This window comes from Intrasporangium zincisolvens, from assembly GCF_034724055.1.
GTDB classification, from domain to species: domain Bacteria; phylum Actinomycetota; class Actinomycetes; order Actinomycetales; family Dermatophilaceae; genus Monashia; species Monashia zincisolvens.
Genome location: NZ_JAWIIL010000001.1, coordinates 97,111 through 152,616, shown reverse-complemented (window position 1 = coordinate 152,616; position 55,506 = coordinate 97,111). Strand labels below are relative to the sequence as shown.

The 55,506-nt window shown below is 72.6% G+C and carries 57 protein-coding genes (1 of these 57 only partly in view); 32 read left to right on the top strand and 25 right to left on the bottom strand.

The window, feature by feature from the left end:
• Positions 1 to 790: the 3' portion of a MerR family transcriptional regulator gene (locus RY076_RS00735; RefSeq protein ID WP_323095423.1), read on the top strand. It extends 53 nt beyond the left edge of the window; the window shows 790 of its 843 coding nt (coding positions 54-843); the start codon falls outside the window, past its left edge; it ends in the stop codon at positions 788 to 790.
• Between the two features lie 51 nt (positions 791 to 841).
• On the opposite strand, the gene RY076_RS00730 is transcribed toward RY076_RS00735, so the two are convergent.
• On the bottom strand, positions 842 to 1,453 hold the full coding sequence (locus RY076_RS00730; protein ID WP_323095421.1) for a TetR/AcrR family transcriptional regulator: 612 nt from the start codon (positions 1,451 to 1,453) through the stop codon (positions 842 to 844).
• A gap of 137 nt (positions 1,454 to 1,590) precedes the next feature.
• Between RY076_RS00730 and RY076_RS00725 the strand changes: the two genes are divergently transcribed.
• Positions 1,591 to 2,466 carry an alpha/beta hydrolase gene (locus RY076_RS00725; protein WP_323095419.1) on the top strand — a complete coding sequence of 292 codons (876 nt, stop codon included), beginning with the start codon at positions 1,591 to 1,593 and terminating at the stop codon, positions 2,464 to 2,466.
• A gap of 3 nt (positions 2,467 to 2,469) precedes the next feature.
• Here RY076_RS00725 and RY076_RS00720 read toward each other — a convergent pair whose 3' ends face one another.
• Positions 2,470 to 2,877: a VOC family protein gene (locus RY076_RS00720; protein WP_323095417.1), complete on the bottom strand. Its 408-nt coding sequence runs from the start codon at positions 2,875 to 2,877 to the stop codon at positions 2,470 to 2,472.
• A gap of 232 nt (positions 2,878 to 3,109) precedes the next feature.
• Between RY076_RS00720 and RY076_RS00715 the strand changes: the two genes are divergently transcribed.
• The 8 genes from RY076_RS00715 (at position 3,110) to RY076_RS00680 (ending at position 9,315) form a co-directional block, all read left to right on the top strand.
• Positions 3,110 to 3,451, top strand: a complete 342-nt coding sequence (locus RY076_RS00715; protein ID WP_323095415.1) for a hypothetical protein — start codon at positions 3,110 to 3,112, stop codon at positions 3,449 to 3,451.
• Complete coding sequence (locus RY076_RS00710; RefSeq protein ID WP_323095413.1) at positions 3,451 to 4,452, top strand: FAD:protein FMN transferase; 1,002 nt, start codon at positions 3,451 to 3,453, stop codon at positions 4,450 to 4,452. Before RY076_RS00715 ends, RY076_RS00710 begins: the two co-directional genes overlap by 1 nt.
• A complete protein-coding gene (locus RY076_RS00705) occupies positions 4,452 to 5,015 on the top strand; it encodes a ferric reductase-like transmembrane domain-containing protein (protein WP_323095412.1) in 564 nt (187 codons plus the stop codon). The genes RY076_RS00710 and RY076_RS00705 overlap by 1 nt, the downstream gene beginning before the upstream one ends.
• 70 nt (positions 5,016 to 5,085) lie before the next feature.
• Entirely contained in the window at positions 5,086 to 6,213 is a 1,128-nt protein-coding gene (locus tag RY076_RS00700) for an NADH-ubiquinone oxidoreductase-F iron-sulfur binding region domain-containing protein (RefSeq protein WP_323095411.1), read from the top strand.
• Positions 6,197 to 6,460: a ferredoxin gene (locus RY076_RS00695; RefSeq protein ID WP_323095410.1), complete on the top strand. Its 264-nt coding sequence runs from the start codon at positions 6,197 to 6,199 to the stop codon at positions 6,458 to 6,460. The genes RY076_RS00700 and RY076_RS00695 overlap by 17 nt, the downstream gene beginning before the upstream one ends.
• 172 nt (positions 6,461 to 6,632) lie before the next feature.
• On the top strand, positions 6,633 to 7,541 hold the full coding sequence (locus RY076_RS00690; protein ID WP_323095409.1) for an ROK family protein: 909 nt from the start codon (positions 6,633 to 6,635) through the stop codon (positions 7,539 to 7,541).
• Positions 7,538 to 8,485, top strand: a complete 948-nt coding sequence (locus RY076_RS00685) for a 1-phosphofructokinase family hexose kinase (protein ID WP_323095408.1) — start codon at positions 7,538 to 7,540, stop codon at positions 8,483 to 8,485. The genes RY076_RS00690 and RY076_RS00685 overlap by 4 nt, the downstream gene beginning before the upstream one ends.
• Positions 8,482 to 9,315, top strand: a complete 834-nt coding sequence (locus RY076_RS00680; protein ID WP_323095407.1) for a class II fructose-bisphosphate aldolase — start codon at positions 8,482 to 8,484, stop codon at positions 9,313 to 9,315. Before RY076_RS00685 ends, RY076_RS00680 begins: the two co-directional genes overlap by 4 nt.
• A 217-nt stretch (positions 9,316 to 9,532) precedes the next feature.
• On the opposite strand, the gene RY076_RS00675 is transcribed toward RY076_RS00680, so the two are convergent.
• Positions 9,533 to 10,432, bottom strand: coding sequence for an SIS domain-containing protein (locus RY076_RS00675; protein ID WP_323095406.1), 900 nt, complete (start codon positions 10,430 to 10,432; stop codon positions 9,533 to 9,535).
• A 136-nt stretch (positions 10,433 to 10,568) separates the two neighbouring features.
• Here RY076_RS00675 and RY076_RS00670 point away from each other — a divergent pair, with 136 nt between their 5' ends.
• From RY076_RS00670 to RY076_RS00655, 4 genes are all read left to right on the top strand, one after another.
• Entirely contained in the window at positions 10,569 to 11,372 is an 804-nt protein-coding gene (locus RY076_RS00670) for a DeoR/GlpR family DNA-binding transcription regulator (protein WP_323095405.1), read from the top strand.
• A gap of 169 nt (positions 11,373 to 11,541) precedes the next feature.
• Positions 11,542 to 12,801 (top strand): extracellular solute-binding protein, encoded by a 1,260-nt coding sequence (locus RY076_RS00665; RefSeq protein WP_323095403.1) that lies wholly within the window; start codon positions 11,542 to 11,544, stop codon positions 12,799 to 12,801.
• Between the two features lie 14 nt (positions 12,802 to 12,815).
• Entirely contained in the window at positions 12,816 to 13,859 is a 1,044-nt protein-coding gene (locus tag RY076_RS00660; protein WP_323095402.1) for a carbohydrate ABC transporter permease, read from the top strand.
• A complete protein-coding gene (locus RY076_RS00655; protein ID WP_323095401.1) occupies positions 13,856 to 14,758 on the top strand; it encodes a carbohydrate ABC transporter permease in 903 nt (300 codons plus the stop codon). Before RY076_RS00660 ends, RY076_RS00655 begins: the two co-directional genes overlap by 4 nt.
• Before the next feature lie 118 nt (positions 14,759 to 14,876).
• Here the strand turns inward: RY076_RS00655 and RY076_RS00650 are convergent, their stop codons facing one another.
• The 3 genes from RY076_RS00650 to RY076_RS00640 all read right to left on the bottom strand — a co-directional run bounded on the left by RY076_RS00650 (position 14,877) and on the right by RY076_RS00640 (position 18,772).
• Positions 14,877 to 16,367, bottom strand: coding sequence for a hypothetical protein (locus RY076_RS00650; protein ID WP_323095400.1), 1,491 nt, complete (start codon positions 16,365 to 16,367; stop codon positions 14,877 to 14,879).
• 238 nt (positions 16,368 to 16,605) lie between these two features.
• A complete protein-coding gene (locus tag RY076_RS00645) occupies positions 16,606 to 18,126 on the bottom strand; it encodes a hypothetical protein (protein WP_323095398.1) in 1,521 nt (506 codons plus the stop codon).
• A 106-nt stretch (positions 18,127 to 18,232) separates the two neighbouring features.
• A complete protein-coding gene (locus RY076_RS00640) occupies positions 18,233 to 18,772 on the bottom strand; it encodes a hypothetical protein (protein WP_323095397.1) in 540 nt (179 codons plus the stop codon).
• A gap of 227 nt (positions 18,773 to 18,999) precedes the next feature.
• Between RY076_RS00640 and RY076_RS00635 the strand changes: the two genes are divergently transcribed.
• Positions 19,000 to 20,097, top strand: a complete 1,098-nt coding sequence (locus RY076_RS00635) for an alpha/beta fold hydrolase (RefSeq protein WP_323095396.1) — start codon at positions 19,000 to 19,002, stop codon at positions 20,095 to 20,097.
• Between the two features lie 30 nt (positions 20,098 to 20,127).
• Here RY076_RS00635 and RY076_RS00630 read toward each other — a convergent pair whose 3' ends face one another.
• Positions 20,128 to 21,510: a hypothetical protein gene (locus RY076_RS00630; RefSeq protein ID WP_323095394.1), complete on the bottom strand. Its 1,383-nt coding sequence runs from the start codon at positions 21,508 to 21,510 to the stop codon at positions 20,128 to 20,130.
• A gap of 229 nt (positions 21,511 to 21,739) precedes the next feature.
• Between RY076_RS00630 and RY076_RS00625 the strand changes: the two genes are divergently transcribed.
• From RY076_RS00625 to RY076_RS00605, 5 genes are all read left to right on the top strand, one after another.
• Entirely contained in the window at positions 21,740 to 22,213 is a 474-nt protein-coding gene (locus RY076_RS00625) for an SRPBCC family protein (RefSeq protein ID WP_323095392.1), read from the top strand.
• A 126-nt stretch (positions 22,214 to 22,339) separates the two neighbouring features.
• Positions 22,340 to 24,460, top strand: a complete 2,121-nt coding sequence (locus tag RY076_RS00620) for an FG-GAP-like repeat-containing protein (protein ID WP_323095390.1) — start codon at positions 22,340 to 22,342, stop codon at positions 24,458 to 24,460.
• A gap of 52 nt (positions 24,461 to 24,512) precedes the next feature.
• Positions 24,513 to 24,800 (top strand): ASCH domain-containing protein, encoded by a 288-nt coding sequence (locus RY076_RS00615; RefSeq protein WP_323096375.1) that lies wholly within the window; start codon positions 24,513 to 24,515, stop codon positions 24,798 to 24,800.
• Positions 24,801 to 24,950: 150 nt separating this feature from the next.
• Entirely contained in the window at positions 24,951 to 25,832 is an 882-nt protein-coding gene (locus RY076_RS00610) for a hypothetical protein (RefSeq protein ID WP_323095388.1), read from the top strand.
• Positions 25,829 to 26,218, top strand: coding sequence for a GntR family transcriptional regulator (locus RY076_RS00605; protein WP_323095386.1), 390 nt, complete (start codon positions 25,829 to 25,831; stop codon positions 26,216 to 26,218). Before RY076_RS00610 ends, RY076_RS00605 begins: the two co-directional genes overlap by 4 nt.
• 82 nt (positions 26,219 to 26,300) lie before the next feature.
• Here RY076_RS00605 and RY076_RS00600 read toward each other — a convergent pair whose 3' ends face one another.
• The 3 genes from RY076_RS00600 to RY076_RS00590 form a co-directional block, all read right to left on the bottom strand.
• Positions 26,301 to 28,151 (bottom strand): sialidase family protein, encoded by a 1,851-nt coding sequence (locus RY076_RS00600; protein ID WP_323095384.1) that lies wholly within the window; start codon positions 28,149 to 28,151, stop codon positions 26,301 to 26,303.
• Between the two features lie 268 nt (positions 28,152 to 28,419).
• Positions 28,420 to 28,833 (bottom strand): (R)-mandelonitrile lyase, encoded by a 414-nt coding sequence (locus RY076_RS00595; protein ID WP_323095383.1) that lies wholly within the window; start codon positions 28,831 to 28,833, stop codon positions 28,420 to 28,422.
• A gap of 10 nt (positions 28,834 to 28,843) precedes the next feature.
• Entirely contained in the window at positions 28,844 to 29,740 is an 897-nt protein-coding gene (locus RY076_RS00590) for a helix-turn-helix transcriptional regulator (RefSeq protein ID WP_323095382.1), read from the bottom strand.
• Between the two features lie 174 nt (positions 29,741 to 29,914).
• Here RY076_RS00590 and RY076_RS00585 point away from each other — a divergent pair, with 174 nt between their 5' ends.
• The gene (locus RY076_RS00585) at positions 29,915 to 30,934 is read left to right on the top strand and encodes a zinc-dependent alcohol dehydrogenase family protein (protein WP_323095381.1); all 1,020 of its coding nucleotides are present in this window, start codon (positions 29,915 to 29,917) and stop codon (positions 30,932 to 30,934) included.
• A 50-nt stretch (positions 30,935 to 30,984) separates the two neighbouring features.
• Positions 30,985 to 31,560, top strand: a complete 576-nt coding sequence (locus RY076_RS00580) for a sugar O-acetyltransferase (protein ID WP_323095379.1) — start codon at positions 30,985 to 30,987, stop codon at positions 31,558 to 31,560.
• Between the two features lie 17 nt (positions 31,561 to 31,577).
• Here RY076_RS00580 and RY076_RS00575 read toward each other — a convergent pair whose 3' ends face one another.
• The gene (locus tag RY076_RS00575; RefSeq protein WP_323095378.1) at positions 31,578 to 32,438 is read right to left on the bottom strand and encodes a hypothetical protein; all 861 of its coding nucleotides are present in this window, start codon (positions 32,436 to 32,438) and stop codon (positions 31,578 to 31,580) included.
• A 624-nt stretch (positions 32,439 to 33,062) separates the two neighbouring features.
• Between RY076_RS00575 and RY076_RS00570 the strand changes: the two genes are divergently transcribed.
• Entirely contained in the window at positions 33,063 to 33,782 is a 720-nt protein-coding gene (locus tag RY076_RS00570; protein WP_323095376.1) for a hypothetical protein, read from the top strand.
• Between the two features lie 43 nt (positions 33,783 to 33,825).
• Complete coding sequence (locus RY076_RS00565; protein WP_323095374.1) at positions 33,826 to 34,224, top strand: hypothetical protein; 399 nt, start codon at positions 33,826 to 33,828, stop codon at positions 34,222 to 34,224.
• 40 nt (positions 34,225 to 34,264) lie between these two features.
• On the opposite strand, the gene RY076_RS00560 is transcribed toward RY076_RS00565, so the two are convergent.
• Positions 34,265 to 34,486, bottom strand: a complete 222-nt coding sequence (locus tag RY076_RS00560) for a hypothetical protein (RefSeq protein ID WP_323095373.1) — start codon at positions 34,484 to 34,486, stop codon at positions 34,265 to 34,267.
• A gap of 127 nt (positions 34,487 to 34,613) precedes the next feature.
• Here RY076_RS00560 and RY076_RS00555 point away from each other — a divergent pair, with 127 nt between their 5' ends.
• Entirely contained in the window at positions 34,614 to 35,744 is a 1,131-nt protein-coding gene (locus RY076_RS00555) for an SUKH-3 domain-containing protein (RefSeq protein ID WP_323095371.1), read from the top strand.
• Between the two features lie 40 nt (positions 35,745 to 35,784).
• On the opposite strand, the gene RY076_RS00550 is transcribed toward RY076_RS00555, so the two are convergent.
• The 3 genes from RY076_RS00550 to RY076_RS00540 all read right to left on the bottom strand — a co-directional run bounded on the left by RY076_RS00550 (position 35,785) and on the right by RY076_RS00540 (position 37,158).
• On the bottom strand, positions 35,785 to 35,958 hold the full coding sequence (locus RY076_RS00550; protein ID WP_323095369.1) for an SDR family oxidoreductase: 174 nt from the start codon (positions 35,956 to 35,958) through the stop codon (positions 35,785 to 35,787).
• Between the two features lie 144 nt (positions 35,959 to 36,102).
• Complete coding sequence (locus RY076_RS00545; RefSeq protein ID WP_323095368.1) at positions 36,103 to 36,420, bottom strand: GNAT family N-acetyltransferase; 318 nt, start codon at positions 36,418 to 36,420, stop codon at positions 36,103 to 36,105.
• An 84-nt stretch (positions 36,421 to 36,504) separates the two neighbouring features.
• The gene (locus tag RY076_RS00540) at positions 36,505 to 37,158 is read right to left on the bottom strand and encodes a winged helix-turn-helix transcriptional regulator (RefSeq protein ID WP_323095367.1); all 654 of its coding nucleotides are present in this window, start codon (positions 37,156 to 37,158) and stop codon (positions 36,505 to 36,507) included.
• A gap of 65 nt (positions 37,159 to 37,223) precedes the next feature.
• On the opposite strand from RY076_RS00540, the gene RY076_RS00535 reads away from it, so the two are divergent.
• Positions 37,224 to 38,009 (top strand): alpha/beta fold hydrolase, encoded by a 786-nt coding sequence (locus RY076_RS00535; RefSeq protein ID WP_323095366.1) that lies wholly within the window; start codon positions 37,224 to 37,226, stop codon positions 38,007 to 38,009.
• Positions 38,006 to 38,764, top strand: coding sequence for a DUF899 family protein (locus RY076_RS00530; RefSeq protein WP_323095365.1), 759 nt, complete (start codon positions 38,006 to 38,008; stop codon positions 38,762 to 38,764). Before RY076_RS00535 ends, RY076_RS00530 begins: the two co-directional genes overlap by 4 nt.
• A 75-nt stretch (positions 38,765 to 38,839) precedes the next feature.
• Here the strand turns inward: RY076_RS00530 and RY076_RS00525 are convergent, their stop codons facing one another.
• From RY076_RS00525 to RY076_RS00510, 4 genes are all read right to left on the bottom strand, one after another.
• The gene (locus tag RY076_RS00525; protein ID WP_323095364.1) at positions 38,840 to 39,886 is read right to left on the bottom strand and encodes a glucose 1-dehydrogenase; all 1,047 of its coding nucleotides are present in this window, start codon (positions 39,884 to 39,886) and stop codon (positions 38,840 to 38,842) included.
• 69 nt (positions 39,887 to 39,955) lie between these two features.
• Positions 39,956 to 40,423 (bottom strand): aromatic ring-opening dioxygenase LigA, encoded by a 468-nt coding sequence (locus RY076_RS00520; RefSeq protein ID WP_323095363.1) that lies wholly within the window; start codon positions 40,421 to 40,423, stop codon positions 39,956 to 39,958.
• 136 nt (positions 40,424 to 40,559) lie between these two features.
• Positions 40,560 to 42,410, bottom strand: a complete 1,851-nt coding sequence (locus RY076_RS00515) for a glycoside hydrolase family 15 protein (protein ID WP_323095362.1) — start codon at positions 42,408 to 42,410, stop codon at positions 40,560 to 40,562.
• A gap of 127 nt (positions 42,411 to 42,537) precedes the next feature.
• Complete coding sequence (locus RY076_RS00510; protein ID WP_323095361.1) at positions 42,538 to 44,895, bottom strand: arylsulfatase; 2,358 nt, start codon at positions 44,893 to 44,895, stop codon at positions 42,538 to 42,540.
• A 112-nt stretch (positions 44,896 to 45,007) separates the two neighbouring features.
• Between RY076_RS00510 and RY076_RS00505 the strand changes: the two genes are divergently transcribed.
• Positions 45,008 to 45,928: a formylglycine-generating enzyme family protein gene (locus RY076_RS00505; protein WP_323095360.1), complete on the top strand. Its 921-nt coding sequence runs from the start codon at positions 45,008 to 45,010 to the stop codon at positions 45,926 to 45,928.
• A 14-nt stretch (positions 45,929 to 45,942) separates the two neighbouring features.
• Here RY076_RS00505 and RY076_RS00500 read toward each other — a convergent pair whose 3' ends face one another.
• On the bottom strand, positions 45,943 to 47,226 hold the full coding sequence (locus RY076_RS00500) for a cation:proton antiporter (RefSeq protein WP_323095359.1): 1,284 nt from the start codon (positions 47,224 to 47,226) through the stop codon (positions 45,943 to 45,945).
• 215 nt (positions 47,227 to 47,441) lie between these two features.
• Here RY076_RS00500 and RY076_RS00495 point away from each other — a divergent pair, with 215 nt between their 5' ends.
• Positions 47,442 to 48,314 (top strand): alpha/beta fold hydrolase, encoded by an 873-nt coding sequence (locus RY076_RS00495; RefSeq protein ID WP_323095358.1) that lies wholly within the window; start codon positions 47,442 to 47,444, stop codon positions 48,312 to 48,314.
• A 27-nt stretch (positions 48,315 to 48,341) separates the two neighbouring features.
• Here the strand turns inward: RY076_RS00495 and RY076_RS00490 are convergent, their stop codons facing one another.
• The 3 genes from RY076_RS00490 to RY076_RS00480 all read right to left on the bottom strand — a co-directional run bounded on the left by RY076_RS00490 (position 48,342) and on the right by RY076_RS00480 (position 50,682).
• Positions 48,342 to 48,752, bottom strand: coding sequence for an MmcQ/YjbR family DNA-binding protein (locus RY076_RS00490; RefSeq protein WP_323095356.1), 411 nt, complete (start codon positions 48,750 to 48,752; stop codon positions 48,342 to 48,344).
• Between the two features lie 125 nt (positions 48,753 to 48,877).
• The gene (locus tag RY076_RS00485) at positions 48,878 to 49,444 is read right to left on the bottom strand and encodes a dihydrofolate reductase family protein (protein WP_323095354.1); all 567 of its coding nucleotides are present in this window, start codon (positions 49,442 to 49,444) and stop codon (positions 48,878 to 48,880) included.
• 11 nt (positions 49,445 to 49,455) lie between these two features.
• On the bottom strand, positions 49,456 to 50,682 hold the full coding sequence (locus tag RY076_RS00480; protein ID WP_323095352.1) for an MFS transporter: 1,227 nt from the start codon (positions 50,680 to 50,682) through the stop codon (positions 49,456 to 49,458).
• 46 nt (positions 50,683 to 50,728) lie between these two features.
• On the opposite strand from RY076_RS00480, the gene pdxR reads away from it, so the two are divergent.
• Positions 50,729 to 52,132: a MocR-like pyridoxine biosynthesis transcription factor PdxR gene (pdxR, locus tag RY076_RS00475; RefSeq protein ID WP_323095351.1), complete on the top strand. Its 1,404-nt coding sequence runs from the start codon at positions 50,729 to 50,731 to the stop codon at positions 52,130 to 52,132.
• A 31-nt stretch (positions 52,133 to 52,163) separates the two neighbouring features.
• Here the strand turns inward: pdxR and RY076_RS00470 are convergent, their stop codons facing one another.
• A complete protein-coding gene (locus tag RY076_RS00470; RefSeq protein ID WP_323095350.1) occupies positions 52,164 to 52,637 on the bottom strand; it encodes an ANTAR domain-containing protein in 474 nt (157 codons plus the stop codon).
• A 210-nt stretch (positions 52,638 to 52,847) separates the two neighbouring features.
• On the opposite strand from RY076_RS00470, the gene RY076_RS00465 reads away from it, so the two are divergent.
• Positions 52,848 to 53,909, top strand: coding sequence for a hypothetical protein (locus tag RY076_RS00465; protein WP_323095349.1), 1,062 nt, complete (start codon positions 52,848 to 52,850; stop codon positions 53,907 to 53,909).
• A 2-nt stretch (positions 53,910 to 53,911) separates the two neighbouring features.
• Here the strand turns inward: RY076_RS00465 and RY076_RS00460 are convergent, their stop codons facing one another.
• Positions 53,912 to 54,511 (bottom strand): hypothetical protein, encoded by a 600-nt coding sequence (locus RY076_RS00460; protein ID WP_323095348.1) that lies wholly within the window; start codon positions 54,509 to 54,511, stop codon positions 53,912 to 53,914.
• Between the two features lie 43 nt (positions 54,512 to 54,554).
• Here RY076_RS00460 and RY076_RS00455 point away from each other — a divergent pair, with 43 nt between their 5' ends.
• Entirely contained in the window at positions 54,555 to 55,460 is a 906-nt protein-coding gene (locus RY076_RS00455; protein WP_323095347.1) for a hypothetical protein, read from the top strand.
• Positions 55,461 to 55,506: the final 46 nt, after the last annotated feature.

The following is a 55,506-nucleotide window of genomic DNA, read 5'->3' as shown; positions in this document are numbered from 1 at the left end:
GTCGACGCGGGCCGTGGCGGACGCGTCGGGCTACTCGGTGCAGCAGGTGCGCGTCCTGGAGGGGTTGGGCGTCGTGCCGCCTGCCGATCGGGCAGCCAACGGCTACAGATGGTTTCGGCCCGAGCACGTCCTCGCGCTTCGGGCGTACCGGCGGCTCGCCGACGCGGTTGGACCCGTCGTGGCTCGACGCGTGCTGGCCGACGTGCGCACGTTGCCCCTCGATGAGGCCGCCGCCCGCGTCAGTGCGCTCCACGTGGGGCTGACGCGCCAGCGCGACGAGGCGCTCGCGGCCCGGCGGGCCCTGGCGCTCGTCCGCGACGAGGCCTCCCTCGACACCGCGGCCACGGGTGACAGCGGCGGCACGGAGGACCCCGACGCCATGACGATCACCGAGCTGGCTCGCGCGCTGGGCGTGCGCACGTCGACCCTGCGCTTCTGGGAGCGCGAGGGACTCGTGGCGCCCGAGCGGGTCGGGTCGGGGTCCGTGCGCGGCCGGCGCTACCCCGTGGCCGCCATCCGGGAAGCGCGCGTCGCGGCAGCCCTGCGCTCGGCGGGCCACCCGGTCCCGGCAGTGCGCGAGGTGGTCGCCTCGTTGCGCCGGCTCGCCGGACCGGACACCCCACCCTCCCCGGCGGGCACGACGGGCGCCGCGGGCCTCGACCCGGATGCCGCGCTCCAGCGTCACCTCGACGCCATCGCCCGCCGGACGCTCGCGCTCGTCGCCGCGGGCGCCGACGTCGTCCGGCTCCTCACCGACGAGGTCGGCGCGGTGGAGCCCACCGACGCGTAGCGCGTCGGGACGCGTCGGTCAGGCGGCGCGGCGGTCAGGCGGACGCGTCGGTCAGGCGGACACGTCGAGCCCGGCGACGCGTCGGGCCGTGGCGACGAAGGCCGGGGCCGTGACGTCGACGCCGTCGAGGTAGCCGCCGACGAGGGCGGCGTCGCGCAGCAGGACGAGGGCGGCGGCCGTGGCACCGGGGTCGGGTGAGCCGGCGGCGCGGGCGAGGTCGGTCAGCGTCTGCCGGAACCAGGCGCGGTGCGCCGTGACGATCTGACGCACCGGGCTTGCGGCGTCGGGGAACTCGGCCGCCGCGTTGATGAACGGGCAGCCACGCGTGTGGTACCGGCTGACGTCGTCGGCGACGGCGTCGACGACGCGTCCGAGCAGCTCGCGCGGTGGGCCGCCCGTGGCCTCGGCCGCCGTGAAGTAGCCGCGGATCGTCTCGTCCTCGGACTGCAGGTAGGCCGCGACGAGGGCCTCCTTGCCGGTGAAGTGCCGGTACATCGTGGCCCGCGTGACGCCGGCCTCGGCGAGGATGCGGTCGACGCCGACGCCGTTGATGCCCTCGCGGTAGAAGAGGCGTGAGGCGGCCTCGAGGAGCCGGTCGCGACCCGGGGCGCGCGACGGCGGGGCCGCCCGGTCCGGGGCGGGGGGCATCGGCGCGTCGGTCACGTCGTCACGCTAACGCAGGCCGATGCGCATCCAGCTCTGGTCATCGGCGTCGGGAGTCGCTACCGTAGAACGATCGTTCTACGAAGCGGCCGCTCCCCTTCGGCGGTCGTCCATCCAGGCCGATCCGGGAGCACCGCATGACCACGACCCCCACCAGCACCCTCACCCCTCGCGAGCGGGCCGAGGTGGAGGCCGCCAACGCCGGCGACCGCCGCCCCGTCGTCCTCATTCATGGCCTCTGGCTGCTCGCCGGCAGCTGGGACGCGTGGCGCGAGCACCTCGAGTCGCTCGGCTACGCGACCGTGGCCGCCGACTGGCCCGGCGACCCGGCGAACGTCGAGGAGGCGCGGGCCAACCCCGACGCGTTCGCCGGCGTGTCCGTCGGCCAGGTCACCGACCACGTCGCCGAGCTCATCGGCGCGCTCCACCGCGAGCCCGTCGTCATCGGGCACTCCTTCGGCGGGCTCATCACCCAGAAGCTCGCCGGGATGGGGCTCGCCCACGCCGCCGTCGCCATCGACCCGGCGCCGTTCCGTGGCGTCCTGCCGCTGCCGCTGTCGGCCCTGCGCGCGTCCTCGCCGGTGCTCGCGAACCCGGCCAACTACCGCCGCGCCGTCTCGCTCACCTTCGACCAGTACCGCTACGCCTTCGCCAATGCCGTGTCCGCGGAGGAGGCGGCCGACCTCTACCGCGCGTATCCCGTTCCGGCACCGGGCCGCCCGCTGTTCCAGGCCGCCACGGCGAACCTCGACCCGCGCACCGAGGCGAGCGTCGACACCGCACGTGAGGACCGCGGACCGCTGCTCGTCATCAGCGGCGAGAAGGACCACATCGTGCCGTGGGCCATCGCCCACGCGTCGTTCACCAAGCAGGTCCGCAACCCCAACCCCACCGAGATCGTCGAGATCCCCGGGCGCGGGCACTCCCTCGTCGTCGACAGCGGGTGGCGCGAGGTGGCTGATGCCGCGACGTCGTTCCTCGCCCGCCACGGCGCCGGCCCCGACGCGTCCTGACCCTCAGGTGGTGATGCGGAAGGCGCGCGGGGGTCGCGGGCCCATCTCGGCGGCGCCGCGCTCGATGCAGAACTCGTTGCCCTCGGGGTCGGCCATCGTGACCCAGCCCGGGCCCTCGGGCGTCCGGTGGTCGCCGACGACCGTGGCGCCGAGGGCGAGCGCGCGCTCGACCCACTCGTCACGGGTGCCCTCGTCGGGGGCGAGGTCGAGGTGCTGGCGGTTCTTGGCCGTCTTGCCCTCGGGCACGGGGATGAAGAGCAGCCCGAGGCCGGCGCTGGGGAACGAGGCCGCGACGACGACCTCGGGGTCGTCGTCGTAGTACACGTTCCAGCCGAGCAGCTCTGACCAGAAGGTGGCGAGGGCCCGGGCGTCGGCGCAGTCGAAGGTCACGTTGTGGATGTGCAGCGTCATGGTGTCAGCGTCGTGCGGTGTCGCCTTGCGGCGCAAGCGGATTCCCGGATGCGTGCCAGCCTGCTCCCAGCGTCGCCGGAGGTTGCGCGGGGGATCGTCCGGATCGACGCGTTTCTGCCGGAACGCGTGCAGGGCGCGCGGTCCTGATCCATGCCGGGGTCATCGCACGACCACAGGAGGCCCACAGCGGCGCTCGCGACGGTTGAGGGGTCAACCTCTCGAAGGAGTCCCCATGAGCCCCGTGCCTCGCGCCCTGAGCCGCGCCCGTCTGTGGACGTCGGGTCTGCTCACCGCCTCGACCCTGCTCGTCGGCGGCATCGGCGTCCACCTCGCCCAGGACCACGCGGCGTCGGTGGCCACCACCTCGTCCACGACGACCACCACCTCCTCCGGCGCGTCCGGCTCGACGCGCTCGTCGGGCACCGACGACTCGAGCAACGGCACCGACACGTCGAGCTCGGACACCTCCTCGTCCAGCAGCTCGGGCACCTCGAACCAGTCGTCCGGCTTCCAGGCCGTCGTGCCGCTCAGCGGCTCGGGTGGTCAGGCCCAGAGCGGGTCGGGCGGCTCGTGATGTCCGCCCCGACCACCAGCCCGACCACCAGCGCGACCACCGCTGCGGCCACCGCACGTGTCGCGTCCGCCTCGTTCCGCGCCATCGGCACGACGAACACGGTCCTCGCCACCGAGCCCGAGGCGCTCGACGCCGCGCTCGCCATCACCCGGTCCCACCTGCGGGCCGTCGACCGGGCCGTCAGCCGGTTCCGGGACGACTCCGAGGTGAGCCACCTCGCCGTGCGGGCCCGGCGCGGCCCGGCCGACGCGTTCGTCTCCCCGACCTTCGCCGACTACCTCGAGGCGGCGCTGCGGGTGGCCCGCCTCACCGGTGGCCTCGTCGACCCGACGATCGGCTCGGCCCTCGCGGCCGAGGGCTACGACGCCGACCTCGACGTCGTCCGGGCCCGCGGCGTCTTCCACCAGTCGCTCGTGGCGGCCGTGCCGCACTGGCACAGCGTCCACCTCAACGTGTCGGCCCGACGCGTGTCGGTCGCCCGGGGCACGCTGCTCGACCTCGGCGCGTCGGCCAAGGCGCACGCGGCCGACACCATCGCCGCGCTGCTCGGGGCGCGCCTGCCAGGCGGGTTCCTCGTCAACCTCGGCGGCGACCTCGCGGTGGGTGGCGTGGTGCCGGAGCCGGGTTGGGCGATCGGCATCGTCGACGCCGGCGGCCACACCGTCCAGGTCGTCGAGTCGACCGGCCAGGCGGTTGCCACCTCCTCGACGCGGCTGCGCACCTGGCAGTCCGACGACGGTCCCCGTCACCACATCGTCGACCCGCGCACCGGCCGCACGGCTCCGACCGTGTGGGCGCAGGTGTCGTGTGCCGGCGCGTCGTGCCTCGAGGCGAACGCCGCGTCCACCGCCGCCATCGTGCTCGGGGTCGACGCGCCCGACTGGCTGGCGCAGCAAGGGGTACCGGCCCGCCTCGACGGCCTGGACGGCCGCGTCGTCACGACGCCGGGCTGGCCGGGACCGACCGCCCCGGTCGCGTCCCGCACGAGGAGCGCCGCCTGATGAATGAGCTGCTCTGGTACACCTCGCGCGCCACCGGCGTCGCCAGCATCGTCCTGCTCACCGTGGTGCTCGTGCTCGGCCTCGTGACCTCCGGCCGCCGGAGCCCGCACGGCGAGTCGGCCACGGTCGTCATCGCCCTGCACCGCTGGCTCTCGCTCGGGATGCTCGTGTTCCTCGGGGCCCACATCGCCACCGCCGTCGCCGAGACGTACGTGTCGATCGACGCGGTGTCCGCGCTGCTGCCCTTCACGTCCGGCTACGAGACGGTCTGGGTGGGCCTCGGCACGCTCGCCTTCGACATCCTGCTCGCCGTCGGCGTCACCTCGGCGCTGCGCCGCCGGCTCACCGAGCGCACGTGGCGACGCGTCCACCTCCTGTCGTACGCGATGTGGCCGATGGCGCTCGTGCACGGCCTGGCGCTCGGCACGGCCAACGAGCCGCTCCTGCGTGGCGCGACGATCTTCTGCGGCCTCGTCGGTGCCGGCGCGATCGCCTGGCGGTGGAGCGCCGTGCACGCCGACCAGGAGCGTCGCGACGCCGTCGCCGCCCAGCGCTGGACCTGACCCGCGCCCCGAGACCAACACCTGACCCCACCCCGACACCACCCCGACCCTGCCCTACCAGGAGACCGCCATGGACCCGCTGACCTCACTGCTCGCCGACGCCGGCCTCACCGGTCGTGGCGGAGCCGCCTTCAGCACGGCCACCAAGCTCGAGGCCGCCCGCGACCACCGCGCCGACCTCATCGTCAACGCCTGCGACGGCGAGCTCGGTGCTGCCAAGGACGGGTGGGTCGTCGAGCACCACCTCCCCGAGCTCGTCGAGGGCGCAGGACTCGTCGCCGGACGCCGCCGGGTGCGGTTCGCGGCCCACCGCGGCTCGCACACGGCCGAGCGGCTGCACCGCGCCGGGCTCGACGTGCTCGAGGCGCCGCCGCGCTACGTGTCCTCGGAGGAGTCGGCGCTCGTGAACCTGGCCCACGGGGGCCTGGCCCGACCGGTGACGAAGCGCCAGCCGGTCACCCGCGGCGGCCACGACGCGTCGGGGCGCCGGCTGCGCCCGACGCTGGTGCTCAACGCCGAGACGACGTGGCGCGTGGCGCAGGTGGCCCGCAACGGCGTCGACTGGTTCCGCGGCTTCGGCACGCCCGACGAGCCGGGGCCGCGCCTCGTCGCCGTCAGCACCCCGCGCGTCTGGGGGCACGTCGTGCAGACCGAGGCCGGTGCGCCGCTCGCCTCGATCCTCGACGCCGCCGGTGGGCTCGCGCCCGACGCGCCGGCGGTGCTCGTCGGCGGTCTCGGTGGGGCGTTCGTGCCGACCGCGGCCGCAACGGGGCTCGCGTGGTCGGGCGCCGACCTCGCGCCCCACGGCGCCACGCTCGGCCCGGGTGTGGTCGAGGTGCTCGCTGCCCGAGACTGCCCGCTCGAGTTCGTCGACCGCTGCCTCACCTGGGCTGCCGGGGAGTCCGCCGGTCAGTGCGGGCCGTGCATGTTCGGCCTGCCCGCCCTCGCCACTGACTGGCACGGCGTCGTTCGTGGCGACCCGTCCGCCACGGCCCGCGTCCGCTACCGCATCGGGCTGCTCCCGGGCCGCGGCGCGTGCCGCTTCCCCGACGGCGTCGCCCGCTTCGCCGCCACCGCGCTGCACGTCCTCGCCGCCCACGTCGCCGCGCACGAGGCCGGCCACTGCCCCACCCGCGCCCACGCCACCGACCCCACCGATCCTGCCCACTCGAGGAGCCACCATGTCCTCACCCACTGACCGCCGCGACCAGCGCGACCAGCCCGACCAGCCCGACCACACCCGGCGTCGGCTCGGGCTCGTCGACGACGCGACGCTCGCCGTCGACCGCATCGCGTGCACCGGTCACGGCGTCTGCGCGCAGCTGCTCGCCCAGGTGCGCCTCGACGAGTGGGGCTACCCGATCGTCGACCACGCGACGGTGCCCACATCCGAGGCGGATGTGGCGATCCGGCTCTGCCCGGCCCGGGCGCTGTACCGGCGCTGACGGGGTCCGGGACGTCACGGAGTCACCCGCGTCGGTTGTCGGCGCCGCCCGCGCGGAGCAGGCCGCGAGGTGGCATCGTGGGGCCCGCGACGGGGCGACCTGACGCTGCTCCGTGTCCAAATGTGATCGCTCGACTATCGTTCCGAGCACTATTGCTCATAGACTGCGCGCCGTGACACATGAGGCAGTGGTCGGGATCGACGTCGGCGGCACCCGGACCAAGTCGGCCCTGGTGACCCCCGGCGGCACCGTCCTGGCCGAGGCGGTCGTGCCGACGCCCGAGCGCGTCGGCGAACGGCTCGGCGAGGTCGCGGCCAAGGCCGTGGCCGAGCTGCTGGCCGGGGCCGGCGACGGCGTCGACCTGCTCGCCGTGGGCGTCGCGGTGCCCGGGCTCGTCGACGAGGCCGCCGGGATCGGCGTCTGGTCGGCCAACCTCGGCTGGCGCGACCTCGACCTGCACGCCGCCGTCGCCCCCCACGTCGACGTGCCGGTGGCCATCGGCCACGACGTGCGCTCCGGCCTGCTCGCCGAGCACCGCCTCGGCGCGGCCCGCGACGCCGACAACGTCCTCTTCGTCCCGCTCGGCACCGGCCTGGCCAGCGCGATCCTCTGTCGCGGGCGGCTCGTCACCGGCGGCCTGTGGACCGGCGAGATCGGCCACATCGTCGTGCAACCCGACGGCCCGCTCTGCGGGTGCGGCCAGCGCGGCTGCCTCGAGGCCCTCTCGAGCGCGGGCGCCATCGGTCGCCGCTGGTCCGAGGCCACCGGCCTCGTCGGCGACGCCGCCGAGGTGGCCCGCCGCGCCGACGCCGGTGAGGCCGAGGCCCGACGCGTGTGGCAGGAGGCCATCGAGGCGCTCGCCATCATGGTCGCGCCCGTGGTGGCTGCGGCGGGCACCGAGCTCGTCCTCGTCGGCGGGGGTCTCGTGCATGCCGGCGACACCCTGCTCGACCCGCTGCGCGCCGCCCTGACGATGCGCCTCGGCGGTCGCGCCGACGTGGCCGTCGAGGCCGCGGCGCTCGGCGACCGGGCCGGGTCGCTCGGGGCGGCGACGATCGCCCTCGACCTCGTCGGCCGATGATCGTCACCCTGACCCCGAACCCGGCGGCCGACGTCACGTACGGCGTCGGCGTTGTCCACCTCGGCGAGTCGCACCGGGTCCACGACGTCACCGAGCGCGCCGGGGGGAAGGGCCTCAACGTCGCCTCCGTGCTCACCGGCCTCGGCGAGCATGCCGTGGCCGTGGCGCCGGTGGGCGCCGCCGACCTCGCGGCCTGGGCAGCCGACCTCACCGAGCGAGGCATCAGCCACCGGCTCGTCGAGTCCCCTTCTGCCACCAGGCGATCCATCGCCGTCGTCGAGGCCGACGGTCGCACGACGCTCTTCAACGAGGCGGGCGAGCCGCAGCCGGCCGGCGTGTGGACCCGCGTGGCCGAGGCGCTGGCCGCGCTCTCCGACCAGGCCGAGGTGCTGACGGTTTCGGGGAGCCTGCCGGCCGAGGCGCCGGACGACCTCGTGGCGCAGGTCGTCACCGAGGCCGCGCGCCGGGGCCTGCGGACGGTCGTCGACTGCGGTGGCCCGGCGCTGGCCGCGGCCCTCAGCGCGGGCCCGACGCTCGTCAAGCCCAACCGCACCGAGGCGGTCGCCGCGCTCGGCGTCGACGCAGACACGTCCGCTCGCGACCTGGCCCGGCTGCTCGTCGACCGCGGCGCCGGAGCGGCGATCGTCACCGACGGTGCGGCCGGCCTCGAGCTCGTCGCACCCGACGCTTCGCTCCACGCACGCCTGCGAGATCCCTTGCGCGGCAACCCGACCGGCGCCGGCGACGCGATGACCGCCGCCCTGGCCGTCGAGGTGCGCGACGCGTCGGGCCTGCCCGTCGGGGTCGACGCGTGGGCCGAGGTCCTGCGTCGCGCGGTCGCGTGGTCGGCCGCGGCCGTCCTCCAGCCCGTCGCCGGCGCCGTCGACCCCGACGACGCCGCGCGCCTGCTCCAGTCCGTCGAGATCGAGGAGAGCCGCGCATGAGCCGCAGCGACCTCGCGAGCGTCCTCGCGGACGCCCGTGCCGAGGGTCGCGCCGTCGCGGCCTTCAACGTCATCCAGCTCGAGCACGCCGAGGCCTATGCCAGCGCGGCCGAACGCGTCGGGCTGCCCGTCGTCATGCAGATCTCGGAGAACTGCGTGCGCTACCACGGCGCGCTCGCCCCGATCGCCCTGGCGACGCTGGCGATCGCCGACGCGTGCGCGCAGCCGGTCGTCGTCCACCTCGACCACGCCGAGGACACCACGCTCGTCGAGGAGGCCGTGCGCCTCGGGCTGACGTCGGTCATGTACGACGGCTCCAAGCTGCCCGACGACGCCAACCGCGCCGAGACCGCCCGCGTCGTCGCGCTGTGCCACGCCGCCGGTATCGGGGTCGAGGCCGAGCTCGGCGAGGTCGGCGGCAAGGACGGCGTCCACGCCCCGGGCGTGCGCACCGACCCGACCGACGCCACGCGCTTCGTCGCCGACACCGGCGTCGACGCGCTGGCGGTCGCCGTCGGCAGCAGCCACGCCATGACCGACCGCACCGCTCAGCTCGACACGGATCTCATTGCGGCACTGCGCGACTCGGTGCCCGTGCCACTCGTGCTGCACGGCTCGTCAGGGGTCCCCGACGACGGCCTCGTCGCAGCGGTGAGGGCCGGCATGACGAAGGTCAACGTGGCCACCCATCTCAACCAGGTGTTCACGCGCGCGATGACCGAGCGTCTCGACGCGTCGCCGACCGTCGACACGAGGAAGTACCTCGGTGCAGGCCGCGACGCCGTCGCCGACGAGGCTGCCCGCCTCATGCAGCTCCTCGCCCTCCGCTGACCACCCAGCGCCCCAGCTCCAGCGTCGAAAGGCCACGTTCGGCTGGCCCTTCACCGTCGAAGGGCCACGTTCGGCTGGGCCTTCACCGTCGAAGGGCCACGTTCGGCTGGCCCTTCACCGTCGAAAGGCCACGTTCGGCTGGCCCTCTCGCAGGTCAAAGATGGCCTTTCGACGGTTGGGAGGCGACCGAACGTGGCCTTTCGACGGTTGAGGAGGGTCAGGACAGGACGATGCTGCGGGTCAGGTTGCGGGGGGCGTCGGGGTCCAGGCCTGCGGCGTCGGCCTTGGCGAGGCAGAGGCGGTGCAGGCGGACGAGGTCGGCGAGGGCGTCGACGTCGCGGTGCTCGAAGTGGGCGCCGGTGCCGCGCACCTCGTCGGGCAGCCCGCCCGGCACCGAGCCGAACGCCCACACGGCGCGGCCGGGGGCGGCGATGCTGACCGGGCCGTGGCGGTACTCCATGGCCGGGTAGGACTCGGACCAGAACTGCGCCGACTCGCGCAGCTTGAGGGCGGCCTCGGCGGCGATGCCGTTGGTCCAGCCGCGGCCGAGGAAGGTCACCTGCTCGGCCAGCGCGAGGGCACCGACGGCGTCCGACGCGTCCTCGGCGAGCACGGCGCGAGCCTGGGCGATGGCGTCGGTGAGGTCCTCGCCGAGCGACGCGCGCAGCAGGGCGAGCGTCGTCGTGGCGAAGCGGGTCTGCACGACCGACTGCTCGTCGACGTCGTCGAGCAGGATCGTCGCCGCGGACCGCTCGGCGACCGGCGTGCCCGCGGTGGCGACGATCGACACGTGCGGGGTGCCGGCGGCGCGCAGCCCCTCGACGACCTCGATGACCTCGGTCGTCGTGCCGGAGCGGCTGATGATGACGACGCGGTCGTAGCCGCGGGCCAGGTGGTGCTCCGACGCGGCGAACGCGTCGGTGACGCCCTGGCCGAGGTCCTCGCGGCGTCCGGCGTAGGCCTGGCCCATGAACCACGAGGTGCCGCAGCCGATCGTCGCGACGCGCTCGCCCGGGCGGGGCAGGTGCTCGGCGACGGTGTCGAGGCGCCCGGTGACGCGCGCCCAGTCGTCGGGCTGGGTGGCGATCTCGCGGGCGAGGTGCGTGGTCTGCGGCATGGAACGCTCCGGATGGTCTCGCGAGGGTGCCGTGCGGAAACGCACGAAGCCCTCCTGATTGTGTCTGCTCGAAACACAGCGTAATCGCGCACAGTCGGTCATGTCCATTGCACGTTCTGCGCGGTATCGTCAGCGCGTGACCGAAGAGAGCGACCTCGCCCGCAACCGTGCCAGCCGTTGGTCGATCATGCTCGACCGTCTTGCCACGGCGGGGAGGCTCGGCGTCGGCGAGGCGGCCGAGCTGCTGAACGTCAGCGAGGCGACGATCCGCCGCGACTTCTCCGAGCTGGCCAAGCGCCAGCTCGTGGCCCGCAACCACGGCGGCGTCGTCGCGACGAGCGTCGCCTACGAGCTGCCCTACCGCTACCGCAGCTCCCGCGCCGACGAGGACCGCTCCCGCGTCGCCGAGGCGGCGGCCGCGCTCGTCGAGGCCGGCCAGGTCGTCGGCCTCAACGGCGGCACGACGACCACCGCCACGGCCCGGGCCATCACGGCGCGCGACGACCTCGTCGACGCCGACGGCGAGGTCACCATCGTCACCAATGCGCTCAACATCGCCACCGAGGCCGTGCTGCGCCCGCACGTGCAGTGCGTCTCGCTCGGCGGCGTCGCGCGCCCGGAGTCCTACGAGGTCACCGGCCCGTTGGCCCAGCTCGTGCTCGGCCAGCTGTGGCTCGACGTCGCGATCGTCGGCGTCAACGGCCTCTCCGCGCGCGAGGGTGCGACCTGCCGCCACGAGGAGGAGGCGGCGATCATCCGCACGATGATCGAGCGCAGCAAGAAGGTCATCTGCGTGGCGACCGGCGACAAGCTCGGCGCCCGGACCTTCGCCTCGATCTGTCCCGCCGCGCGGATCGACCACCTCGTGACTACCGTGGGCGCTGACCGGGCGGAGGTCGACGCGCTGCGCGATGCGGGCGTCGACGTGCACGAAGTGTGACCGTTCCGTGCGCGGTGATGCGTGATTGTGATCGGATGATTAAGCATTCGGTCAGTTTTGGTCTTGCCAACGGCAAAGGCTCGCCCTAGGTTGTTCGTCACCTCGAGGAGAGGGTGGCCGGGTGGGTCCGACATCGCACCCCGTGTCCCGGCCCGGACCAAGGAGAGACATGAGCTCGACGAAGAAGAGTGCGCTCGTCGCGGGCCTGGCCATCGCGGGCCTCGCCCTGGGCGCGTGCGGAGGGGGCACCGGAGCCGGGTCGGCGGGAGGTAGCACCGGGGGCAGCGGTGGGCAGGAGGCCAAGACGATCAAGCTCGTCGCGGCGGAGTACTCCAAGGACCACACCAAGGCCTTCTGGGACGCCTTCGCCAAGACGTACAAGGAGAAGACGGGCTACACCCTCGAGGTGCAGGTCGTCAGCTGGGACAACATCGACCAGCAGTCCTCGACGATGATCCAGAACAACCAGGCCCCCGACATCCTCAACCTCAACGCGTACGCCAGCTACGCCAAGGACGGCCTGCTCTACAACTCGGACGAGGTGCTGCCGGCCGCGACGAAGAGCGACATCCTCGACACCTTCGTCAAGTACGGCACCTACCAGGACAAGTTCTACGGCTTCCCCGACCTGTCCAGTGCCCGGGCGTTCTTCTACAACAAGGCGATCTTCAAGCAGGCCGGCATCGCGAATCCGCCGAAGACGTGGGACGAGCTCGAGGCCGACGCCAAGAAGATCGCCGCCACCGGCAACGTCGGCTACGCCCTCCCGCTCGGGCCCGAGGAGGCCCAGGGTGAGTTCTCCATGTGGCTGTTCAACAACGGCGGCGACTGGAAGACCGACGGCAAGTGGTCGATCAACTCCGACAAGAACGTCGCGACGCTGAGCTTCCTGAAGAAGCTCTCCGACGAGAAGGTCACCCAGAACAACCCGGCCCGCACCAACCGCGCCGACGCCTTCGACCTGTTCAAGTCCGGCAAGGCGGGCATGGTCATCGGCTTCAGCCCGCTCGCGGCCGACCTCGACAAGGACGCGAAGATCGACTACGGCGTCGCGCCCTTCCCGAGCAACGACGGCACCGAGAGCAAGACCTTCGGCGTCACCGACTACCTCATGGCCTTCAAGAAGCCGGGCAACCAGAACGCCGTCAAGGCCTTCTACGACCTCTACTACCAGCCCGACCAGGTCAACACCTTCATCAAGGCCGAGGGCTTCCTGCCGGTCACGAAGACGGGCGTCCAGCAGTTCCAGGGCGACCCGAAGCTCAAGGTCTACCTCGACACGCTGCCCAACGCGCGCCTCACCCCGACCGACGACCCGACGTGGGACAAGGTCAAGCTCGCCGTGCAGCAGAACCTCGGCAAGGCGATGAGCGGTGACCCGAAGGCCGTCCTCGACGACCTCCAGAAGACCGCCGAAAACGGCGGCTGAGCGGCCGACCCCTCATGAGCCCCAGCACCACTCCGACGCCGGATCCCGCCCTCGCGGCGGGGTCCGGCGCCGGCGCGCCCTCCGCCCGGCCCGCCACCCGGACCGACGCGTCGGCCACGTCGAGCACGCCGGACGCGCCCCGCCGGCGCCGGCGTCGCAGCGCCGGACGCATCGGCCAGGTCCACCCCCTCGTCGCGCTGCTCTGGCTCCTGCCGGCGCTCGCGCTCATCCTCGGCGTCGTGCTCTACCCGGCGATCAAGCTGTTCCAGGCCAGCCAGGGGCAGTACTCGATCACCGGCCTGCGCAAGGGCGACGCCGGGTGGGAGAACTACGTCAAGGTGCTCCAGCACGAGGACCTCGGCACGGTCCTGACCAACACCGTCATCTGGGTCGTCTCGGTCGTGGCGATCACCATCGTGCTGAGCCTGGCCCTGGCGCAGTTCCTCGTGAAGCAGTTCCCGGGCCGGCGCCTCGTGCGGTGGGCGATCATCATCCCGTGGGCGGCCTCGCTCGTCATCACGAGCCAGCTCTTCGTGCTGCTCTACGACTACAACTACGGGATCATCAACCACGTCCTGCTGTCGCTGCACCTCATCGGGCAGCCGATCGACTTCCTCGGCGACGACAGCTGGACGATGTTCTCGATGGTCGTCGTCGGCGTCTTCGTGTCGCTGCCGTTCACGATCTTCGTCTTCATCGCCGGTCTCGGCGCGGTGCCCGACGACGTGCTCGAGGCGGCCACGGTCGACGGCGCGAGCCCGTGGCAGCGGTACTGGAACATCACCCTGCCGCTGCTGCGCCCGGCCCTGATGATCGCGACGGTCCTCAACGTCATCTACGTGTTCAACAGCTTCCCGATCATCTACACGCTCAACGACCGCAACCCGGGCTACACGCACGACACGACGATCACGTTCATGTACAAGCTCGCGTTCAAGAGCCAGGAGAAGGACGTCGGCATGTCGGCGGCGGCGGGCGTCTTCAACGTCCTGCTCATCCTCGTCGTCGTGGCCGTGTACCTGAAGATCATCAACTGGCGTGAGGAGACGAGCCGATGACGGCCAGCACCGCCTCCACGGCCGGCGCTGCGGGTGCCGCTGTGTCGCAGCAGGACTCGCGACCGACGCCGCGGGACCCGAAGCGTCGCAAGCGGCTTCTCATGTCGGTCGGCGGCGCGCTCGTCGCGCTCGTGTTCCTCGCTCCGTACCTCGTCATGGTCCTCGACTCGCTGCGCACGAGCAGCGACGTCAAGAGCACGCCGCCCTCGTTCCTGCCGAAGGTCTGGCAGTGGGACACCTACGCCCAGGTGCTCGGCGACGAGCGGTTCCTCAACTGGCTCAAGACCTCGCTCATCGTCGCGAGCGGCTCGACGGTCATCGTCGTGCTCGTCGCGATCCCGGCGGCGTTCATGACGGCCCGGCACCGGTTCCCCGGCCGCGGGGCGTTCCTGCTGCTCGTGCTCATCACGCAGATGTTCGCGCCCACCTCGCTCGTCGTCGGCCTCTACCGGCAGTTCTTCGAGCTCAACATGATCAACACCTACGGCGCGCTCATCATCACGAACGCCGCGTTCAACCTGGCCTTCGCGATCTGGATCCTGCACGGCTTCTTCGCCTCGATCCCGCTCGAGGTCGAGGAGGCCGCGGCCCTCGATGGCGCGAGCCGGTGGCAGGTGCTGCGCCGCGTCATGCTCCCGTTGACGCTGCCGGGCCTCGTCACGGCGACGATCTTCACGTTCATCGCCGCGTGGAACGAGTACGTCGTCGCGCTGACGCTCATGATCGACGACGACCGCAAGCCGCTGACCGTCGGCATGCGCGCCTACATCACCGGCTACGAGCAGCACTGGGACCAGCTGTTCGCGGCGTCGGTCATCGCCGTCGTGCCGGTCGTCATCCTCTTCGCCCTCATCGAGAAGCACCTCGTCGGCGGCCTGACCGCCGGCAGCGTCAAGTAACCCCTGGGCGGGTGGGGCGCAGTGCTCACTCGATGAGAAGGGGAGGACGTCCACGCGCTCGCGCGCACGCCCGGCTCTCCTCCCGTCGAGTGAGCACGGAGTCCCACCCGTCACACGGTCAGATCCAGGTGGGCGGGGTCGGCACGACGACGCCGACTACGTCGGGGAGGGCGCCGACGCGTCCGAGGTCGAAGACCGACCCGTGCTTGGCGCGGGCGGCGAGCTCACGGCACTCGACGGGCGTGCACCACCGCGGGATGGTGCCCTCGTCGGCCTGGCGCACCGCGAAGCGCAGGGTGCCGGCCATGATGTTGCCGGCGCGCGTCGGACGCTGGGCCGGCGCCTGGTAGACCACGACGACCGGGTCCTTGCCGTCGGGGCGGGTGCGGGTGGCGTCGTCCGCGATGGCGGCGTACTGGGCGCGGGTGGCCTGGTGCTCGCCGACGTCGGCGCGCCACGCGAGGACGCCACCGACGGCGAGGACGACGAGTGCGGCGGTGGCGATCCGGTCGACGGGAAGCCAACGGCCCCGGGGCAGTCCGACGTGCAGGACGCGTCGACCGTCGAGCAGCAGCGCGACCGGCAGCAGCGCGACGAGCCACGTCCACAGCTGGCCGCGCGCCTCGGTGACGATGCCGGTCAGGAGGGTCTGGGCCGCGTCCATCGTGGCGACGACGGCGAGCCCGACGAGGAGCCGCTCGAGCCGCGGACGCAGCGCCGGGTCGCGCCAGCCGACGGCGACGGCGACGGCCCCCGCCACGGCGGCCCACCACTGGCCGGCCCAGAGCGACAGCGCCGCGTGCACGTAGCGGGAGGCGTTGACGTGGAGGGCGTGCAGCGAGGTGAGCGGGTCCGGGTGGCGCCACGAGGCGATCTTGAGGCCGAAGTCGCCGAACGCGAACCAGTTGAGCGTGTAGGCGATCCCGACGCCGACGGCGAACGCCGCGACCCAGCCGCCGAGCAGCGCGAGGACGCCGCGCCACGGGGCGTCGCGGAGCAGGACGACCGCGAAGAGCACGAGCACGACGCCGACGGGCGGGTAGGTGAGCACGGCCGCGACCTCGGTGAGCAGCAGCCACGCGCCGAGCCCGACGCGGGAGCGCGCCGCCCACGGCAGCGTCCACGCGCCCGCGGCCGCGACGAGCACCGACGGCGTCAGCGTGCCCGGCCAGTAGAGCAGCTGCACCCAGACGGCGGAGGCGAACACGGCGAGGCCGAGGAGGGCGTCGACGAGCGGGGCAGGGCGGATGCCGGCCCGGTGCAGGACGCGCCAGAGGCCGGCGACGAGCAGTGCGTAGCCGGCGGCGTACGTCAGGGCCGCGGTGGTCGGGGTGCCGTACTGGCCGACGAAGTGCCACCAGGCGGTGTTGAGCCAGCGACCCTCGGTGAGGTCGTGGGCGACGGCCGACGGGACGCCGGACGTGCCGGCCGGGACGAGGAAGGGCCAGTCGTCCTTGCGGATGAACGGGGTGACGGCCTGGAACAGGCCCTCGGTCACGAAAAGCGCGACGGCGACGACCGCCGGGACGAGGAACGCGCGTCCGTCTCCCGGGGTGAGGCGTCGGGACCGCCGCGGCGTGTCGGCGGGGGCGAGGGTCTGGGTCGTCATGGGTCCGGTTGCGTCCGTGGGTCGGGGAGGGCGCGGACGATCGGTCCGCGACCCTTCGACGATAGGCACCGGAAACGGCCCGGGACGGCGTCCCAAGCGAACCCGCAGCCACTTCGCAGCGGCCTCGCGGCGGGTGCCCCGAATCCGTGAGCAACCTGCGTCGAGGATGGTCGCCCGCTGCACGGATCCTGTGTGCGTCGGCGTCGGCGTCGGCGCGCGTCTGCAGCCGGCTCGCGCCTCAGAGCCAGCCGGGCGGCGTGGGGACGGCGACGCCGACGATGGTCCGTCCGCTGCCCGTCGGTGCGAGCCGCACGAGGGTTCCGGGCCGCAGCGTCGCGAGCCGCGGGCACTCCTGGCCGGCGCACGGCACCGGCACGAGGCCCTGCTCGACACGTAGCGCCATCGAGAACGTGCTCAGCGTCAGGCGTCCGTTGCGGGAGTCGGCGACGGTGGGGGCCTGGTAGAGGACGATCACCGGCGACTCCCCCTCGGGCGTCGCGGAAGCGACGTCCTGTGCGGCCTGTGCGGCGATGGCGGAGAAGGTCGTCCGGGTGGTCTGGTGCACCCCGATGTCGGCCCGCCATGCGAGCACCCCGCCGATGGCGAGGACGCCGAGCAGCAGCGTCGCGACCTGGTCGGCGAGGCGGCCGCCCGGCAGCGGCTCCCGGGTTCCCGCTCCCCCGACGGTTCCCGCGTCGGTCGACGAGGCCGGCAGGAGCAGGAGGGCCACCGGGAGCACCGCGAACAGCCACGTCCACAGCTGTCCCCGACCCTCGGTGACGACGCCGGTGCCGATGGTCTGGGCGGCGTCGATGCCGATGGCGACGACGAAGGCCACGAGGAGGCGCTGGAGGCGTCGGCGCACCGTGACGTCGCTCCAGCCGATGATGATGGCGACGAGCCCGACGAGCCCGACCCACCACTGCTCGGACCAGAGGGCGCCGACGGTCTCGAGCCAGCGACCGGTGTTGACGCGGAGGGCGTCGAGCGAGGTGAGCGGGTTGGCGTGGCGCCACGCGGCGAGCCGGAGGCCGAAGTGCTGGTTGACGACGAGGTTGAGCGTGTACGTGACGAGGACGCCGACGCCGAACGAGGCGACCCACGCGCCGACGACCGCGAGCACGCGTCGCCACGGGGCGTCGCGCTGGTGGAGGACGGCGAAGATGAGCAGGACGACGCCGATCGGCGGGTAGGTGAGCACGGCCCCGATGCCGCTGAGGACGAACCAGAGCGCGAGACCTCGGCGGGTGCGGGCGGCCCACGGCAGCAGCCACATCGCCGTCGCGCCGACGATCACCGAGGGGGTCAGCGCCCCCGGCCAGTAGAGCAGCTGCACCCAGATGGCCGACGCGTAGAGCGCGAGCCCGAGCAGGGCGTCGACGACGAGGCCGGGGCGGACGCCGGCGAGGCGCAGCACCCGCCACATGCCGGCGACGAGCACCGCGTAGCCGACGGCGTACGTGATCGCGGCGCTCGCCGGCGTGCCGTGCTGGCCGACGAGCCACCACCAGCCGGTGTTGAGCCAGCGGCCCTCGCTGATGTTGTAGTACGACGGCGGGACGACGTCCTTGGTGTGGTCGGGCAGCAGGAAGGTCCAGTCGTCCTGGCGGATGAACGGGGTCACCGCCTGCGCGACGCCCTGCGTGACGAGGAACGCGACGGCGAGCGTCACCGGCACGAGCACGCCCCGACGCGACGCGGCCGCGCGCAGCCACGTGCGCCGGTCGGCGTCGCCGGGGGCGAGGGTCTGCGTCGTCATGCGGTGGCCCCTGTCATGGAGAGGAGGATCCCACGAAGGCCGGGGTGGGGCCGCCCGACCCGATCGAGGGCCGCTCCTGAGCCGGCCGGGCGTCGGCCGCCTGCCCCTACCAGCCTCGCGGGATGGGCGGTTCGGGATCCGTCGGTGTCGGTGACCGGGGCGTGTAGAACGTCGGATCCACCTGTGCCGCCTCGACCGACGTGTCGAAGCCGAGCAGCGTCTCGGCAGCGGCCTCGGAGCCCGCCGCCGTCCGTGCGACCGCCTCGAGCACCGACCCGGCGTACGTGGTGGCGCCCGGGCGCCGTCGGCCGGCGGACGCGTCGGGCTCGGTCGCCTCTGCATCGCTCGCCTCTGCGGGCCGTCGGAACATCCGCAGCAGGTACGCCGGGTCGCCGTCCTGGGCCCACGCGGCGGCTCGGGCGAGCTCCTCCGGTTCGGGACCCACCGGGATCTGCTCCTCGGGCAGGTCGCGGCGCAGCCGGCGGAAGAGGGTCTCGCGCGTCTCCTCGGGCAGCTGCGTGAACACCTCGACGTGGACGAGCTCGAAGACGTGGGGCGAGGCGACCCGGAGCAGGTACCGGTACCGGGCGACGTCCAGGGCGGTCTCGGCGTCGGACCTGCCGTGGTCCGGCTCGTGCCCGACCATGCGTCTGAGGTTGTCTCGAAGATTCATGGGCGCCCCCAACCGACCGTCCGGTCCAGCGTATCGGCGGGCCGGGAGCCTCGGGTGGGCATCGCGAGAACGCCGTCACCGCTGGCGCCGCACCCTCTCTGCGGCAGCGAACACAGACGCCGCAACGGCCCTGTCATGCTCGTCGTAGGGGCCTGCTCCTGGTGGCGCGGGCCGACGCTCGACATCGGGAGGTGGGCGAGGTGCGGCGTGCGGTTGTCTGGGCGGGTTCCGGTGCGGCGCTCGCCGCGGCCGCCCTGCGCGCGTCGGGGACCTGGAGCCGTGGGGAGCCGCGTCCGGTCACCGACGATGCGGGGCGCCCGGTGCCCGGAAGCCTCTCGGAGAAGACCTACGTGGACGTCGACGGCTCTCGGCAGGGGATGTTCGTGCGAGCTGCCGACCCCGCGAACCCGGTCCTGCTCTACCTGCACGGCGGCATGCCGGAGTACTTCCTCACACAGCGCTACCCCACGGGCCTCGAGAGCCTGTTCACGGTCGCGTGGTGGGACCGCCGTGGGGCGGGGCTGTCGTACGACCCGACGGCTTCGACCCGGGACGTCCCGCTGGAGCAGCACGTGTCGGACACCCTCGCCGTCACCGACCACCTGCGCGAGCGCTTCGGCCAGGACCGCGTCTACCTCATGGCGCACTCGGGAGGAACCTTCTTCGGGCTGCAGGCAGCGGCACGGGCGCCCGAACGCTTCCACGCCTACATCGGGATGTCGCAGATGGTGCGCCAGCTCGAGTCCGAGCGGATCGCCTACGCGTACCTGGTCGCCCGCTACCGGGAGCGCGGGGACCGGCGGATGCTGCGCCGGCTGGAGGCCGCGCCGGTGACGTACGCCGACGGCACGCCGCCGGCGTACCTGAGGGTGCGCGACACGGCGATGCACCGCCTCGGGGTCGGCACGACGCACGACATGCGCTCGGTCGTCACCGGCGTCGTCCGGCCCTCGCTCACCAGCCGCGAGTACACCGTCGGGGAGAAGGTGCGGCTGTGGCGGGGCAAGCTCGCGACGGGCGTCATGCCCGGATGGGACCAGGTGCTCCGCACCGATCTGTGCCAGGAGGTGCAAGAGCTCGACGTGCCCCTCTACCTGCTGCACGGGGTCCACGACTGCACGTGCTGCCTCAGCCTCGCCCGCGAGTACTTCGACCGGGTTCGGGCGCCGGTCAAGGGCTTCTACACCTTCGACCGCTCGGCCCACAGCCCGCTGTTCGAGGAGCCCGGAAAGGCCCGGCGGATCCTGGCCGAGGACGTGCTACGCGGCGTGACGCGCCTGGCGGACCCGTCGACATGACGTGACGACGGCGCAACCCCGTGTCGCACCTCAGTGCGGGAGGTCGGCGTCCTTGGTCCACCGCGACCCCTCCGCGGCGATCAGGCCGTGGATCGAGGAGCTGGCCTGGTGGTGTCCCGCGGTCAGGACCTGGTCGCCCTTGACGAGGAAGAAGTCGACCTCGACCGACGTGCTGGTCTGGATCCGGGGCGCGAACAGGCGTCGCTTGACGATCATCTGGTACGTCTCGGCCTTGCCGGCTCCGACGACGAGCACCAGTGGGTCCGTCCCGGTGGTGAGCGGCTCGACGGACAGCGCGACGGCGAGCGGGCTGTCCTGCGTGCCCGCTGCGGTCGTGGTGATGCGCTCGGCGAACGCCCTCGCCTTCTGCACGACCGCGGTCAGGCGGGTTCGCGCCGCCTGCAGCAGGTTCAGACGGGTGAGGTCGTGCTTGGCGCTGTCGGCTCGGTCCCGGGCCGCGTGGCGCTCCGCCTCGGACTTCTTCTCGTCGGCGGCGTCCTTCTGAGCGGCCGCCAGATCCGACGCCGGATCGCCCAGCGCCTTGATCGCGCCGTCGAGCGCGGCGTCGACGGGGAAGGCCTGGACGTCGAGGTCCACGAGCCCCTTGACCGCGGTGAGGATTGCCGAGGAGGACGCAATGACGCGGGCCCACTGGTGCTTGACCACGAGAGTCGGGATCTGGATGCGCAGCTCCCGGATGACGGCTGCCTGTACCGAGGTGGCGGCGATGTCGGTGGAGCCCGTCGTGACGTCCACCTCGAGCTCGAAGAGCGAGGCCACTTCTGTGATGGCCTTGCCGGCCACGGCGGCCGCGACGACGACGGCGTCGCCCAGCGCCCTGGTCCGTGGTTCGACCAGCGTCGCGGCGTCGCTCTTGGCCGTGGTCAGCGCGGACACCAGCGTGTCGGCTTCGTTCTTGATCTGCCAGTAGGTGGCGAGGGAGGTCACGATGCGCGGGTCGGACACGATGAACAGCGCTCCGGTGGATGCCGACGCCTTGAGCGCCTTGGCCACTGCTTCGGCCAGATCCGCGGCCGCCTTGTCGAGCCCCAGCCCGATCAGCTCGCCCTGGCGCAGCGCCTTGCCCTCGGCGAACGTGACCGAGCTCTTGGACAGTGAGCCGAGGTCCGGGACGGCGCCGGAGATCTGCTCGATCAGCTTGTCGGTCCTGGCCGCCTGGGCCTCCCACCGCGCCTTGTCGTTGGCGAGGCGCTTGGTTTCGAGGTCCGCTGCCGCGACATCGAGCGCGTTCTGCTGGAGGCGTCGGTCCTGTTCCACGTCGACGCGGACCTGCTCGGCGTCCGCCCGCACCTTCTCGGCGTCGGCGCGCACCTTGTCGGCGTCGGCCAGCGCCTTGCTCGTCTCGGCCAGACTCTTCGCCAGGTCCGCGAGCTCGGTCGGTGTCAGCGTCATGTCCCATCCCCCTGTGCCGTGTCCGGGTGCGGCGCAAACCGGAACAGACCTGCGGAATGCCCGCGTATCGCCTCTCGTGATCGTCCCGCAGCGGTGCCGCCGGCGCAGGCGATTCGACATCCCCGCCGGCGCATCGCCGGCGTCGCCGACCGGGCAGGGTCGTTCGCGTGCGGACCGTCGACACGGTGCCTAGCGTTGGGGTGTCGCCGTTCCGTCTCGAGGAGGCCTGATGACTGGGAGCGTGGTGCGGTTCGAGTCGCGGACGGTGATCCGCCGGCCGGCGAGCGAGGTGTTCGAGCGCCTTGCCGACCTGCCCGGCTACCGGCAGTGGATGCACCGCGACGGCGTGTTCGGCGGGACGGAGCTGACCTCACCGCCACCGATCCGCGCCGGCACGACGTACGTCGACCGGACGCGGATGGGCCGGTTCGTCGGCGAGGTGACCGAGCACGTGCCGTCGACCCGGCTCGCGTTCAGCGAGACCTTCAGCCTGTTCGGCCGCCCACTCACCCAGGCGCGCCCGCGCTACGTGTTCGAGACGGACGGCGACTCGACCGTCGTGCACCACACGGCCGAGGCCGAGCTGTACGGGTTCGCGCGCCTCTTCAGGCCCGTCGCCGGGCGCATCGTGACCCGCGAACGCAGCCACACCGTCGCCGCCCTCGAGCGCTCCTTCGAGGGCTCCCTCGACGCCGGTCGGTGAGGGACGCCCCGGCGGGATAGCCCGCTTTTGCATACCGGGCCGCCACACGCGTCCTAGCCTTGGCGCGTGCGCTGAGCGTGGGGGCAGGTGCACGAGCAGGGTTGGGGGAACGGGGGGGGGTGGCAGATGGCCGACATCCGGCACCGGCACCTGATGACGCTCGTCGGGGCCGGTCTTGCAGTGACTCTTGCGGCAGCCGCGCCGCCGGTTGCGCACGCCGACCCGCCGCCGGGCGGGTCGACGACACGTGTGTCCGTCGCCCAGGCCGGACGGGTCGCCTGGGCTCCGAGCTACTACGCCGACGTCGACCGGGACGGACGCTTCGTCGCCTTCGCGTCGAGGGCCGGCAACCTCGTGCCGAGGGACTCCAACCACACCGAGGACGTCTTCGTCCGTGACCGCGCGACAGGCCTCACGAGCCGGGTCAGCGTCAGCACGACTGGGGCGCAAGCAAACTCGCTCGCGACGATCCCGTCGATCAGCGCCGACGGTCGTCTCGTGGTCTTCTCGTCGTCGGCGGAAAACCTCGTCCGCGGCGACTCAAACGGCTCCGGCGACGTCTTCGTGCGTGACCGGTCGCGTGGTACGACCACACGAGTCAGCGTGCGCACCGGAGGCGGACAGGCGCGGTGGGGCGCCTGGGCCGGGATCATCAGCGCGAACGGGCGGTTCGTGGCCTTCGACTCCGACTCGGACGACCTGGTGCCCGGAGACACGAACCAGGCAGGCGACGTGTTCGTCCGAGACCTGCGCGCCGGCACCACGACACGCGTCAACGTCTCGGCCTCAGGTGGGCAGTCGCCCTCGGACGACGAGCTCCCGGACGTCGTGACGGGCATCAGCGGGGACGGCCGGTACGTGACCTTCGTGTCGGCGTCGGGCGACCTCGTTCCCGGCGACACCAACGGCACCACAGACGTCTTCGTCCGGGACCGCGTCGCGGGGACGACCACCCGGGTCAGCGTCTCGTCGACCGGCGAGGAGGGCGACCGTGCCAGCTCGGGTGGCGGCCTGAGCGCCGACGGTCGCTTCATCGTCTTCGACTCGGACGCCACCACGCTCGACCCGCGTGACACGAACCGGAACTCGGACGTCTTCGTGCACGACCGGGCCACCGGTGTGACCACTGGCATAAGCGTCGTCCCGAGCACGTCACCCGACCAGGGGCCGGCGAGCTGGTCGAGCACGATCAGCGACGACGGACGCGTCGTCGCCTTCGTCTCCGAGGGCAGCTTCGAACCGGGCGGGCACAACCCCGCGGGCACGGTCAGCGTCTTCGTGCACGACCGGGTGTCGGGCGGCACGTCGCTGGTGAGCCTCTCCTCCCTCGGCCAGCCGGCTGACAGCGGCGGCGAGGCGCCTGCGCTCAGTGGCGACGGCAGGTTCGTCGCCTTCAACTCCGGTGAGCCTGACCTCGTGCCCGGCGGCCACGCAGAACCGGACCTCTACGTCCGGGACCGGCGCGCCCGCCCCAACCCGTTCGGTGACTTCGACGGGGACCACCTGTCGGACCTCATCGCGCGCGGGTCCTCGACCGGCCAGCTGCTCCTCTACCGAGGCACCGGGACCGGACTCACGGGACGCGTCGTCATCGGCAGGTCCGGGTGGAACACGATGAACGCGATCACCCGGCTCGGGGATGTCGACGGCGACGGCCGGGAGGACGTCGTGGCGCGCGAGGCCGCGACCGGATCGCTGTGGCTCTACCGCGGCACCGGGCACGGATTCCTCCCCCGGGTCCGACTGGGCGCGAGCGGATGGAACGGCCTGCGCGAGATCACGGCGGTCGGCGACGTGACCGGCGACGGCCGGGCAGACCTCGTCGCCGTCGAGGCCCGGACCGGCAATCTCTACCTCTACCCGGGGCGCGGCACCTCACTCGGAGCCCGCCGGCTCGTCGGCCACGGAGGCTGGAACGGCGTGGGAGAGCTCACGGGGGTCGGTGACTTCGACCGGGACGGGCACAACGACCTCGTGGCGCGGGAGAACCGCACCGGCGCCCTGTGGCTCTACCGCGGCACCGGGCACGGCTGGTTCGCGTCTCGGGTGCGCATCGGGGCCGGCGGCTGGAACACGCTGCGCGACCTCGTCGGGGTGGGCGACTTCGACCGCGACGGCTTCACCGACCTCGTCGCCGTCGACCGGGCGACGAGGCAGCTCTACCTCTACGTGGGGCGCGGCAGGCACCTGACGGCGCCGCGACCCTTCGGCAGCGGCTGGATGGCCACGTTCGACCCGATGGCGTGAGGTGGACGCCTTGTCCGGGCGTGGTCGTAGCGGGTCGTAACGTGGCGGGGTGATGTTCAGCCGGGACCTGCGCGACGCCGTGGCGCGCGGTGACATCAGCGTCTCCATCCGATTGTGGAGCCGTCCGCAGGTGAGGGTCGGCGGCCGCTACGCCACGGCCGGCGTCGTCATCGAGGTCGACGCGATCGAGGTGCTGCCGTTCTCGGCCGTGACCGACGACGACGTCCGCGCGTCGGGCGAACCGGACCTGGAGTCGTTGCGGCAGAGGGCCGCCCACGCCGGCCCGATCATCGCCGACACCCTCGTGCACCGCGTCGAGTTCCACGTCGTGGAGCGCTGACTCCGCTCGTGGCGGACGTCAGGGGCGCCGGCCGAGTGGTTGCCCGTGGTGCGCCGTCGGCGGTTTTGTATTGAATGCTTGACACAATACGGCGAGAGCGACATGCTCCTCCTTGTCACAAGCGTGTGACACAAACTCAGGGGGTTCGTCATGTCGGTGCTCGTTCTCGTGGTCCTCATCGGTGGCGCGCTGTCACTGGTGGCTGTCATCGCCGGCGCACGCACGATGAGCGGCGACGGCCTCGAACCGAGCCGTGAGTGGCGGGCGGTGCGGGTCGTGTGGCTCGCCGCCGTGGTCGTCGGGGCCGTGGTGGCAGGCCTCCTCGCCGGTCGGCTCGACCTGGGCCGCGGGACGATGCTGGTGCCCGCCGTTCTCGGCCTGTTCGTCGTGGCGGGTGTGGGCCTCGCCGAGACCGTGGTGCGTCCGTCGCGCCCGGCCGGCGTCCGGACGGCCTCACTGGCACCACGCCGGCTGGCCGACTACCTGCCGGGACACCTGGTCACCGCCGTCGTCGGCGTCGCGACGGTGACCGTGGCCACGCTCCTGCTGACGACCGCAACGGCATCTGCCGACGACCTGGGTCGCGCCGGCCGACAGGTGTCGGCCGTGTGCGACAGCACCGGCAGCGCCGCGGGCCCGTATCCGGGAAGCTTCTACTCGGTGCCGCTGGGCCTCGTCCTGCTGGCGACCGGCGTGGCTGCGGTGACGGCCCTACTCGTCGTCGTGCGCAGGCCGCGCGGGTTCGCTCCGGAGGAGGTGGGGGACGACGTGCTGCGCCTCCGTTCCACGACGCGTGTGCTCGCCGCGTCCGGTGCCGCGGTGGCAGCGAGCCATGCGGGCGTCGCCTTCTTCGCCTCCACCGCGCTGCTCCGGATGGACTGCCGGAGCATCTGGATGGCCCCGGTCGGCTGGCTCCTGCTCGCCTCGGTGCCCGTGGCGGTGGTGCTCCTCGGCTGGTTCGTCAGCCGTGTCGTGGCGGGTGGAAAGCCTGTGGCCGCAGTCGAGCTCACGCCCGAGAGGCAGCCACGTTGAGCCTCGTCCTGCACCTCGACCCCGACGACCCGACGCCGCCGTACGAGCAGCTGCGTCGCCAGCTCGCGGACCTCATCACGGCTGGACGACTCGCGCCCGGCGACCGGCTCCCTCCGCTGCGCCAGCTCGCGGGCGACCTCGGGATCGCCGTCGGCACGGTGGCGCGCACGTACCGCGAGCTGGAGCAGGAGGGGCGTCTCGTGTCGCGGCGGGGCGGCGGCACCCGTGTCGCGACGGGCCAGGCCTCGACCACGGACCGACGCGTGCTGCTCGGCGGCATCGCGGACGAGTTCGTGGCGCGGGTCCGCGGTCTCGGGTTCTCCGACGAGGAGATCGTCACGGCGCTCGGCCGCACGCTCCACCTCGAGAGGTCCGAAAGCCCCTGACCTCGGGTGTGATCCGTGGCCGGGAACGCGGTGTGCCGCGGACACCGGGGTGGTGTCCGCGGCACAGGCGTGGGTCCAGGCGTCAGCCGGTGGTGGCGGCGCCGAAGATGTCCTGGTCGAGCCCGCCCGCGTTGGGGCAAGTGTCTGCCGACCAGGTGCCGGTCGAGTCCTGCGTGCGGCACTGGAGCACGTCGAACCCGACGCCGCCCGCGTAGCGGGGGTCGTCACCGGGCGCGACCTGCCGGGTGTCGGTCCACACGTTGTAGGCGAACGACCCCACGGACGACACGTAGTTGTAGTCGCCGTGGAAGGGGACGCGTCGGTCACCGAACATCTCGTAGTTCGGCATCTGGCTGCTGACCGACAGGCGCGCGGCGGCCCAGCTGCTGCCGCCGTTCGTCGACGACGCAGCGTAGGTGTCGAGGCCCGCCGTCGCGGCGGCGAAGCCGGCGGCGTCACGCACGGCGCCGTTGTTGCCCGGCGGGTACTGGACGCTGTAGGCGGGATCGTTGCGGCTGTCGTGCCACACCGCGTGGAGCACGCCGCCGTCGGCGTTGATGTCGGGGAAGAACTGGTGCCCCCGCGCCGACGGTGCGAGGAGCTTGGGTGCCGACCATCCGCCGCCGCTCATCATCGCGAAGTAGACGCCACCCTGACCGACGCGCAGGGTCGTGCCCGACGGATCGGCCGTGTTGTAGGTGGTCTGCGACGCCTGCTCGGTGCCGGGGATCGTCGCGTCGTACACGAGGTAGACGTTCTGGTTCGCGGCCTTCGGGTCGGCGGTGATGCGTGGCTGGCTGTCGTGGCGGAAGAAGACGAACCCGCTCTGGCACGCGAAGGGGCCGGAGCCGCAGTCGCGGCTGTCGCCCACCGAGTCCTCACCCGGCTCGGACTCCGGTCCGTCGGCGGACAGGTACGCCTTCTCGTGCGCCGCCGCGGCGGCGGCGGGGTCACCCGCGGAGTCGGCCGCGTCGAACGGCTCGAAGGTGGCGGCCGTGGCCGGCGGGCTGAACGTCGCGCCGCCGTCACGGGACACGACGTACTGGATCGAGCTCTCCTGCTTGCCGCGGTTGGACTCGGACTGGCGGTAGGCGACGTAGACGGTGCCGTTGCTCGTCACGGCGATGTCGGCGAACTGTACGTCCTTCGAGCCGGTCGAGATCTTCATCGGGTGGCTGAACGTGGCGCCGTGGTTCGTCGAGCGCACGAACTGGATCGAGTTGTTGCCGTTGATGCCCTGGAAGAGGCTCCACGCGGCGTAGACGTTGCCCTGGTGCGGGCTGCTGACGCCGCGGTCGACCTCGATGGAGGTCTTGTCGTTGAAGCGGCCGTTGAGGGCCGGGCCGGCCTTGCCGACGATGACGGTGCGGACGTAGTGCGCGGCGTCCTGGTCGTAGGTGGCCACCCACACGTCGCCGTTCTGCGGCGCGACGCGGTTGAAGGCGTTGCCCATGTAGAAGAGGCGGCCCTGGGTGTCCCACGCCTGGACGGGGTCACCGGCATTGGTGATTCCGGCCTGCTGCAGGGGGCTGGCCTTGCCCTCGGGCGAGGTGTCGGTCGGGTAGCCGGGGAGCAGGCTGTCGGTCCACGTGGCACCGGAGTTGGTGCTGCGGTAGAAGCCGGTCCAGGTGCCGCCGGCGATCTCGACGGTGCAGTAGTCGTTGGAGCCCGCCACGACGATCGACGCGTTGCGCGCGTCGACGGCCGCGGACGGCTCGTTCTGCTGGCGACGGTTCGCGCCGCACGCGGAGATCGCGTCCCCGGGCGTGATGGCGCTGCCGTTGGCCTTGACGTACGGCGCGTCGACCGAGACCGGGGTGTCGGTGCGGACGACGGTCGATGCCTGCGCGCTCAGCAGCGTCGGTCCGAGGACCAGGGCGCCGGCCGAGACGGCGGAGACGGTGAACAGGTGGATCCCTCTGCGGTGGCGCATGTGGCCCCCTCCCCGCGCCATGGCGCGGGGCCGGTGCCGGCCGGGTGGGCCGGCGACGCACCCCCGGTGCCCGGTCGAGCCCGGGGACACACCTGGCTGGTCCACCCCGAAGGGCCAGTCCGGCAGAACTCACCATCGCACGGGCGACGAAGCCGCAAGGGATTCCCGCACGTTCAGGTTTCGCTCAGGTTCGCGAGACTCCTCGGGCCATTCGGAGAGCGTCGTCGAACCGACGGCGTGGGGCGGCGCCCACCGGCCCAGGTGGTCGTCAGGCGTCGGTGGCTGGGGCGGCGGCGTACTCCTCGTCGGTGACCGGCGTCAGCCAGTGCACGACGTCGTGGTCGGCGTCCCCCTCGTTGATGGCGACGTGGACCATGAGCCGGTTGGGGGCGGCGCCGTGCCAGTGCTCCTCGTCGGCCTCGAACAGGACGCGGTCGCCGGGGCGGATGACCTCGACGGGCCCGCCGCGGCGCTGGCAGAGGCCGACGCCCTCGGTGACGAAGACGGTCTGGCTCAGCGGGTGGCGGTGCCAGTGGGTGCGGGCGCCCGGCATGAAGTGGACGAGGTTGGCGCTGACGCGTGACGGCGCCGGGGCCGCTGCGACCGCGTCGATGTAGACGTCGCCGGTGAACCAGTCGCTCGGGCCCTTGACGGTGGCGACCGAGCTGCGGGTGATCTGCATGGGTTTCCTTCTAGCCGTTGGGGATCGCGGTGTCGGTGGTGGCCGTGGGCGCCGGCGTCGAGGCCGCCCAGGAGGCGAGCAGCTGGAGCCGTTCGGCCGAGGGTGAGCCGGGCTCGGCGGTGTAGACCATGAGGATGAGGCCGGGCTCGGCAGTGATGGCGAGCTCCTCGTAGGCGAGGGTCAGCTCGCCGACGACGGGGTGGGTGAACCGCTTGGTTCCGGTGCCGTGGGTGCGCACGTCGTGGGCGCTCCACAGGCGTCGGAACACCTCGCTCTGCGTGGACAGCTCGCCGACGAGGTCCTGCAGACCGCGGTCGTGCGGGTCGCGGCCGGCCTCGGCGCGCATGATGCCGACGCACATCTCGGCGAAGCGGTCCCAGTCCGGGTAGAACTCGCGCGAGGCTGGGTCGAGGAACTGGAACCGGGCGAGGTTCGGCATCCGCCCGCCCTCGCCGATGACCGGCGAGTAGAAGGCGCGCCCGAGGGCGTTGGTGGCGAGCAGGTTCTGGTGCGGGTCGCGGACGAAGGCGACCCCGTCGCGGATCGACTCGAGCGCCCACTGCAGGCTGGGCCGGGAGGCCGGCTTGCCCGATGCGCGTCGACGCGGACGCCCGGAGGTGGGGATGCCGTCGGCGGCGCGGGCGAGGTCGAGCAGGTGGGCGCGCTCGGTGTCGTCGAGCTGCAGGGCCCGGGCGAGCGCGTCGAGCACGCCCGTCGACGCCCCGGCGATCTGCCCGCGCTCGAGGCGGGCGTAGTACTCGACGCTCAGGCCGGCGATCGTGGCGACCTCGCTGCGGCGGAGGCCGGGCACGCGTCGGCCGCGGCCGGCGGGGAGCCCGACCTGCTCGGGGGTGATGCGGGCGCGGCGGGTCATGAGGAACTCGCGCACCTCCTGGCGGTTGTCCACGCCTTCGAGACTAGGCCGGGTCGACGCGTCGGCCGAGCCGTGAGAGGTGCCCTGTCAGTACGTCCCTCGACAGGGACTCCCCCTTCTCCTCGGCGCGGGCTTCACTCGTCGGGTGGGCCTGTTCGGCCCCGGCGGGCACCGGCCCGCGAGAAGCGAGTTGAAGGAGTTCACGCGATGCGTGGAGTTGTCATGTACGGACCCGGCGACGTGCGCGTGGAGGAGCGCGAGGACCCGAGGATCATCGAGCCGACCGACGCGGTCATCCGCCTCACGGCGACGTGCATCTGCGGCAGCGACCTGTGGCCCTACCGCGGCGCCGAGCCGGTCGACCACCAGGTCATGGGGCACGAGTACGTCGGCGTCGTCGAGGAGGTCGGCTCCGAAGTGCGCACCGTCAAGGTCGGCGACTTCGTCGTCGGGTCGTTCTGGGCCTCGGACAACACCTGCGAGATCTGCCAGGCCGGCTACCAGGCGTACTGCACGCACCGCGTCCTCATGGGGACGATCGGCACGCAGTCCGAGCTGGCGCGCATCCCCCTCGCCGACGGCACCCTCGTCGCGACGCCGGGGCAGCCCGACGCCGACCTCATCCCCTCGCTCATGGCGGCCTCCGACGTGCTCGGCACCGGGTGGTTCGCGGCGGTGGCCGCCGAGGCGGGCCCGGGCAAGACCGTGGCCGTCGTCGGCGACGGGGCGGTCGGGCTGCTCGGCATCCTGGCCGCGCGTGAGCTCGGGGCCGAGCGGATCATCGCCTTCAGCCGGCACGCCGACCGGCAGGCGCTCGCCCGCGAGTTCGGCGCGACCGACATCGTCACCGAGCGCGGCGACGCCGGGGTGGCGCGCGTCAAGGAGCTGACCGGCGGGCTCGGCGCGCACTCGGTCATCGAGGCCGTCGGCACGCAGGAGGCGATGATGCAGGCCATCGGGTCGACGCGTCCCGGGGGCCACGTCGGGTTCGTCGGCGTCTCGCACGACGTCGCCATCCCGGGCGGCGACCTGTTCATGGCCGGCGTCCACCTCCACGGCGGCCCCGCCCCGGTGCGCGAGTACCTGCCGCACCTGATCCAGCTGATCTGGGACCGGAAGATCAACCCGGGCAAGGTCTTCGACCTCACCCTCCCGCTCGAGGAGGCCGCGCAGGGCTACACGGCCATGGACGAGCGCACCGCCACCAAGGTGCTGCTGACGCTGTGAGCGGCTGCGCTGGAGTGCCGGCTCGCCCGGCCGCCGGAAGGGAGTGACGCGTGGACCTGCAGGAGTTCCTTGACCACGTCGACGCCGGACGCGTCATCGAGGGCGGGTCGGCGGCGCACGAGTTCATGCACGGGGCGGCGCAGGACGCGTTGCGCGTCGTGGCCGAGCTCAACGGCGCCTACCGGACGCCGGATGAGGTGCGGACGCTGCTGGCGCGGCTCACCGGGAAGGCCGTGGCCGCGTCGGTCACGGTCTTCCCGCCGTTCCACAGCGAGTTCGGCAAGAACCTGACGCTCGGCGAGGGCGTGTTCGTCAACATGGGCTGCCGGTTCCAGGACACCGGCGGCATCACGATCGGGCCGGGCACCCTGATCGGTCACGGCTGCACGCTGACGACGCTCGACCACGCCGCCGACCCGACGCGTCGGGCCGACATGACCCCCGCGCCGGTGGTGATCGGCCGCGACGTCTGGCTCGGCGCCGGCGTCACCGTCGTGCCGGGCGTGACGATCGGCGACGGCGCCATCGTCGGAGCCGGAGCTGTCGTGACGAAGGACGTGCCCGCCGACACCGTCGCCGCCGGCGTCCCAGCACGGGTTCTCCGCCCGACCGGATTCAGGTCCTGACGCGCGCCGACCTGAAGTCAGCGCTTGACGGCGATCGAGAACAGCTGGTGCCAGCGCGAGACGACCTCCGACCACGTCTCCTGTCCGGCCTTGACGATCGACCCCTTGAGCTCGTCCCTCGTCTGCTCGGGGATGAGATCGAGGCACGTGTGCGCGGTGAGCCCACCGTCGACAGCGGTGTTCCAGGTGTCGAGCGTCGGAGCGAGCTGGCCCTTGGCGGCCGAGTCGGCGAGGTCGCGAACCCCCTCGTAGCAGCCGAGCACGTCCTCGGGTGTGACCCGGCCGGGGGTCGTGTCCCAGTCGTCGATCGCCGACTCCACGAGGGCCGAGGCCGCGCTCATGGCCGCCGAGTCGGCCGGTGTCGGCTGGTACGCCAAGGTGCCCGGGGTGTCGCCGGGCCACCAGACATCCACGGTGGCATCGGGCTGGAGCCAGCGATGCTGCGGATCGCTCGAGCGGTACAGGTCGTAGATGCCGGACAGGAGCTCCGACACGTCAGCCCGGGAGCCCGCCGACGCGTCCGACTGCGTGGTGACCCGGGGGAACACGGAGCCGGCAGCGGCCGACAATGCGATGACCGTTCGCGAGGTGTTCGTGATGGTCCAGTGGGTCGGCGTGACGGCGCAGGCCCGCAGGAACGGTCCGAGGTCGAGCTCGACCGGGGTGGCCGGGAGGCAGTCCGTGTGAGGTGGTGGCGGTGGCGTGTCTGTCTCGCTGTCCGTCGTCACGACGGTGGACGGAGGGTCGACGGTGAAGGTGTAGGACGTGCTCGACGGGCCGGGGAGATCGGCAGGCTCATCGCCCGACTGGCACCCGCCCGCGCCGAGGACCACGGCGAGGGCGGCGACCGCGCATCCGCTGCTGAGTCGGCGAGTCATGGCTGCCCCCTGGTCAACACTCGAGTGCCAACGTCTGCATCGATTCTGACAGCGGCTGCCGCGCGTGACCGGCCGTTGGCGAAACGGCTGACGCCTCCCCTTTTGCGACCGGTCGACGCCCCGATCGATGGCTGGTCCGGGCTGTGTCGCCGCGCGCACAGACAGGCCCGGCGGCCCGGCGCAGAGTTGCTCCATCAAGGGCGGCAGCGCCTCACCAAGGAGGTCGGACGATGAGACTCAGGAACTTCCCGTGCTGGGTGATGGGCCACATGTTCCGCGTGAAGGCCGGAGACAAGGGGATGCTCGTCTGTCAGCGATGCGGCACCCAGGAGCTCGTGATGATGAAGAGCTTGCGCGACAACGTCAGCGGGTCGTTGGGGATGTAGCGGCGCTCGCCGACCACGCGTCAGCGGCAACCACCCGCAGGTCGACCCACCCCGGCCAACTGCCCCGCTGAGGGCGCGCAGCCGCTGGGCGCGCCGCGTCTAGTCTGGACCGGTGGGCACCGGCGGCGACGGGCCGCCCAGACGGCGCACGACGTCGCGGCTGGGCGGACTGGTTCGCGCGTCCGGTGGGGACTCGCGCGGTCACGTGGCCGGAGCCGTCGGCGGCGCCATCCTTGCTGTGGCCGCGGTGATCCTGTCGGCCTGCACCACGGCGACGCCTCCTGGCCTCGTGGGCACGGCGCAGCCGACCAACCCTGAGCCGTTCATGACCGCGATCGACGGGATGACCGTCGTTCCCGAGTCGGTGGAGTGTGCGGACGAGCGGCTCGACGGTCGGCGCAGCAATCTGCCTGGGCCGCAGCTGATTCCGGCGGCGTTCCCCGGTGTCGTGGCCGTGCGCCTCGTCCGGCCGGGGCGTGACGCGTCGGACGCCCGCTGCCACCCGACGCTGGTGAAGAGGTTCAGCTGCCGGGACGCCTCGACGTGGGCCGAGCCCGACCCCACGGAGTTCCTCCTGACGTTCGGCGCTCCTCAGGTCAGGGTGGTCGAGGGGACGTCCTCGGCCCGGACGCAGTCGACCGCGGACGGGCGCACACCGGCCGAGCCGAAGCGCTCATTCACGTATGCCGAGTACGACCTGGCGCCCGGCGACCCGCTCGGTGCGGTCGCGTTCGAGCAGCACGCCTTCGCGACCTGCGCCCCGGCCACCGAGCGGGTGGTCAACGGCGTAGCGATGCGCACCGCTTCGGTCGGTACGGAGACCGGCCTCGTCGACGTCGCCTTCCTCGTGGCCGGTGACCGGCTCGCGCAGGTGGTCCTGTCCGGGAGTCGATGGGCGGCCGACGAGCGTGACCACGCCTGGCTCACGGTCGCGCAGCACCTTCGCCTGGAGGAGTGACCCGCCCGAGGGCCCCGACGCCGCACTGGCAGGCTTGGGCAGCATGAACGCTGTCACCGTCGAGACGTTGCGCCTGTTCCTGCACGTCCTGGCCGCCACGGTGTGGGTCGGGGGCCAGATCACCCTCGCCGCCCTGGTGCCGGCGCTTCGGGCGGCCGGGACCGAGGTGCCGAAGGCGGCGGCCAACGCCTTCAACCGCGTCGCCTGGCCGGCGTTCGGGGTCCTGCTGCTCACCGGCGTCTGGAACGTCGTGGCCGAGGGTGACAAGGGGCCGGCCTACGAGCGCACCCTGATGGTCAAGTACACGCTGGTGATCGCCTCGGGTGCCACGGCCTTCCTGCACGCTCGAGTGGCGTCGCGCAAGGCCATGGCGATCTTCGGGGCGCTGACCGGACTCACCGCGCTGGCAACGCTTTTCGTCGGGATCATGCTGGCCCAGTGAAGGTTCGCCGACGGCGGCCTGACGGTGTCGTCCGGCCGCGTCAGTCGACGCTTCGAGCGGTGAGGTACAGGGGCAGGAAGACGAGGACGACCACGAGGCACAGCGCCGCCCACACCTCCGGCCGGTCGACGGTCAGGCCCAGCACGGTCATGGTGACCGGTCGGCCGCGCTCCGCACGTGACCGTGCATCCGTCAGCACCCAGACGCTGGCCACCGCGACGATGAGCACCAGCGCGAGCCCGCCCGCAGCAGAGTGAGTCACCCCGCCAGTATCGCCGGAACCCAGGGCTCAGGACCCGTGCACCAGAGGCGCCGCGACAGCTGCCGGACGCCGGTTTCGGGTGATGCTGCAGCGCCCGGACGCGTACCCGCGCGGTTAGCCTTCGCGGATGAGCAGCGCGCGCGAGCCGGCGGAGTCCGCCGCTGTACTCGGGGAGGCTGACCCGGCAGCCGCCGAGACAGGCTGGGACCCAGAGGGCGGCAAGCCCACCGCCGAGCCCCTGGCCGAGCTGACGCAAGGCGGCTATCGCCCGGTCGACGCCACCCGCGCTGTCCTGGCCCAGGTGTCCGGCATCCACGTCACCCGCCGGGCCCGGCCTCCGAAGCGCAAGGCTCGAACGTTCCACTTCGACGTGCCGGCCGCACTCGCCGCGTGGGACGTCGCCTATCCCGAGATGGCCGGCATCGACGCCGACGACGACCTCTGCCTGATCGGCGACCTTCCCAGCGAGCGCATGTTCCTCGCCTCCGACACTGCCGGGACCGTGTACGCGGGCAATGGCCGACAGCTGCACCGGCTCGGACGGTCCGTGGCCGAGGCCCTGGAGACCCTGCTGTCGCACACGGACTCCACGGCGTGGCCCCGGGTCACGGCACCTCCGAGACCGCCTCACCCCGTGCTGGCCCGTTCAGAGGACCCGCACCCGGTGACCGGCCCCCAGGAGGCGGTGATGCTCGCCGTCGCGACGCGGGGCGCAGCCAGCGGCCCGGTGCTGGGGGTGGCGGATCTCGGAGACGTGTGGCGGGTCTACCGCGCGACCCATGCCCTGATGGTGCGGCCCTTCCCCGTTCCGCTCCTGGTGTCGAAGGAGACCGGGGACGTCAGGCTGGACTGGCCCAACCGCAGGGACGCGCCGACCGCGCAGGACGGCTACCGCGAGCTCCTCAGCCTGCTCGACCCGCACCTGCGCGCGTGGGGGTTCACGGGTTCGGGACGGTCGTGGCGCTACCGCGGCGCGGAGGAACCGCTCTCGTTGAGGTTCAGGGCGCACCACGACGCCACCGTGGCGACGCTCGCCTTCGAGGTCCTCCTCATTCCGGGCAACCCCCTTCGTGAGGATGAGTGCCAGGCGTGGGCGACGGTGAAGGTCGACACGTGGGACGTCTACTTCCACGTCCTTGCCGGCGTCGACGTCCGCCCCATGGCCGACGCCGTGCTCGCCGTGCTGAGCAAGGACCTCAAGCCGAGGTTGGCGGCGACGGCCGCCGCCGAAGGGTCCCCTCCGCCCACGACCGACTGACGCGCTCTCCTCGGCGGAGTGGCCACGCGTCATCCTCCGGTCAGTAGACGGTCCAGCCCCCGTCGACGACCAGCGTCTGCCCGGTGACGTACGAGGAGGCGTCACTGCACAGGAAGAGCAACGGCCCGTCGAGCTGCAGCGCCATGGCGAACTGGGCGCCGAGGCCGGAGGACGTTCCGGTGGCCACTGCCACGCGGCCCTCAACGTCGGTCACGACGTCAGCCTGTCCAGCGGCGGCACCCGGCGGACCGTTCCGGTCTTCCCCGCGGCGTCCGCCTCCCGGCTGAACCCGCTGGCAGCACGCGGATCCACGCTGCCGACGCTACGCCGGTGTGCTGCCCGGCGAGCCGGCGCCGCATCAGTCCGTCACGGTGCTCGGCCGAACGCCGTAGACGAGGTCCGCGTACTCCCGGTGGCGCTCGATCCAGCCCTTGATGAACGGGCAGAGCGGAAGGACCGAGACGGCCTTGCCGCGGAGGTCGTCCAGCGCGTACCGGGCGAGAGCGGAGCCGACTCCCTTGCCCTCGAAGGCCGGGTCCACCTCGGTGTGAGTGAAGACGATCAGCTGCTTGGCGACGATGAACTCCGCGAACCCTGCAAGGCGGTCGTCGACATGCGCCTCGTAGCGGGACTGCTCGTCACTTCGCGAAAGCTCGATCGTTGGCTCGGCCGGCATGGCCAACACGATGTCACACCGCGTTGCAGACCGACGGTGTCGGAACGGCGAGCGGTTCGTGATGAGCACCGCTGAAGGGCTGTGTCAGGCGGCGGGGAAGCAGGCGAGCAGCGCCTCGACCGGCGTCCGCTCTCCTGTGACCTCGGCGTTCCCGTCCACGGAGCGACCGGCGAAGAGGATCTCGGCCCACGTGGACGAGTCGGCCCTCAGCGTCGTGGTCGGGTCGGCCCACGTGCCGCGCTCCGCGTCCAGTCCGGTGTCATCCCACCGGACGCGGTAGGGGTGCTCGACGCCGGAGACGCGGTCGTCGCGTAGGTACAGCTGCACCTCCCCCGGGGCCGGGGCGAGGTCGGGCCTGGCCATCGTGAGCATGGCCTGAACTGCGGCGTCGGGCGTCAGTCCGCCGGCCTCCTCGCGGACCGGGGAGCCCTGCGCCCAGCGGCCGAGCTCGCGCAGGATCGGTCCGAGCTCGGTGGCCCAGGGCGTCAGCGCGTACGCGTGCTGCGAGGCAGGCTCACCCAGTTCGGCCTCGACCAGCCCGGTGGCGGCGAGCTCGCGCAGCCGGCCGCTCAGGACGGCCGGCGTGATGCCGCGCACCGTGGCGAGCAGCTCGTTGAAGCGCTTCGGCCCGAGCATCAGCTCGCGCAGGATCGGGTAGGTCCACCGGCTGCCGATCAGCTCCATGGCGTGGGCTGTCGCGCACGCGTCGCCGAGCTGTGCGTACGTCGCCTTCGGCACCAGACCCCTCCCGTCACGACCAGAACTATGGTAACCATAGCACTATGGAAAACATAGTTGATGGTGTGGTGACGTCGCCCGACGGCACGCGGATCGCCTGGACGCGGCGGGGCGACGGTCCGCCCGTCGTCATGGTCTCCCCGGTCATGGCCTGCCGCGAGCGCTCGCCGCAGCCGGACCTGCCCAGGGCCCTGGCGCAGCGGTACACCGTGCTCACGTACGACCGCCGTGGCACCGGGGAGAGCCTCGAGGAGCCCGGCACGACCTACGCGGTCGAGCGCGAGTTCGACGATCTCGCAGCGGTGCTCGACCTCGCCGGGCCCGACGCGTTGGTCTACGGCTTCTCCTCCGGAGCGACGCTGGCGCTGCTGGGCGCCGCCAACGGACTACCCGTCGCGCGGCTGCTGCTGATGGAGCCGCCCCTCGTCGCCGACCCGGACCTGGCGCCGCTGGCGGAAGCGAGGCGGCGCCTGGCCGCGGATCCCGCCGACGCCCGGAAGTGGTTCGACGAGGAGGTCACGAGGATCCCGGCCGAGATCCGGGCGCAGTTCCCGCCACCGAGCCCGCTCGACCTCGCGAACGCGCCCGCGATGCTCCACGAGCTCGCCTTCCTGCCCGGGACCACCGCGGAGCAGTTCCGCGGCGTGACGGTCCCGACGCTGCTCGTCGCGAGCGACCACACTGCCCCCGTGCTGCTCGAGGCGACGCGGGCACTCGGGGAGGCCCTGCCGCACGCGGTGGTACGGGTGTTGCCCGGCCAGTGGCACGGCGTCCCCGACGCCGTCGTCGTCGCCGAGGTCGACGCCTTCCTCGGCCGAGACCGTGACCTCGAGAAGGAGTCGGCCCGATGAGCTCTCGCCGCCTGCCGGTGCGCCCGATCGAGCCGAAGGCCTACCCCGATGTCGTCGACCGCGACGCCTGGCAGCAGCAGCTGTCCGACCTGCTGGTGCGCGAGAAGGCCCACACGCGCGCCGGCGACGCGCTCGCCGCCGAGCGGCGCCGGCTGCCGATGGTGCGGGTGCCCTCGGACGCGTCGGTCGTGGGCCCCGCCGGCCGCACCCCGATCCTCGACGTCTTCGAGGGCCGACGCCTGCTGCTGGCCTACTTCCACATGTGGCACGACGGGATGCCGTGGCCCCAGCAGTGCGAGGGCTGCACCTTCTGCGCGTCGCAGCTGCAGCGTCCCGAGTACCTCCACGCCCGCGACATCACCGTGGCCGTGTTCTGCGAGGGCGACTACGCCGAGAGCAGCCCGTACGCCGAGTTCCTCCGCTACGCGACGCCCTGGTACTCGGCCCGCGACTCCGCCTCGCTGGTCGCCGGCCGGGAGTTCGGGTTCCATGCCTGCTACGTGCGTGACGACGACGACCAGGTGTTCGAGACGTACTGGACGACCGACCGCGGCACGGAGGCGGGCCTGTGGAGCTACGGACTCATGGACCTGACCGTCTTCGGCCGGCAGGAGGCGTGGGAGGACAGCCCGACAGGGTGGCCCCGGATCCCGGCCGGTCAGCACCAGTGGCGGGTCGAGGGCCGGCCGACCGCGCAGTGGGCCGTCGCCGACGAGCGAGCCGACGCGGCCCCGACCAGCTGTCACCACCACTGAAAGGCGGTGATGAGACGCTGGCATCAAGAACGCGTGCCCCCCTCGATGCCTCAGGTGGCCACGCGAAATGCGCTGTCATGGCTGCGCGAACTCCATGACGACCTTGATGTCGTCGGGCTCGCCGGCGAGCGCCCGGTCGACGTCGGCGGGCTGGACGCGGCGGGTGACGAGCTGCTCGAGCCAGGCCTGGTCAGCTCGAGCCAGCACCCGGGCGGCTCGGTAGTAGTGCCGACGGTTGGCGTTGACCGAGCCGAAGACCACGAGGTTCTTGAGCACCGCGTCCTTGGCGAGCAGTGCGGCCGTCTCGGCCGTGGGGTCCGAAGGAGACCCGATGCCGGTGAGGCACACGATGCCGCCCGGTGCCACGGCGTCGGCAGCCTGGACGATGAGGGGCACGACGCCGGTGCACTCGATGACGATGTCGGGCTGCAGTCCCAGGTCGGCCACCGAACCCACGTGGTAGACGGCGCCCAGCTGCTCGACCAGCCCGGGTTTCGGGCCGGTCGTGACCCGGTCGAGCACATGCACCTCCCTGCCCAGCTGCACGCCGATCAGGGCGGCCAGCAGCCCGATCGGGCCTGCTCCGACGACCAGCACGACCTGGGGATCCCAGAAGGTGCGCTGGCCGATCGAGAGGATGTGCTGCCACGCCTTGGTCACGACCGTGGTCGGTTCGAGGAGCACCCCCAGGGTGCCGAGCCGTCTGTCGACGCGGACCAGGTACTCCGGCTCGCTCCTCCAGCGCTCGGCCATGAAGCCGTGCGCCTGCTTGATGCCGCGTTCGGTGTAGAGCCCGTTGGAGCACATGTCCCATTCGCCGACGGCACAGCTGGGGCAGGGCATCGGGTCGGGACGCCGGACGATGCCCACGACGTGCTCACCGACGGCCAGTCGCGTCGGACCCGGGTCCAGCACCCTGCCCAGGGACTCGTGCCCGAGGATCAGCCGCTCCTCACCCGGTGGGGCCCACCCGTACGCGCCGTTGGCGATCTCCGCATCGGTCCCGCACACGCCCACCGCCAGCGCTTCGACGAGCACGGGCCCGACGTCAGCCGCCGGGTCCGGCACGTCCTCCAGGGCGGCGGACCCCGCTACGCCCGGAATCACCGTCACCGCCTGCATGACCAGCCCCTCTCACCGCGAGACAGCGCGCACCGCGACACCGACTGCTGCGCCTCCAGCTGACTCGGGTCAGACGACGTCGGCGCGTCGGGCAACCCGCCTCAGGGCAAACCCAGTGAGGATGAACCCGACGCCCAGCGCCGCGGCCATGAGCGCCACACCGAAGGCGACGACGGACGTGAAGAGCGAGGCCCGCAGGAACGAGGCGGTCATCACCGTCGAGCGTTTCGGGTCCGTCTGGTCGAGCTCGGCGTAGGTCTTCCCGCCGGACGCCTCCATCGCGTGCTTCTGGATCACCTCCGCCTCGGTGTAGGCCTCCCAGGGGGTGTCCACAGTGGCGCCCGCGAAGCGGGCCGCGTCCTCCGAGACCGTGATCTTCTCGGCGCCGAGCTCGTTCCCGACCGCGACCCAGGTCACCACGCCGGCAACGGCGAGAATCGCGCCGAAGACGATCAGGAGCAGGCCGATGACGGCCACGCCCCGCAGGCCGCGCGTCTCGGTGGCCCCGCCTGCTTGTCGCATCGTGTTCGTCGTCATCCCACAGCCTCCTGGGTTCGGTGCACTGGATGGACCCGTCCGCTGCCGCCGGCACGGCGACGCATCTCAAACTAGGTCTCCCGTCACGGTCGACACATGACTCTTTTGGAATGATCCGAGGCCTGATCGCGTCGTCTCAGGACGGGAATCGTGACCGGGTAGCGCGGTCGAGTGCCCCGTCGAGGGTGATGGCTGCGTCGATGAGGGCCAGGTGGGTGAACGCCTGCGGGAAGTTGCCGATCTGCTCACCGGTCAGCGCGATCTCCTCCGAGTACAGCCCGAGGTGGTTGGCGTAGGTCAGCATCTTCTCGAAGGTCACGAGCGCCTTGTCGAGCTGCCCCGCTCGGGCGAGGGCGTCGACGTAGGCGAAGGTGCACAGCGAGAAGGTGCCTTCCGACCCGCGCAGTCCGTCGGGAGAGGCGGCCGGGTCGTAGCGGTAGACGAGGCTGTCGGTGACGAGCTCGTCGTCCATCGCCGCGAGGGTGGAGGTCCACCGCGGGTCGGTGGGGGCGATGATGCCGGCCGACGACATGCGCAGCAGGGAGGAGTCGAGGACGTCGGTGTCGTAGTGCTGCACGAAGGCCTGCCGCCCTTCGTGCCAGCCCCGGTCCATGACCTGCTCGTAGATCGCGTCACGCTCGGCGCGCCACCGCTCCAGCGGTGCCGGCCGCCCGTTGTCGGCCGCCAGGCGGATGCCGCGGTCGAGGGCGACCCAGCACATGACGCGTCCGTACGTGAAGTTCTGCCGCCCTCCACGCGTCTCCCAGATCCCCTCCTCCGGCTGGTCCCAGTGCTCGGCCAGCCAGTCGAGCAGGTCGCGAATGTGCTGCCAGCCCTCGTGGCTCGCCTCGAGGCCACGCCGGTCGCCGACCCAGATGCTGTCCATCGCCTCGCCGTAGATGTCGAGCTGGAGCTGGTCGGCGGCGCCGTTGCCGATGCGTACCGGGGCGCTGCCGCGATAGCCCTCCCAGTGCTCGAGCACCTCCTCGACGAGGTCGCTGGACCCGTCGACGCGGTACATGATGTTCAGCGGCCCGGCCGTTCCGCCGCGCTGCTCGCGGACCCGGGCTCCGAGCCAGCGCCCGAGGGCCGCGGCCTCCTCGGTGAAGCCCAGCCCCAGCAACGAGTAGACCGAGAACGACGCGTCGCGCACCCACGTGTACCGGTAGTCCCAGTTGCGCTCCCCGCCGATCTGTTCGGGCAGCGCTGCGGTCGGGGCGGCGACGAGGCCGCCGCTGGGCGCGTACGTCATGAGCTTGAGCGTGATGGCCGAGCGGTGCACGATCTCGCGCCAGCGCCCGAAGTAGCTGCACTGCGACAGCCACGAGCGCCAGAACCGGACGGTGTCGTCGAACAGCGTCCACGCCTCCGCCACCCGCAGCGCGCGGGCCGGCCCGACGCCGCCGGACCGCAGGACGAACCCGCGCATCTGGCCGGCGGTCAGGGGCAGCTCGGCCCGCACGTCGCCCTGCGCGTCCACGGTCCCGATGGCGAGGCGCTCGTCGTGCGGTTCCCGCACGAGGTCGACGCACATCGTGGTCCGTGCGCCCCGGAACACCACGCCGTCCTCGCTCAGGTCGGCCTCGTGGGGCTCTCGCCCGTAGTCGAAACGCGGCGCGATCTCGACGGTGAAGGTCATCGACCCACGGACGCATCGCACCATCCGCACGATCCGGTGCTCGGCGGCCTCGGTCTGCCCCGCGACGGGCATGAAGTCGACGACCTCGCCGACTCCGTCCTCGGTGAGGAAACGGGTCACGAGGACCGCGGTGCCGGGAAAGTAGAGCTGCTTGCGGGTGAAGACGTCTGCCTTCGCGGTGACGCTGCACCGGCCGCCGCGCTCGTGGTCGAGCAGCGAGCCGAAGGTGCTCGGTGAGTCGAACCGGGGGGCGCAGAACCAGTCGATGGTGCCGTCGGTGGAGACGAGGGCGGAGGTCTGCAGGTCACCGATGAGGCCGTGGTCGGCGATGAGCGGGTAACCGGACAAGGGGTGCTCCTTCCGCCGGCGAGGCCAGCTCCACGCTCGCCCGGGGGAACCACGGCGGGCATCATCCCGCTGGGGTGATCTGCCCCCTGGCGTCCGTTGCGCGTGGCGCGCCGACGCCACGCGACGCTCACTGCCGCGTCAGGGCGACCTGCATCCGCTGCTCAGCACTGATGAGGTGGTCGGGGTCCTCGGCGTTCTCGTCAAGGTCGATCTGGACCCGGTGGACGCGGCCCGTGAAGATCCCGGTCCTGAGGTCGTAGTCGTCGCTGACCGGTGTCGCACTGTCACTGCCGACGTCCAGGGTCTCGTCCGCGGAGAAGACCAGGGGAACGGTCGCCTCGACCCGACCGCCGCCCGCTGGCCGGCCGTCGACGAACAGCGAGACAGAGCCTCCCTTGCCGAGTCCCCCACCGTCGTAAGCGAACTCGACGCGGAGCTGGTGCTCGCCCACCTGAACGGGCTCCTCGCCGTAGACCTTGAACACCCGCATCCCGAAGAGGTTGTAGCAGTAGGCGAGAGCTCCCTCGTGCAGGTAGACCGACCAGCCGCCGAAAGCCCCGCCTTGCGCGACGACGACTCCCCTGGCGCCTCCGTCGGGGATCGTGACGTCCGCCGTCACGGCGTGTGAACGGTTCTTGATGTTGAGCACGCTGTTCTCGGTGAGCCGGCCCATTCCGCCGTACAGCACCTGGGTCTTGCCCCCGATGAGCGAGGGCCTGCCGGCCATGGCCGGGTCGAACCGCTCGACGCGTCGGTCATCGAGCGGGAAGACGTTGTGCTTGGCGGCTTCGATGAGGAACATCGACTGCAGACGAGCGAGCTGGTCGGGGTCTTCCGACGCCAGGTCGCGGGACTGCGTCCAGTCATCGGGCCCATAGAGTTCCCACTTGTCGTCGGCGAAGGGCGGCAGCTGCTCGACGACCCACGGGGTCGAGTGGCGGGTCACCGCGGTCCACCCCTCGTGGTAGATGCCGCGGTTGCAGAAGATCTCGAAGTACTGCGTGCGGTGCCGGTCCTCGGCCGTCGGCGCATCGAAGCTGTAGCCCATGCTGACGCCCTCGTAGGGCCGCTGCTGGATGCCGTGCACGAAGGTCGGCTCCGGCAGGCCCACGACCTCGAGCACGGTGGGAGCGACGTCGATGACGTGGTGGAACTGGTGGCGCACCTCTCCCTTGGCCTGGATCCCGTTGGGCCAGTGGACGATCGTGCCGTTGCGGGTCCCGCCCCAGTGTGAGGCGACCTGCTTGGTCCACTGGTACGGGGTGTCCATCGCGTGCGCCCAGCCGACCGCGTAGTGGTTGTACGCCGCCGGCGTCCCGAAGTCCTCGATCCGCGAGGCCATGAACTCGGTGGTCTGCAGCGCGTTGGCGCCGTTGAGCACGACGAGCTCGTTGAAGCACCCCTCGGTGGTGCCCTCGGCCGAGGCGCCGTTGTCGCCGGTGATGGCGTAGACGAGGGTGTCGTCGAGCACCCCGAGCTCCTCGAGCGTGTCGATGAGGCGTCCGACGTGGTGGTCGGTGTGCTCGAGGAAGCCTGCGTACACCTCCATCTGGCGGGCCAGGACCGGCTTCAGGTCCTCGGGCATGTCGTCCCAGGCGGGAATCTCCTCCGGCCGGGCGGTGAGGATCGCCTCCGGCGGCACCACGCCGAGCTCCTTCTGCCGGGCCAGGGTCTGCTCGCGCAGCACATCCCATCCTGCGTCGAACTGGCCCCGGTACCGGTCCGACCACTCGACCGGGACGTGGTGCGGTGCGTGGGTGGCGCCGGGCGCGAAGTAGACGAAGAAGGGACGGTCCGGCATGAGCGCCTTCTGCTGGCGCACCCACTCGATGGCGTGGTCGGTCATGTCCTCGGTGAAGTGGTAGCCCTCCTCGGGGCTCCGGTCGGGCTCGACCGGGACGGTGTCGCGGTAGATCGCGGGGGCGTACTGGTTGGTCTCGCCGCCGATGAACCCGTAGAAGTGCTCGAACCCACCACCTCCCGTCGGCCAGTTGTCGAACGGGCCCATCGAGCTGGTCTGCCACACCGGGACCTCGTGGCACTTGCCGAACTGTGCCGTCGAGTAGCCGTTGAGCTTGAGCGTCTCCGCGAGGGGCGCGCAGCTCTTGGGGCGGAGCGAGGAGTAGCCGGGAGCGGAGGTGGCGATCTCGGTGACGCCGCCCATGCCGACCGTGTGGTGGTTCCGACCGGACAGCAACGCAGCTCGCGTGGGCGAGCACAGCGCCGTCGTGTGGAACCGCGTGTACCGCAGCCCTGCCGCCGCGAGCCGGTCGAAGGCCGGCGTGCGGATCGGGCCTCCGAACGTGCTCGGGGCGCCGAAACCACAGTCGTCGATGAGAATCACCAGCACGTTGGGCGCTCCCCGTGGGGGATACACGGGCTCGATCGGCGGAGAGCTCGCGGCCGGATCCCTGGCATCCAGGGCCGGGGCTGACGGCGCGGCAGGGTCCGGGATCGGCAGGGACGTGCGAGGCAGATCGGTCATGGCGGGCTCCTTCCAGCACCGAGGCGCGACCCACGCTGTCCCGGGCCGGCCGCCGCGGCATCACCCGCCGCGGGGGATTGTGGACCGCGGCGGCAGGGGTAGCGTGCGGGGCATGGCGGAGCGCGTCGGGCTCACCGAGCTGGTGGGGGTGCCGGGGGGCCGGTTCGCGATGGGGTCGAACCGGTTCTATCCGGACGAGGGCCCGGTGCACGAGGAGACCGTCGGGGCGCTCGCGGTCGAACGGCATCCGGTGACGAACGCCCAGTTCGCACGGTTCGTCGCCGAGACCGGCCACGTCACCGTGGCCGAACGGCCACTCGACGCCGACCTGTACCCGGACGTGGCGCCCGAGGACCGGCGTCCGGGTGCGCTGGTGTTCCGCCCGACGGCCGGTCCGGTCGACCTCGCCGACTGGCGGCAGTGGTGGACCTGGGTCCCCGGAGCCACCTGGCGTCACCCGTCGGGCGCGGACAGCTCCATCGACGACAAGGGCGACCACCCCGTCGTGCAGGTCGCCTACGCGGACGCCGCCGCCTACGCCGAGTGGGCCGGTCGGCGGCTGCCGACGGAGGCCGAGTGGGAGCACGCTGCAGGCGGGGGCGTCACGAGCACCTACGCGTGGGGCGACGAGGCACGGCCCGGCGGCAGGCTCATGGCCAACACCTGGCAGGGGCGGTTCCCGAACCTCAACGAGGGCGCAGACGGCTGGGTCGGCACGTCACCCGTCGGCACGTTCCCGCCGAACGTCCACGGTCTCGTCGACATGATCGGGAACGTCTGGGAGTGGACCACGACGACGTATGCGGCCCGCCACGTCGTCGCGCACCCGTGCTGCGGGCCGTCGGGCCCCACCGTTACGTCGGTCACGTCGGTCACGTCGGTCACCGACCCGACGGTCCGCATGGCCCTCAAGGGCGGCTCGCACCTGTGCGCTCCGGAGTACTGCCTCCGCTACCGCCCCGCGGCCCGCTCACCGCAGTCGCTCGACACGTCGACGACGCACATCGGCTTCCGCTGCGTCACCGACGCGTGAACCCGCGCCCACGCCTAGCCGCGGTTGCCGGGCGGTGCCACGAAACCGTGGCGGTGCAACGGCTCGACGGCCTCGGCGGACTCGACGGCGGGTCCGGTCCTCCTCGCCCACGACCCGTAGCGCTGCGCCCAGGGCGAGGCCGTGAGACCGTGCGCGACGACGCTGAGCATGACCGTGATGGCGATGACGCCCAGGACCGTGGTGACGACGGGGTCGGCGTCGAGCGACTCGTAGGCGATGAGCGCGAAGATGATCGACGCCAGCCCGCGGGGGCCGAACCACCCGACGAACACGACGGTCTGGGGCCGTAGGCGGGAACCGAGCAGTGAGAGGCCGACCGGGACCATGCGCAGCACCGTGAGGGACAGCACGGCATACGTGAGGTTCTGCCACGTGACGAGCGACGCGAGATGGGATGCCACGACGGCGCCGAAGACCAACCAGACGCCGAAGGCCAGGAAGGTGGAGGTCAGGCCGGTGAAGCCGATCGTGTCGTGCACGTCGGCGACGCTCGTCTGGCTCGCCGCGTACGCCGTGCCGGCCACGAAGGCGGCGATGAAGCCGTTGCCACCCAGACCGTGCGCGCCGTAGTAGCAGAGCACCGGCACGGCGAGCGTCGCGAGGGGGAGCAGGGTCCGCTCCGCCCAGGCGCGGCTGCGGGCCAGCTCCACGAGGCGGCCGGCGAGGTACCCGACCGACACGCCGACCAGGACGCCGACGAGGATCTCCAGCACGGCGGCCATGACGTCGGGTTCCCCTGAGCCGGTGTCGTGCCCGGACCCGGAGGCCGTGGCGATGGCGAAGAGGACCACGGGCGTCGCCAGTCCGTCGTTGAGGCCGCTCTCGACGTTCAGGATGCGGCGCACCCGCGCCGGGACCACCGGATTGAGCACGGTCGCGGCGCCCAGACCGGCATCGGTCGGCGCCAGCGCCGCGGCGACGAGCAGCGCGAGCCACACCCCGATGTCCGGGAACAGGGCCCGCGCCGCCAGGTACCCGGCGCCGATCGTCAGCGGAAGGCCGACGAGCAGCAGCCGGACGGTGAAGGCCGAGTCCGAGCGCAGCTCCCGCGGCTGCAGCTCGGCCGCGTCATGGAACAGCACGAGCACCAGCGTGACCTCGGCCAGCGTCCGGATCGCCGCGCCCTCGACAGCAGGCTCGAACAGGGACAGGCCGGCGAGACATCCACCGGCCACGAGGAAGATCATCGGACCGGTCAGGTCGGCCCTCGCCACCCGTGCCGACAGGCTGACGAAGAGGATCACGAGCAGGGCGAACACGCAGATCGCCGCGGTCATCCCCACCTCCTCGCCCGGGCCACCCCTCCCCCGCGTCCCGTCGCACCGTCCATCCATGCTGGGCGCGGTGCTCGACCTGCGGCTCACCCGACGAGGCTGAACTTGCGGCCCGCACCGGCCCGTCGTGTCACCGAGCGCACAGACAGACGCGTGCCCAGCGGTCATCATCGAAGTGGACGAGCAGAGGTGGTCACGCACTCGTCAGGAGGCCCCCGATGTCAACCACACGCAACCGGCGCAGGTATCGCCCCGCCCACCTGGCCGCGGTCGCCGCCGCAGGGCTGGCCTTCGGCCTCGGGCTCGCCGGCTGCACCGGCGGCACGGCCCCCGTCACCTCGAGCACGACCTCGGCGCGGGAGACGAGCACCGTGGCTCCCGGAGCCACCCCGACCGCGACGCTGGATCCGGAACGCGACGTCGTCGTCGCGGGCCGGCACTTCCGGGCGCGGTGCGGAGGCAGCGGACCCTCGGTCATCCTCGTGGCCGACTACGGGCAGTCGATGGACGAGACGGCGCCCTTCGTGCAGAGCCTGGCCGCGCAGGGTCGGGTGTGCCTCTACGACCGGCTCGGCGTCGGCCGCAGCGACGCGGCGACGCGGGTGCAGACCTTCGCCTCCCTCGCCGACGACCTCGACGGCGTCATCTCCGGGCTGGGGCTCGCGCGTCCCGTCGTGGTGCTCGGTGACACGCTCGGTGCGCCCATCGCTCTCACGTGGGCGAGCCGGCACGAGAAGGACGCCCGCGGGGTGCTGCTCACGATGCCGTCCCCGCCCGGCTTCATGGGTCCTCACGGGGCGCTGTCCCGGCTGCTGCCGCCGAGGGACCCGGGCGACCTCGAGCTGAGCAACCTGTGGGGCGACCTCGACCGCTTCAACGACCCGGCGACCAACCGCGAGAGCCTCGACCCGAGGTCGTGGGACGCCTACCTGCGGCTTCCGCCGACGTCGACGCCGCTCGACGGGGCCTGGCGGCAGGCGCAGAGCCGGGTGCTGAGGCTGTCGTCGTCCTCCGAGCTGGTCACCGTCGCCAGCCAGACGGACTGGCCGATCACGATCCAGCGGACCATCGAGCGCGCGTTGCAGGGCTGATCGGGCGGCCACCCGCGGCGTCGACCGTCACTGGTGCAGCAGGCGCCTCAGCATCTGCGGTGCGCAGAACCGGTAGCTCTCGGTGACCAGCTCGGCGACCTCGCCCCAGTCGGTGTCGTCGTCGAGCACCATGCCGACGACGGTGGGCGACCACGGCGGCCGGTAGAACGGCGGGCCCGCGGCAGCCAGGGCCGACAGCTCGTCGCCGGATGAGCGGAAGGTCAGCACCGTGGTCGGTGCGCTCACGCCGGTCACGTCGCGGTACGCCGACGTGTACCCCTCCTGGGCGACCTGGACGTGGGCGAAGGTCTTGGTGCGGACGCGCCATCGGACGCCGGTCCAGGCGTCCTCCTCGTACGCGTCGGGCAGTGCCAGCGCGGTGGAGGCGATCCGCGCGACGGCCTCGCCCGAGGGCTCGATGCGCGGTGGCCGGGACACGCCCCGGAGTCTGCCAGCGCCCGCCGACAGGCGGTCGCTCGTCCCGGGCGTCCCTGACCAGTGCCGACGCATCGACCGCCCCTCGACGGCCCCCGAACGGCCCCCCAACGGCGCCGCGCTAGGGGTCAGGACGCGTCCCGGTCGCGCACGTGCCGCAGGCCGACGACGCGTCCGTCGAAGGTGCGGGCCTCCGCGAGCCGCAGGTCGCGGCGGCCGTCGACGGCGTGGAACGGCGCGCCACCGCCGAGCAGGACCGGGTGGACGAACACCTGGTACTCGTCGACGAGGTCCGCCTGCTCGAGTGCCGCGACGGTGCGCGAGCCGCCGAACACGTACGCGTCGCCGTCGGCGGCGTCGACCAGCGCGCGCAGTCCGTCCGTCGACGGCAGCACCGTGGAGTTCCAGTCGGCGCTCCCACGGGTCGCGGACAGGACGGCCTTGGGCATCGGTCGCCAGATGCGGGCGTACGCGACCTGGTTGGGCGTGCTGTCCGGCAGGGTGTCCGCGATGGGCCAGAAGGAGGCCATCATGTCGAACACCGTTCTGCCGTAGACGAAGAGGCCGGCCTCGCGCAGCGTGCTGACGAAGTGGGTGTGCAGCTCGTCCCTCACGTCAGCCCAGTCGAACTCGCCGTTGGGGCCGGAGGTGTAGCCGTCGGCGGACGCCTGCATCCAGACGATGATGCGGTTCATGGTGGTGCCTCTCAGGTGGTGAGGGGTGCGGGAACGGGGACGGCGTCGGCCGCGGGGCGGTCGACGACGGTGGGTCGCCCTTCGCGGCGCGCCAGGGCGAGCGCGGGGAGCATGCCGGCCGCGACGACGAGGAAGGCGACGCCGTAGCCGGTCGAGGCCACGAGGGCGCCGACGAGCACTGCGCCCAGCCCCATGCCGAGGTCGTACGCGCCGTTCCAGATGGCGCTGACCGCGGCGTAGGCGTCCTGGGGCGCTCTCGCGTACATGAGGGCCAGCGACGCGTTCTGCAGCACCCCGAAGCCCGCCCCGAAGACGACGGCCCCGGCGACGACGAGCGCGCCCGACCCGGTCGCCGCCAGCGCCGCCATCCCCGCGACCGCGAGCGTGACGCCGGGCACGAGCAGCCGCGCCTGGCCGATGCGGTCGCCGACGCGTCCGGCCCACCAGCGCGCGAGGGTGGAGGTCGTGGGCTGCGCCAGCAGGGCCACCGGGACCACCCAGCCGGAGTGGTCGCCGACGGCGAGCGGCAGGTAGGTGACGAGGACGCCGGCGGCCGACGCCGAGGTGGCGAAGACCGCGGCGGGCCGGGTCAGGCGCGGGTCGCGCAAACCGGCGACCACCCCGGGGCTCCTGCGGGATAGCTCGCGGCCGGGCGAGGCGTCGGGCGACGGTCGCCGCCCGAGCCCGGGCGGCAGGCCGGGGACGCTCACGACCGCGGCCAGCGGCACGAGGGCGGTGAGGACGAAGACGACGGCGTAGCCCCAGTTCGCGGCCGCCCACGCGCCGAAGGGCAGGGCGAGCAGGGAGGGGACACCGCCGACGAGGCCGACGAGGGCGAGGCCCTCACCGCGTCGGTCGGCGGGCAGGAGGGCCGCGGTGAGCGCGCCACCGGACACGACGGTGACGGCGAAACCGACGCCGCGCACGGCGTTGACGGCCAGGGTGGCGCCGACGGAGGCGCCTGCCGGGGTGAGCAGGAGCAGGGCCGGGGTGCCGAGCAGGACCAGCCCGAGGCTCAGCGCCCACCGGTGCCCGACCCGGTCGACGAGGCGGGGCGTCGCCAGCTCGGCCGCGACGGTCGCGCCGAGCAGGGCTCCGTTCGCCAGGCCCGCGGCCGCCACCGCGCCGTGCGCGTCGGCGAACATCGGGATGACCGACAGCGGCAGGTAGAAGCCGACGGCGCAGGCCACGACCGACACGAGGCGCACGGCGAGCTGTCGGGACATCAGGGGGCTCATGTCGACGACGCTACGAGGCACCGGACCGCTGTTACAGTCCAGTTGCATGGCTGTCGAGTGGTCCAGTTCGGCACCGGAGCTGTTGCTGACCATCGACCGCGACGTGTCGGTGCCGTTGCGGTCCCAACTCGAGATGCAGGTGCGCGACGCGATCCGCAACGGCCGCCTCGCCGCGGGCGAGCGCCTCCCGTCCTCGAGGGCCCTCGCCGGCCACCTCGGCATCTCCCGCGGCATCGTGCAGGAGTGCTACGAGCAGCTCGTGGCCGAGGGCTACCTCGTGTCCCGGCCCGGCTCGGCGACCCGCGTCGCCGTCGTGTCGACCATTACGGTCGATCGGCCGGCCCGGCAGACCGCTGTGCCGCCTCCGAGCCTCGTGGCCGACTTCGAGGCGGGCGTGCCCGACCTTCGCCTCGTGCCGCGGCAGGACTGGGCCTGGGCCGTCCGCGAGGCGTGCCGGACCGCCCCGGCGTCGGCCTTCGACTACGGCGACGTGCTCGGCGAGGCCACCCTGCGCGAGGTCCTCGCCGCCTACCTCCGCCGGGTCCGGGCCGCCGACGCGAGCGCCGAGCGGATCATGGTCTGCGCCGGCTACCAGCAGGGCCTCACCGTGGTGCTCCAGACGCTCGCGGCGACCGGCCGCCGGCTCGTCGCCGTCGAGGACCCCGGCTCGGTCGGCACCGTGACGGCCGCGGCCAGGGCCGCCCACGGCGAGTGCGTCCCGGTGCCGGTCGACGACGAGGGCATCGACGTCGAGGCCCTCGACCGCACCGGCGCCCGCGTCGTCGTCGTGACCCCCGCGCACCAGTGGCCCACCGGCGTCGTGCTGACGCCCGGTCGCCGCCACGACCTGCTCGCGTGGGCCCGACGCCTCGACGCCGTCATCGTCGAGGACGAGTACGACTCCGAGTTCCGTTACGACCGTGAGCCGGTCGGGTCGCTGCAAGGCCTCGACCCGCACCGGGTCGTCGCGATCGGCACGGTGAGCAAGTCGCTGGCTCCGGCGCTGCGTCTCGGCTGGGTGATCCTGCCGCCCTGGCTCGTCGACCCGGTGGCCGCGGTCCGGCGCACGGTCGACCGCGGCACCCCCACCCTCGACCAGCTCGCTCTCGCGGTGCTCGTGGAGTCGGGTCGGTACGACCGGCACCTGCGGCGGATGCGGGCCGAGTACGCGAGACGCCGCGAGGCCCTGGTCGCGGCGATCGACGCACACGCGCCGGAGATCCGCCTCACCGGGCTTGCCGCCGGTTTCCACGCCGTGGCGCACCTGCCCGAGGGGTCACCGGAGGAGCGCGTCGTGGCACGCGCCCGAGAGCGCGGCGTCGGCGTCCACGGGATGAGCCGCTACCGGTCGACCGGCGCGACGACCCCGGGACAGCTCGTCATCGGGTTCGGCAACACCGGCACCCGCGCCATCGCCGAGGGCATCGCCACCATCCGCTCCTGGCTCTGAGTTCGTCGACGCCAGAGGCGAGCCCGTCAGGTCAGTGCTCGGGCAAGGAGGTCAGGTCGCCGGCGATGACGATCTCTTCGGCGATGACGCGGAGCTTGCGGTTCTGCGCCTGGCTCGCAACACGCAGCACGCCGAAGGCCTCGACCTCCTTGACCTGACGCAGTGCCATCACGATGCCGACGGCGGCGCCGATGGCGCGCGCCGTCTGGAGCGCCTCGTGGAGGCTACGGTTCTCCCCCTCCAGCAGCAGGCCCTCATTCCGGATCTCCACCAGCAGCTCACGGTCGATGGCCGCGCGGTCCTCGAGGGCCTTGATCCGCTCCCGATCCTCAGCCGCCTGCCCCCGACTCCGGCCGGCCTCGTCCTCGCCCGCATCCAGGCGGCGGTGGGCACGCCCGCTGCTCTCGAGCAGTGTCTCGATGTCCGCACGGGCCAGGGCCAGCTGAGCGCTCATCTCATCGAACCGACGCGTCAGATCCTCGAAGCCGGACGTCTCCGTCCCCATGCAGCCCAGTATCGCGGATTCACCCTGCCGCGCAGCGGCTTTCGGCCTCCGACGGCGGCAGGCATCCGGGTCGGGGACGGTGGCATCGGGCCTCGCCCCACGACCCAGCCCCCGATCTCTCTGGGATCACGGAGGTTCTTCGCCATCCGGGCGCGGGCGCGGCTCCGAACCGCATCGTGACCGAGGGACCCGCGCCGTGAGGAGCACCCGATGGACAGGCTGGTGAAGCGTCTGCTTCGAGCCGTCCTGCTCTGTGCCGCCGCCGTCCTCGGAGGGGTGGCGTTCTCCCTGCTCACCGCCACGTCAGCCGCTGCCGACGAGGGGCACGACGCGCACGGCCTGCTCGCAGGCGTCACCGGATCGGTCACCCACCCGATAGCCGACCGTGTCATCACGCCCGCCGTCCGGCCGGTCACGCCACCCGTCACGGAGCGCGCCACGGAGCGCGCCGCGAGGCCTGTCTCCAAGAGCGTCTCCGAGGCCGTCCCCGAGCCGGTCGTCGAGCGCGCCGTGAGGCCGGTCATCCGCAAGGAGGCGGCGCCCGACGCGGAGACGGTCCGCCCGCTCACCCGCGCCCTGGAGCCGACGCTCGAGGGCATCGCCCCGCCGGCTGGCGAGCCGGTCGCGCCGCGTCTCCTCACGCCCGTGGTCCGGCCCGTGACCGACGCCGTCGCGCACATTGCGCCTGTCGTGCCCGTCGTGCCCGTCGTGGAGGCCGTCGCGCCGGTGGTTCGGGCGGTGACCGACGCCGTCGCGCCCGTCACGGACGCCGTCGAGCCACTGGTCCACCGCGTCGTCGACCTCGCCCTTCCCGGCGTCGGGACGCCCCCCGCCCCGTCCGGCTCGACCACGCCACCGGCCCCCCACACCTCGGGCGACTCCGCCACGCCGGCGCCATCTGGCACCGCCCCCACCCCTGGGGTGCAGCCCGCGACACCCGCCGACGCCGACCTGATGCACGAGGGGCTGCCCGAGACGGGCTCCGGCCCCACCCCGGAACGGTCCGGCGTGACCCGACTGCCCGGCTCGGCGTCCTTGGCCGGCGCGCCCGCGCAGGGCCCGGTGCCGGCCTCCCCGACCCCGTTCCCGGCGCCCACCGGGGGCCCCGCGCCCGCCACGGCGCAGGTCTTGCCGACTCCCGACGGCGACACCACGGCTGCCGCGCCCACCGAGGCCGTGCGCAGCGCGGCGACGCTCGCGGCCCTTCCACGCGACCACCACGTTCGGCTGGCCACCCAGGCCTTCTACCGGCCGGGGGTCTGCCCCGACTGACGTCAGTACTGCTCCCGCCGCACCTCGTCCGAGGCCTGCGGCAGCCAGAACAGACACTGACGAAAGGTCTTTCCCATGCACACGTGGATCAAGCGATCCCTCGGCACGGCCGCGTTGGCCGGCGGCGTCCTGTTCGCCGGCGCGACCATGGCCAGCGCCGACGACGGTTCATCGAGCTCGCAGAACCAGTCCGGGACCTCGTTCTCGAGCCCGGTCCGGATCGGTGGCGTGCACCTCGGCGCCACCACTGAGCGTTCCTCGTCCCAGACGTCGTCGGTCACGCGGACCGACCGTGACGGCCGTTCCTCCTCCGACACCCGCTCCTCGAGCGAGGCGTCCAGGAGCTCGTACGGTCTGTCCACGCGGCCCACCACGATCGACCCGTCGGGCATGCTCCGCTCGAGCAGCTCGAACGCCAACACCACCGACCGTGGTGCCGACCGCGCGAGCGGCCGCTCCTCGAGCAGCTCTGCGGCCTCCGCCTCGGCGCCGGTCCGCGTCGGCGGCGCTGAGCTGACCGGCACGAGCGAGCGGTCCTCCTCGGACGCGCAGCGTTCGAGCCGTACCGACGAGCAGGGCACTCGCACGAGCGAGCGGTCCACGCAGTCCGCCTCGCGGACCGGTGGCACCCTGGGCCTCGGCGATGTGACGGCCGACCCGGCCGGTTCGCTGGCCGACCGACGCGAGTCGGCCTCGGCCCGTGACGCCGGCGGCTCGTCCTCGACGTCGGCCCGGGGCGCGTCGGACACGTCCGGCACGTTCTCGGCTCCGGTGCGCCTCGACGGCGCGACCGCCCGGTTCTCCGACGAGCGCAGCTCGGAGCAGACGCGTCGTGACGCGGTCAGCGACGAGAACGGCGCCCGCTCGGAGACGACGCGTGAGGCGCGCGCCTCCCGCACGACGGGCGGGTTCGACCTCGGGGCGGTCACGGCCGACCCGAGGGGCTCGTTCGGTGACACCCGCGCGGTCTCCGACCGCTCGGACGACACGACGGGCCCTCTCGGCTCGGACCGTGGGTCGGCGAGGAGCAACCGCTCCTCGCTCGGCCTGGCCGCTCCGTTCCGTTCGGAGGGCCTGTCCGGCGCGGTGACGCGTGAGGACGCCGCGGCGTCCGAGCGTGACTCGGCACGTGCGGACGAGAACGGCACGACGCGACGCGTCGAGTCCAGCTCGTCGGCCTCGCGCGAGGCCCTCGGTGGGCGCTCAGGCGCCTTCGGTGGGGCGCCGTCGCTCGGTCTGGTCAACGGCCGTTCGGGCTCGTCGGAGGACGCTTTCGGTGACCGGTTCGCCACCCGTTCGGGTGACGCCCGCGGCGCCTACGCGTTCCCGTTCTTCTCCGACGGTGCCGCGGTCGGCGGCGACCTGGCCTCGGCGGACTCCCGCTCGCTCACCGAGTCGGTCTCCGACGAGAACGGCACGCTGACGCGCACGGAGTCGGACGAGAACGCCAGCCACTCGGCGCCGTCGTACACGTTCGACGGCATCTCCGGTGACCCGGTCGGCGGATCCTCGCTCGACCAGCTGACCCGGCAGGAGTCCTCGCTCCGCTGAGTCGAGCGCACGACAGCGGTGGGCCCGCACCCCGTGCGGGCCCACC

Coding starts and splice junctions, on each gene's coding strand:
- RY076_RS00725 (WP_323095419.1), top strand. CDS start 1,591: ATGACCACGACCCCCACCAGCACCCTCACCCCTCGCGAGCGGGCCGAG.
- RY076_RS00720 (WP_323095417.1), bottom strand. CDS start 2,877: ATGACGCTGCACATCCACAACGTGACCTTCGACTGCGCCGACGCCCGG.
- RY076_RS00715 (WP_323095415.1), top strand. CDS start 3,110: ATGAGCCCCGTGCCTCGCGCCCTGAGCCGCGCCCGTCTGTGGACGTCG.
- RY076_RS00710 (WP_323095413.1), top strand. CDS start 3,451: ATGTCCGCCCCGACCACCAGCCCGACCACCAGCGCGACCACCGCTGCG.
- RY076_RS00705 (WP_323095412.1), top strand. CDS start 4,452: ATGAATGAGCTGCTCTGGTACACCTCGCGCGCCACCGGCGTCGCCAGC.
- RY076_RS00700 (WP_323095411.1), top strand. CDS start 5,086: ATGGACCCGCTGACCTCACTGCTCGCCGACGCCGGCCTCACCGGTCGT.
- RY076_RS00695 (WP_323095410.1), top strand. CDS start 6,197: ATGTCCTCACCCACTGACCGCCGCGACCAGCGCGACCAGCCCGACCAG.
- RY076_RS00685 (WP_323095408.1), top strand. CDS start 7,538: ATGATCGTCACCCTGACCCCGAACCCGGCGGCCGACGTCACGTACGGC.
- RY076_RS00680 (WP_323095407.1), top strand. CDS start 8,482: ATGAGCCGCAGCGACCTCGCGAGCGTCCTCGCGGACGCCCGTGCCGAG.
- RY076_RS00675 (WP_323095406.1), bottom strand. CDS start 10,432: ATGCCGCAGACCACGCACCTCGCCCGCGAGATCGCCACCCAGCCCGAC.
- RY076_RS00665 (WP_323095403.1), top strand. CDS start 11,542: ATGAGCTCGACGAAGAAGAGTGCGCTCGTCGCGGGCCTGGCCATCGCG.
- RY076_RS00660 (WP_323095402.1), top strand. CDS start 12,816: ATGAGCCCCAGCACCACTCCGACGCCGGATCCCGCCCTCGCGGCGGGG.
- RY076_RS00655 (WP_323095401.1), top strand. CDS start 13,856: ATGACGGCCAGCACCGCCTCCACGGCCGGCGCTGCGGGTGCCGCTGTG.
- RY076_RS00650 (WP_323095400.1), bottom strand. CDS start 16,367: ATGACGACCCAGACCCTCGCCCCCGCCGACACGCCGCGGCGGTCCCGA.
- RY076_RS00645 (WP_323095398.1), bottom strand. CDS start 18,126: ATGACGACGCAGACCCTCGCCCCCGGCGACGCCGACCGGCGCACGTGG.
- RY076_RS00640 (WP_323095397.1), bottom strand. CDS start 18,772: ATGGTCGGGCACGAGCCGGACCACGGCAGGTCCGACGCCGAGACCGCC.
- RY076_RS00630 (WP_323095394.1), bottom strand. CDS start 21,510: ATGACGCTGACACCGACCGAGCTCGCGGACCTGGCGAAGAGTCTGGCC.
- RY076_RS00625 (WP_323095392.1), top strand. CDS start 21,740: ATGACTGGGAGCGTGGTGCGGTTCGAGTCGCGGACGGTGATCCGCCGG.
- RY076_RS00620 (WP_323095390.1), top strand. CDS start 22,340: ATGGCCGACATCCGGCACCGGCACCTGATGACGCTCGTCGGGGCCGGT.
- RY076_RS00615 (WP_323096375.1), top strand. CDS start 24,513: ATGTTCAGCCGGGACCTGCGCGACGCCGTGGCGCGCGGTGACATCAGC.
- RY076_RS00610 (WP_323095388.1), top strand. CDS start 24,951: ATGTCGGTGCTCGTTCTCGTGGTCCTCATCGGTGGCGCGCTGTCACTG.
- RY076_RS00600 (WP_323095384.1), bottom strand. CDS start 28,151: ATGCGCCACCGCAGAGGGATCCACCTGTTCACCGTCTCCGCCGTCTCG.
- RY076_RS00595 (WP_323095383.1), bottom strand. CDS start 28,833: ATGCAGATCACCCGCAGCTCGGTCGCCACCGTCAAGGGCCCGAGCGAC.
- RY076_RS00585 (WP_323095381.1), top strand. CDS start 29,915: ATGCGTGGAGTTGTCATGTACGGACCCGGCGACGTGCGCGTGGAGGAG.
- RY076_RS00575 (WP_323095378.1), bottom strand. CDS start 32,438: ATGACTCGCCGACTCAGCAGCGGATGCGCGGTCGCCGCCCTCGCCGTG.
- RY076_RS00565 (WP_323095374.1), top strand. CDS start 33,826: ATGAACGCTGTCACCGTCGAGACGTTGCGCCTGTTCCTGCACGTCCTG.
- RY076_RS00555 (WP_323095371.1), top strand. CDS start 34,614: ATGAGCAGCGCGCGCGAGCCGGCGGAGTCCGCCGCTGTACTCGGGGAG.
- RY076_RS00545 (WP_323095368.1), bottom strand. CDS start 36,420: ATGCCGGCCGAGCCAACGATCGAGCTTTCGCGAAGTGACGAGCAGTCC.
- RY076_RS00530 (WP_323095365.1), top strand. CDS start 38,006: ATGAGCTCTCGCCGCCTGCCGGTGCGCCCGATCGAGCCGAAGGCCTAC.
- RY076_RS00525 (WP_323095364.1), bottom strand. CDS start 39,886: ATGCAGGCGGTGACGGTGATTCCGGGCGTAGCGGGGTCCGCCGCCCTG.
- RY076_RS00520 (WP_323095363.1), bottom strand. CDS start 40,423: ATGACGACGAACACGATGCGACAAGCAGGCGGGGCCACCGAGACGCGC.
- RY076_RS00510 (WP_323095361.1), bottom strand. CDS start 44,895: ATGACCGATCTGCCTCGCACGTCCCTGCCGATCCCGGACCCTGCCGCG.
- RY076_RS00505 (WP_323095360.1), top strand. CDS start 45,008: ATGGCGGAGCGCGTCGGGCTCACCGAGCTGGTGGGGGTGCCGGGGGGC.
- RY076_RS00500 (WP_323095359.1), bottom strand. CDS start 47,226: ATGACCGCGGCGATCTGCGTGTTCGCCCTGCTCGTGATCCTCTTCGTC.
- RY076_RS00495 (WP_323095358.1), top strand. CDS start 47,442: ATGTCAACCACACGCAACCGGCGCAGGTATCGCCCCGCCCACCTGGCC.
- RY076_RS00485 (WP_323095354.1), bottom strand. CDS start 49,444: ATGAACCGCATCATCGTCTGGATGCAGGCGTCCGCCGACGGCTACACC.
- RY076_RS00480 (WP_323095352.1), bottom strand. CDS start 50,682: ATGAGCCCCCTGATGTCCCGACAGCTCGCCGTGCGCCTCGTGTCGGTC.
- pdxR (WP_323095351.1), top strand. CDS start 50,729: ATGGCTGTCGAGTGGTCCAGTTCGGCACCGGAGCTGTTGCTGACCATC.
- RY076_RS00470 (WP_323095350.1), bottom strand. CDS start 52,637: ATGGGGACGGAGACGTCCGGCTTCGAGGATCTGACGCGTCGGTTCGAT.
- RY076_RS00465 (WP_323095349.1), top strand. CDS start 52,848: ATGGACAGGCTGGTGAAGCGTCTGCTTCGAGCCGTCCTGCTCTGTGCC.